This window comes from Microcella alkalica, assembly GCF_014595885.1.
GTDB lineage: Bacteria > Actinomycetota > Actinomycetes > Actinomycetales > Microbacteriaceae > Microcella > Microcella alkaliphila_B.
Genome location: NZ_JABUKC010000005.1, coordinates 1 through 45,226, shown reverse-complemented (window position 1 = coordinate 45,226; position 45,226 = coordinate 1). Strand labels below are relative to the sequence as shown.

The following is a 45,226-nucleotide window of genomic DNA, read 5'->3' as shown; positions in this document are numbered from 1 at the left end:
GCGGTGTCGTCTTTCTGTGTGAGTTCTTGGTCGTTCTCACTGACCATCGCACGATGGCTCACCCCGTCGCGGTCACGACGCCGCGGGCCCGAAAGACCACCACCCCGCGGGACTCCAGGTTCGCGGACTGACACGGTCCCGCTGACGATTGGCGGCAATCCACTCACCGGCAGCGCGACCAAGTAGACCATGTGCCGCGCCATGCGCGACCTCATGATCCCTTCGGGTCGGGACCATCGCGAACGAAATCTGCTTTCGTAGCGCTACTCGGAACCCGTCCGCTGATTTCTGCCAGCGACCACCAGTGTGCACCTCCCACGAAGGCTTCTGTCGTACGAATTTGAACCGCGCGCGGAGGACGGAACCATCGGGTTGACTGAAGGGCAACGCGCTATCCGCCGTGAGTCCGTCTATCCAGACTTCGATCGTCGATCCGGTGTTCTTTTGGTATGCGTGGCGTCCTGTTTCGAAGTCGACTTGCTCCTCCTCGAAGTTGAAGAAGGCGTTGAGAGCTCGAAGGACAGACGACTTGCCCGATCCGTTTTGGCCCACGAGGGCTGTGGCTTCGGTGAGATCGACGTCGGCATTTCCAATCGCGCGGAACTTCTCAATCTTGAGCCGAGTGAGCAAGATTCCGTGTGGAAGTGTCATGAAGCCAGCGTTGCAGGCAGAACCGTCAGTGTCCACGCGATTCCGCAGGTGTGACCGCCCGTTGACCGGAAACGCGAAACGGCCCCGATCCGAAGACCGGGGCCGTTCCTCCAGCGCACTCAGCCCCCGAAGGAGCCGCGTGCGCGAGGGGGGACTTGAACCCCCACGCCCGTAAGGGCACTGGCACCTGAAGCCAGCGCGTCTGCCAATTCCGCCACTCGCGCGAGACGGGGTCGAAACCCCGCCAGCCCAGCGAGATTATCACAGCGCGCACCCTCCGATCGGCGCCCGAGACCCCGTGCGCGGGCGCGGCTCGGGCGCCCTCCAAGCCTCCCCACTATCCTCAAGAGGTCATCCACCAGGGAAGGACGCGTGCCGTGGGGCTTCTCGACAGCTTCGAGCGTGGTCTCGAGCGCGCCGTCGGCGGTGCGTTCGCGAAGACGTTCAAGAGCGGCGTGCAGCCGCTCGAGATCTCGGCGGCGCTGCGCCGCGAGCTCGACACGAAGGCCGCCGTCGTGTCGCGCGACCGCATCCTCGCCCCCAACGATCTGACGGTGCGGCTCTCCCCCGCCGACAAGCAGCGCATGGATGCCCTGGGCGAAGCTCTCATCGACGAGCTCACGCAGCTCGTGCAGCAGCACGCCGCCGCGCAGCGCTACACCTTCCCCGGGGGCATCCGCATCGCGCTGCAGGCCGACGAGTCGCTCAGCGAGGGCGTCATCCGCGTCGACTCCACGAGCGTCAAGGGCGCCGTGCGCTGGAACCCCGTGCTCGACATCGACGGCAAGCGCTACCCGCTGCTCGCCTCGCGCACCGTCATCGGCCGCGGCTCGGAGGCCGACATCACGCTCGACGACCCCGGCACGAGCCGCAAGCACATCGAAGTGCTGTGGGATGGCACGCGAGGCCAGGTCAACGACCTCGGCTCGACGAACGGCTCCACCCTCAATGGGGAGCCCTTCACCCAGGCCGCCCTGCCGCCCGATAGCGTGATCGAGATCGGGCGCACCCGCATCCTCTTCCGGGTGCTCGCCCAGGCCGACCCGCCCCGAGGAGGAGCACGATGAGCGAACTGACCCTGCTCGTCCTCCGCATCGGGTTCCTCATCCTGCTGTGGGCGTTCGTCTTCGCGATCGTCTACGCCCTGCGCAGCGACCTGTTCGGGCAGAAGGTGCGCAGGCTCCCGGCGCAGAACGGCCAGAGCGCAGCATCCGCACCCGTCGTCGCAGCCTCCGCGGCCGCACCCGCCGCCGCGGCGAGCGCCGCCGCCACCGCGCCGATCGCCCGCACCTCGGCCCCCGCCGCGACGGCCGACGACGACGAGCCGCAGGCCGAGCCGCCCGCCCGCCGCCTCGTCATCACCTCCGGCGCGAAGGAAGGCATGGAGCTCGAGCTCGGCGACGACCAGCTCACCATCGGTCGCAGCGCCGATTCCGGCCTCGTCATCCGCGACGATTACACCTCGACCCACCACGCGCGCCTCATGCTGTGGAGCGACCAGTGGATGATCCAGGATCTCGACAGCACCAACGGCACTTTCCTGAACGGCAAGCGCGTCAGCATTCCCACCCCGGTGCCCCTGAACACCCCGGTCAGCATCGGGACGACGACGTTCGAGCTGCGACGGTAGGTCGATGACGTTCCGCACCGCCGCCCTCTCGCACGTCGGCAAGATCCGAGCCAACAACCAGGACTCGGGCTACGCCGGCACGCACCTCTTCGTCGTCGCCGACGGGATGGGCGGCCACGCGGGCGGCGACGTCGCCTCCGCGCTCGCCATCCAGGCGATCGCGCACAACGATCGCCCGTACGACTCGGTCGACGAGGCCGAGCAGGTGCTGAGCCAGGCGCTGCTGGAGGCCAACCAGGAGCTCGCCGAGACCGTCTTCGAGCACCCCGAGCTGACCGGCATGGGCACGACGGTGAGCGGCCTCATCCGCGTCGGCGACAAGGTCGTCATCGCCCACATCGGCGACTCGCGCATCTACCGCTGGCGGGCCGGCGAGCTCGAGCAGGTCACGAAGGATCACACCTTCGTGCAGCGCCTGGTCGACTCGGGCCGCATCACGCCCGAGGAGGCCGCCGTGCACCCGCGCCGCTCGGTGCTCATGCGCGTGCTCGGCGACGTCGACATCAACCCCGAGATTGACACCCTCGTGCTCGACACCGAGCCCGGCGACCGCTGGCTGCTGTGTTCCGACGGGCTCAGCGGCTACGTCGGCGAGGAGAAGATCGCCGAGCTGCTCGCCGAGCACGACGACGCGGCCGCCGCCGCGCAGGCGCTCATCGACGAGAGCCTCGACCACGGAGCCCCCGACAACGTCACCGTCGTGCTCGTCGGCGTCGACGACACCGACTCCAGCTCCACCAGCCAGCCGGTCATGGTCGGGTCGGCGAGCGCGCCGCTGACCTTCGAGGTCGACACCTCGCGCCGCGGGGTGCGCCTGCCGGCCCTGCTGCTGCACCCGCTCATGACGAGCGTGGCGGAGGACGAGCATTTCGAGCCCGAGAGCGAGGAGTTTCTGCGCGAGCTCATCGCCGAGGATCGCCGCAGGCGCATCCGTCGCCGCATCACCTGGTCGGTGGGCCTGACGCTCATCATCGGTCTGCTCGTGACGGCCGCGATCGCCGGCTACAACTGGACCCAGTCGCGCTACTACGTCGGCGTCGTCGACGGGCAGGTCGCGATCTTCCAGGGCGTGCAGCAGGGCATCGGGCCGATCAGGCTCTCGAGCGTCTACCGCGAGACCGACATCGCCCTCGACGACCTGCCCCCGTTCAGCCGGCAGACCGTCGAGGCGACCATCAACGCCGACAGCCTCGAAGATGCACTGTCGATCGTCGAGAGGCTCGAACGTGCCGCCGACTAGCCCCGAGGGGGCCGCCGCGACGCAGGCGAGCCCCGAGCCGACCTTCACGCGCTCGATCGCGATCACCGTGCGCCAGCCCTCGAAGCTGCGCAACCTCGAGCTCGTGCTGCTGCTCGTCGCGCTCGGCATCGGCGGCACCGCGCTGGCCCTCGTGCAGCTGGGGGTGAACGGAGAACTCGACCCCGGCGTGCTCTGGCAGGCCTCCGCGCTCGGGATGCTCGCCCTCGGCATGCACGTCGCCCTCCGCATCGTCGCGCGCGATGCCGACCCGTTCATCCTGCCGATCGCGACGACCCTCAACGCGCTCGGCATCGCCATGATCTACCGCATCGACCTGGCCCGCGGCGACTCGGGGTGGGAGAGCCTGGGCATCCGCCAGATGGTCTGGACGGCCATCGCGATGGTCATCGCCCTCGCCGTGATCGTCGTCATCCGCAACCACCGCGTGCTCGCCCGCTACCGCTACATCGCGATGCTCGCCGGCATCGTGCTGCTGCTGCTGCCGATGCTGCCCGGCATCGGCCTGACGCTCAACGGCGCCCGCCTCTGGATCCAGCTCGGCTCCTTCACCTTCCAGCCGGGCGAGATCGCCAAGATCGCCCTCGCGATCTTCTTCGCCGGCTACCTCGTCACGGCGCGCGACTCGCTGTCGCTGGTCGGGCGGCGCGTGCTCGGCCTGCAGCTGCCCCGGGCGCGCGACCTCGGGCCCATCCTCATCATCTGGGTCGCCGCGATGGCGGTGCTGATCTTCCAGCGCGACCTCGGCACCTCGCTGCTGTACTTCGGCCTGTTCATCGTCATGATCTACGTCTCGACCGGCCGGCTCAGCTGGGTGCTCATCGGCCTCGGGCTCTTCCTCGGCGGCGCCGCGGTCGCCAGTCGCACCCTCACCTACGTCGAGGGGCGCTTCGCTGCCTGGCTCGACTCGTTCAACCCCGAGGTGTACGACGCGCAGGGCGGCAGCTACCAGCTCGTGCAGGGTCTGTTCGGCATGGCGCAGGGCGGGCTCGTCGGCACGGGGCTCGGCCAGGGTCGGCCCACGATCACGCCGCTGGCCGAGAGCGACTACATCATCACCGCCCTCGGCGAAGAGCTGGGCCTCGTCGGCCTCTTCGCGATCCTCGGCCTGTACCTGCTGTTCGTCGCGCGCGGGTTCCGCATCGGCTTCAACGGCACCGACGACTTCGGGCGCCTGCTCGCCGTCGGCCTGTCGTTCGTCGTCGTGCTGCAGGTCTTCGTCGTCGTCGGCGGCGTCACGCGCGTGATCCCGCTCACGGGCCTCACGACGCCGTTCCTCGCCGCCGGCGGATCGGCGCTCGTCGCGAACTGGATCATCGCCGCCCTGCTGCTGCGCCTCTCCGACGAGGTGCGTCACCAGCCGCGATTGGTGGTGGACGAGTGAACAAGGAGCTCCGCCGCATCAGCATCGTCGCGCTGGCGATGTTCCTGGCGCTGTTCGTCTCGACGAGCGTCATCCAGGTCTTCCAGGTCGACGAGCTGCGCGCCGACGGCCGCAACTCGCGCACCCTGTTCGACACCTACTCGGCCGAGCGCGGCCCGATCCTCGTGGACGGCGTCGCGATCGCCGAGTCGAAGGCCGTCGACACGCAGTACGAGTTCCTGCGCACGTACACCCAGCCCGAGCTGTACGCCGCCATCACCGGCTACTTCACGCTCAACCAGGGCAACACGGGCATCGAGGGCGAGCTCAACGAGTTCCTCTCCGGCACCGCCAACGAGCAGTTCCTCGACCAGCTCGGCGCGCTCGTCACCGGGCAGAGCCCGCAGGGTGCCGCCGTTGAGCTGACGATCGACCCGGTCATCCAGCAGGCGGCCTGGGATGCCCTGGGCGACCAGCAGGGGGCGGTGGTCGCCCTCGACCCCGCCACCGGCGACATCCTCGCCATGGTCTCGAAGCCCAGCTACGACCCCAACCGCCTGGCGGCGCACGACACCTCCGCGGTGCTCGCCGCCTACGAGGAGCTCATCAACAATCCCGACGACCCGCTCGTGAACCGGGCGATCGCGGGCGACCTGTACTTCCCCGGCTCGGTATTCAAGGTGCTCATGTCGGCCGCGGCGATCGACTCCGGCGAGTTCACCCCCGAGTCGACCTTCCCGAACCCGCCGCAGCTGCAGCTGCCGAACTCGTCCAGCGTCATCTCCAACTCGGAGGGCGGGGCGTGCGGCGGCGGCGAGACCGTCACGATCGCCACCGCGCTGCGCCTGAGCTGCAACATCCCCTTCGCGCAGCTCGGGCTCGCGCTCGGGGAGGAGACGATCGCCGAGTACGCCGAGGCGTTCGGCTTCGGCACCTCGGTCGAGATCCCGATGGAGGCCACGCCGAGCACGTTCCCCACGGGGCTCGACGACGCCCAGCTCATGCTCTCGAGCTTCGGCCAGTACGACGTGCGCGTGACGCCGCTGCAGATCGCGATGATCAGCGCCGCGATCGCCAACGGCGGCAACCTCATGCAGCCCACGCTCGTCGACAGCATCATCGCCCCCGACCTCTCCATCATCCGCGAGGACGACCCGGTGCTGCTGAGCCAGCCCATCAGCCGCGAGACGGCGACGACGATGACGCAGCTCATGGTCCAGGGCGTGGCGAACGGCGCCGCGAGCAATGCCAGGATTGAAGGGGTCGACGTCGCGGGCAAGACGGGCACGGCCGAGAACGGCGGCGACGCCCCCTACACGCTGTGGTTCACCGGGTTCGCCCCGGCGAACGACCCGCAAGCGGCCATCGCGGTCGTGGTCGAGGATGGCGGCGGCTTCGGCCAGTCGGCCTTCGGCAACCGCGTGGCGGCCCCGATCGCGAAACAGGTACTGGAGGCGGTGCTGAACAGATGAGACCCACGAGCGGGCTCACCTTCGGTGGGCGGTATCAGCTGCTCTCCCGGATCGCGATCGGCGGCATGGGAGAGGTGTGGCAGGCGACCGACCTCGTGATCGGGCGCACCGTCGCGATCAAGATCCTCAAGGACGAGTACCTCGGCGACCCCGGCTTCCTCGAGCGGTTCCGCGCCGAAGCGCGGCACGCCGCCCTCGTCAACCACGAGGGCATCGCCAACGTCTACGACTACGGCGAGGAGGAGGGCAGCGCCTTCCTCGTCATGGAGCTCGTGCCCGGCGAAGCGCTGTCGACCGTGCTCGAGCGCGAGCGGGTGCTCTCGACAGACCAGGTGCTCGACATCGTCGCGCAGACCGCCTCGGCGCTGCACGCCGCCCACCAGGCGGGTCTCGTGCACCGCGACATCAAGCCGGGCAACCTGCTCATCACGCCCGACGGTCGCGTGAAGATCACCGACTTCGGCATCGCCCGTATCGCCGACCAGGTGCCGCTCACCGCGACCGGTCAGGTGATGGGCACGGTGCAGTACCTGTCTCCCGAGCAGGCGAGCGGGCATCCCGCCTCGCCGTCGACCGACATCTACTCGCTCGGCATCGTCGCCTACGAGGCCCTCGCCGGTCGCCGCCCCTTCACGGGCGAGTCGCAGGTGGCGATCGCGATGGCGCAGATCAACGAGCAGCCTCCCGAGCTGCCCGTCACCGTGCCCGAGCCCGTGCGCAACCTCGTCTTCTCGGCCATCGCGAAGAAGCCCGACCAGCGACCGGCCTCGGCGCAGCACTTCGCGCGCGCCGCGCAGGCGCTGCGGCGCGGCGACGTCGCGGCGGCCGTCGCGATCGTCGCGGGGGTCGCCGGTGTCGGCGCGGCCGCGGCGGATGCCACGCGCGTGCTGCCGACCGCCGACGACGCCACCCGCGTCATGCCCTCGGCCGGCGCCGGAGCCACGGCGACGACCGCGACCCGCACGACCGAGCAGCCCGCGAAGCGCTCGCCGTGGACCTGGCCGCTCATCGCCCTCATCGGCCTGCTGCTGCTGCTCATCGTCGGTGCGCTCATCGCGATCTTCACCGCCCCGAACGACGCCGAGCCGGAGCCCTCGACGAGCCCGTCGACGAGCAGCTCGCCGTCGACCTCGCCGAGCACGTCGCCGAGCCCCGAGACGATCACGATCGTCGAGGAGGAGTGGATCGGCATCACGCAGGCCGCGGCGGAGGACAAGGCCGCCCAGCTCGGCCTGCGCCTCGACCCCGTCATCGGTCAGGTCGCACCGGACGGCGGCCAGGTGGGCCTGTCGTACAGCGTCAACCCGCGCGGCACCGTGCAGCCGAACACGCTCATCACGGTGACGTTCTACGACGCGATCCCGACGCCGGGGGCGCCCTCGAACCTCGCAATCGACCCGGGCAGCGGACCGTACCCGGGCGGCAGTGACGTCACCCTGAGCTGGCCGACCTACGACGGCTGCCCCGCCGGCTACCCGCTCAGCGGCTACAACTTCACGACCGTCGGTGGCGCACCCGAGCTCTCGAACCCGGTCGCCGCCGATGTCACGTCGATGGTGGTCACGCTCGCCGAGAGCGGCCAGCTGCGCGTGACCTACACCGCCCTCTGCGGCGACCTGCAGTCGGAGCGCTCGAGCGAGCTCGCCGTGCCCATCACGGCGGCGCCCGCGCCCGAGCCGAGCCCGTCGCCGTAAGGGCGGCGGGCGGGCCCCCGGAGGAACGCCCCGTACACTGAAGCGACCCGCACCACCCATGCACCACGCGGAGAGCAGAGGCACGCACAGCATGATCGACGGCACCGCCCAGAGCGCCCGGCTGCTCGCCGGCCGCTACGAGCTCGGTGAGCTCATCGGCCGCGGCGGCATGTCCGATGTGCACCTGGCGACGGATGCCCGGCTCGGCCGCCGCGTCGCCGTCAAGCTCCTGAAGTCCTCCCTCGCCTCCGACCCGGTGTTCCGCACCCGGTTCCGCCAGGAGGCCCAGGCCGCCGCGCGCATGGCGCATCCCACGATCGTCCGCGTCTTCGACGCCGGCGAAGAGACGACGCTCGAGCCGGGCGGCGCCGAGACGATCTCGCCCTTCATCGTCATGGAGCACGTCGAGGGCCGACTGCTGAAAGACATCATCGCCGAAGGGCCGATCGAGCCCGCCGAGGCGACCCGCATCATCGAGGGCGTGCTCACGGCGCTGGAGTACTCGCACCGCGCCGGCGTCGTGCACCGCGACATCAAGCCCGGCAACATCATGATCACGCAGTCCGGCCAGGTGAAGGTCATGGACTTCGGCATCGCGCGCGCCGTCTCCGACTCCGCCGCGACGGTCGCGCAGACCAGCACCATCCTCGGCACCGCCCAGTACTTCTCGCCCGAGCAGGCGCGCGGCGAGACCGTCGACGCCCGCAGCGACCTGTACTCCACGGGCGTGCTGCTGTTCGAGATGCTGACGGGGCAGCCGCCCTTCCGCGGCGACTCCCCCGTCGCGGTCGCCTACCAGCACGTGAGCGAGGCGCCCGTCGCGCCGAGCTCGCTGCGCACCGGCATCTCGCCGGCCCTCGACGCCGTCGTGCTGCACGCCCTCGCCAAGGATCGCTTCGAGCGGTTCCAGACCGCCGCTGACTTCCGCGCCGACGTCGCCGCGGCCGCGGCCGGTCAGGTGCCGCCGAAGCGGGTCGACGCCCCCGCCGACTTCACCTCGACGCTCTTCGGGGTGAACCCGCAGGCCACGACCGACACCGCCGCCGCCATGCGCCAGCTCAGCGTCGACGACGAGGAGGAGCGCCGCTCACGCACGCAGAGCCGCCCACCCGTGGCGTGGATCTGGTCGGGCATCGCCGTGCTTGCGGTCGTCGTCGTCGCCGTGCTCTTCTGGGCCTTCAACCTCGAGCGCACGCCGCTCGCGCCGTCGATCTCGGTCGAGGTCGCCGACATCGCCGGGCAGCTCTACGAGGACGGCGCCCAGAGGCTCATCGACGACGGGCTCGAGCCGAACCCGTTCCCCGAATCGAGCACCGAGGTACCCGACGGGCAGATCATCCGCACCGAGCCGGCCGCGGGCGTCACCGTCTCGCCCGGGCAGGAGATCGACGTCATCGTCTCGACCGGCCCGCCGACGGTCGCCGTGCCGAACATCGACCGGCTGACGCTCGCCGATGCGCAGGCCGCGATCGAGGCGGCGGGTCTGCAGGTCGGTGCGATCACCGCCGAGAACTCGCCGAACATCCGCAAAGACATCGTCATCCGCACCGACCCCGCGGTCGGCAGCGAGGTGCGCGAGGGCGACACGGTCGCGATCGTCATCTCGTCCGGCCTCATCACCGTGCCCGACGTGCGCAATCTGCCGATCGGGGATGCGACAGCGCAGCTCAGCGGGCTGCAGCTGCAGATCCGCGTGCAGGGCAACAACGGCTGCACCGGCGGTCTCGTCACGAATCAGTCGCTCGCCCCCGGCGACCAGCCGCAGAACTCGGAGATCACGCTCACCTGGTGCTCCGGCGTCGCCGGCTCGACTCAGGGTGACGCGACCCCGGCGCCGACGCCGAACGGCTGACGCCGAACACTGCCTCCGCCGAGGCCGCGGCGGGGCGACCGACCGCTAGTCGGTCGACACGCTCGGCGCGATGAGCGGGCTGCGCCCCTCGGCGGCCGCGCGGGCCTCGGGCAGCCCGGCGTCCGCGAGCCAGTTGCCGAGCATCCGGTAGCCGCCCTCGGTGAGCACCGACTCGGGGTGGAATTGCACGCCGACGACCGGGGCCGAGCGGTGCCGCAACGCCATGATGACGCCGCCGGGCGTGCGCGCGGTCACCTCGAGCTCGTCGGGCACGGTGCCGTCGACGACCGCGAGCGAGTGGTAGCGGGTGGCGCGGAACGGCTGCGGCACACCCTCGAACAGCTCGCTGTCGTCGTGCTCGATCATCGAGGTCTTGCCGTGCATGAGCTCTTCGGCGTGCGTCACGGTCGCCCCGAGGGCCTCAGCGATCGCCTGGTGGCCGAGGCAGACGCCGAGCAGCGGCTTCTCGGCCACGATCGCGGCGCGCACGACGGGGATCGAGATGCCGGCGTCGGCCGGGGTGCCGGGGCCGGGCGAGACGAGCACGGCGTCGTAGTCGGCGATGAGCGACGCCGCCTCGTCGGCCGCGACGACGTCGTTGCGCACGACGTCGGTCTCGGCGCCGAGCTCCTGCAGGTAGCCGTCGAGGGTGTAGACGAAGCTGTCGTAGTTGTCGATGACGAGAACGCGCACGGCTCTACTCTTCCACGGTCACGTCCTGCGGCAGCAGGACGTCGGCCACCCACGGGAACACCACGTACGCGAGCGCCCAGAGGATGCCCGCCACGAGGGCGAGCACGATGATGATGCGCAGCCACACCGGCCCGGGCAGGGCGCGCCACAGTGCCGCGTACATCAGGCCTCCTCCCCCGCGAGCTCGGCGGGCATGCCGCTCTCTCGCGGATACCAGGCGGTCATGACCGAGTAGGCGATCGCGCGCTCGGCGGTCGAGAACAGCGGGTTGCAGGTCGTCATGGTGAGGATGCGCTCGGTCGGCTCCGTCTGCGGCGCACGCGGCGTCGGCGCGATGACGTCGACCTCGGTCGGCAGCACGTACTCGAGCCCGCGGAAGGTGTACTCGTACCAGCCCGCCTCCGTCTCGACGTAGACGTGGTCGCCGACGCGCAGGTCGACGAGCTTGCCGAAGGGGGCGCCGTTGGCGTTGCGGTGCGCGGCGATCGCGAAGTTGCCGAGCTCGCCCGGCATCTGCGTGCCCGGGTAGTGGCCGACGCCGGTGCGGCGGCTGTTGAGCACCTCGCGCACGGCGATGCCCTGGCCGATCGTGCGGGCGTAGTCGTCGCCGAAGCGGGGCACGATGAGGGTGGCGAACGCCGCGTTGAGCGTCGTCGGCTCGGCCATGACCGGAGCCTGGTCGGGGCTCAGCCCTTCGACGACCGGCTCAGGCGGGGGCGCCTCTCCGCGCTCCTCGCGCGCCTGCTCCTCCCACTCCTGCCGCAGCTCGGTCGCCGACTGGGTCTGCTCGCCGCCGACGATGACGTCGTTGAGCCACAGGTACCAGCCGACGAAGAGCAGCACGAGCACGCCGACGGTGATGAGCAGCTCGCCGAGCACGCCGACGACGGAGAGGCGCTGACGCGGGCGCGCGCGCTCCACCGCGGGCTCGTCGGGCATGCGGTCATTCTAGGCCGCCCGGTTAGACTGCTCAGCATGGCCCGTGGAACCACCCGCAACGCAGAGAACCCCGAGACCCCGAGCGGCAAGGATGCCCCCAACCCGGTCTGGTTCAAGCCCGTGATGTTCGGGTTCATGCTCGTGGGGCTGCTCTGGATCATCGTCTACTACCTGAGCCAGACCTCCTGGCCGGTGCCCGCCCTCGGCCCGTGGAACATCATGGTCGGCTTCGGCATCATGTTCATCGGGTTCCTCATGACGACACGCTGGCGTTAACTCCCGGTCACGCGCCATTCGCCCCCCGGAAAGGGGGTGGAACTACAGGGGTGTGATTATCCCCACTGTGGAGTGGCCTGTGGATAACCGGGCCGCTCAGAGCAGCACGAACCGCGCCGCCGTCGCCAGCACGAGCACGAGCGCGAACAGGCCGAGCAGCAGCGTCTGCCGCCGCTGCTGATCCACCCGTCGCGTGCGCAGCATGATGAGCGCCGCCAGCGCCCCGACGACGAGGCCCCCGACGTGCGCCTGCCACGAGATGCCGGGCACGACGAACCCGATCGCCAGGTTGAGGGCGATGAGCACGATGAGCTGCGTGCTGCGGCCGCCGAGCCTGCGCTGGATGACGAAGAAGGCGCCGAGCATCCCGAAGATCGCGCCCGAGGCGCCGACGACGGCCTGGTTCGGCGCGAGCCACAGCACCGCGAGCGAGCCGCCGAATGCGGAGAGCGCGTACACCCAGCCGAAGCGCGCTCGGCCGATGAGCCCCTCCAGCAGCGGCCCGAGCACGAGCAGCGAGTACATGTTGAAGAGGATGTGGAAGAACGAGGTGGGGCTGTGCACGAGCGCCGCGGTGAGCATCCGCCACGGCTCGACCGTCGTGAGCGGCGGCCAGTAGAGCAGCGCATTCGTCACGACGGGGCCGAGCACGAGCTGCAGCACGAAGACCGCGAGGGTCACGGCGGAGATCGAGTACGTGACGACGGGCGTGCGCGATCCCGAACGGAACGCGCGAGCGAGCGGCGAGCGGGTGCGGGGGGCGGATGCCCGGGCCTGCGCCGTGCACTCGGGGCAGTGTACCCCGACCGCCGCGGGAGTCTGGCACTCGCCGCAGATCACGCGACCGCAGCGCTGGCAGCGCACGAAGCTCCGGCGGTCGCCGTGCCGGTAGCAGACGCTCTGGCCTGCCGTCGGCGCGGCGCCGCCGGGAGCCTCGGAGCTCATCAGAGCTCGACGACCTCGATGCCGGTGATGACGACGTCGGTGAGCGGCTTGTCACGACCATCGGTCGGCACGGCCTCGATAGTCTTGACGACCGCCTTCGACTCCTCGTCGGCGACGGCGCCGAAGATGGTGTGGTTGCCGTTGAGCCACGGCGTCGGCACGGTCGTGATGAAGAACTGCGAGCCGTTGGTACCGCGGCCGCCGCGCTTGCCGGCGTTGGCCATGGCGAGCAGGAACGGCTGGTCGAACTGCAGCTCGGGGTGGATCTCGTCGTCGAACTCGTAGCCGGGGCCGCCGATGCCCTGACCGAGCGGGTCGCCGCCCTGCAGCATGAAGTCCTTGATGATGCGGTGGAAGATGACGCCGTCGTAGAGCGGGGCGGTGGTCTTCTGGCCGGTGGCCGGGTGGGTCCACTCGATCTGGCCCGTCGCGAGCCCGACGAAGTTCTTCACCGTCTTGGGGGCGTGGTTGCCGTAGAGGTTGAGCGTGATGTCGCCGAGCGAGGTGTGCACGGTCGCGACTGCAGTGTGGATCGACATGGTCGTCATTCTCCCATGGCGTCCGTTCGGGGCTTCCTGAGCGTTCCGTCCGTACGGGTTGGGCGCTCGGAGCCCCGGTGCCAGGATGGAGGGCACGCTACCGATCGCACCCCCGGGAGGACCGCATGGAGCTGTCACGCAAGCGCCGCCGCGAGCTGAAGAAGCTGCGCGGCGCCGCCGAGAACGTCTGGAACGAGCAGCGAGAGGTGCTCGATCACGCCTCGAAGGTGCTGCGCGACGCCGGCCGGCAGGCCACGGTGCTCGCGCGGCAGGACGTCGCGCCGCGCGTGCGGCACTCGTACGAGCGTCACGTGCAGCCGGGCATCGACGCGGGCGTGGGCGCCGTGCGCCACGCCGGGCACGTCACGAAGCACGCCGTCACCGATGAGATCGTGCCGGCCATCGCCGGCGCGCTCGGATCCGCGGCGGCCGCGATCGAGGTGGCGAAGGACAAGCATCTGCGGGATGCCCTGCGCGCCGCCTCGCGCACGAGCAGCGAGCTCGCCACGAAGGCCGGGCAGCGCCTCGGCATCGTCGAGGTGAAGCCGGCGCCCGGCCCCGGCCGGTTCATCCTCATCGGGCTCGGCGTCGTCGCGGCGGCCGCGATCGCCTACGCCGCCTGGCAGACCTTCCGGCCGGACGACGACCTCTGGGTCGAGGATGATCTCGACGACGACCTCGAGCCGCAGGCCGGCGACACGGCGACCGCCGACATCTAACCGAGCCGCACGAACATCAGCGGGCGCCCCCCTTGAGGGGCGCCCGCTTCGTTGTTCCTGCGATGCTCAGCCGCGCACGGCAACGTCGACCCACACGAGGCGGTGGTCGCTCGTCGGGAAGGGGAAGATGCCCGTGAGTCGCGAGAGCGGGTCGGTGAGCTCAGGCCAGAACACGCCGCCGTCGGCCACGCCGAGCCGGCGGGAGGGGAGCACGTAGTCGACCCGCAGGTTGCCGGGCGCGCCGTCGGCGAAGTCGGCGGTGTCGAGCGCCGGGTCGCCCTCGTGCTCGAGGTTGGCGCGGCCCTGCAGGGCGCTCGCCTCGACCGCGCCCGTCGAGCGGGGCTGCGGGTCGACGATGAACGGATGCTCGAGCAGCTGGTCGATCGCCGCGTCGACCGAATCGCCGTCGACCGGGTCGGCGTTCTGGTCGCCGGCGATGAGGAAGGGCGTTCCGGCCGGCAGCCCGCCGGGCATCCCCTCGTCGTCGACGATGTAGCGCGAGGCCGAGCCCGGCGTCACGTAGTCGGCCCAGAAGCGGATCTCGTCGTGGTTGCGTCGGCCGTTACGATCCTCGGCGCCGTCGAAGGTCGGCGGGGTCGGGTGCGAGGCGAGCAGGTGCACGGTCGTGCCGTCGACGTCGATCGGCACGTCCCAGTGCGACTTGCTCGACAGGCGCACGACCTCGAGCTCCTCGGGCGTGTACCAGTCGGCGGGCGCCGCAGTAGCCGGGTCGTCGGGCAGCAGCGCACCGGGCATGTCCTTCCAGAGGAAGGTCTGGAAGGTGCGCACCGCGCCGAGGTCGATGGGGTGCTTCGAGAGCACCGCCATGCCGTACTGGCCCTCGAAGAGCCCGAACCCGAAGGCGTCGTCGCCGCCGCCGATGCGGCCGTCGTTGTTGAGGTCGGCACCGGAGGGGATGCCCGTGTTCGAGGGCGCGACGTAGGCGTAGGGGTACTCGACCGGGTCGGCGCCGCCCTGCCCGACCTCGAGGTAGTGGTCGCGGAAGAGGTCGACGGCGACGCCATCGGGCACGTAGTCGAACTCGTTGAGCAGCACCACGTCCGGGTTCACGCGCTGGATCACCTCGGCGACCGCCTGCGCCTGCACGTCGTCGGGCGTGGAGAGGTCGGCGACGAGCTCGCCCGCCGCACCCCGGTTGAGCGAGGCGTTGAACGTGGCGACGCGCAGCTCACTGATCCCGGCGCGATCGGGTCGGGACTGCGCCGCGGGTGCGGGCGCGGGCGACGCCGAGGCGGCGAGCGGAGCGATGCTGGCGGCGACCGCGGTGGCGGTCGCGAGGGTGAGGATGCGGATGAGTCGGCGCTGCGTGCGCACGGGCTCCCCTTCCGTGGGGCGACGGTGCCCGGTTCGGCGGTGTCGCGGGATTCCCACGCTAGGCGCGCCGAGCATCCCCCGGGCGAACCCCCGGTGACCGGTGGACAACGCCCGCCCGGAGCGAAGCGCGCCGCAGCAGCGGAGCGGGTGCGACCGCGCTCGCAGCCCGGAGCGAAGCGCGCCGCAGCAGCGGCGGCGCGCCAGACGAGCACAGCGCGGCGGCACGCCAGACAAACACCGTGGAGCCTAGGGGAATCGAACCCCTGACCTCCTGCTTGCAAAGCAGGCGCTCTACCAATTGAGCTAAGGCCCCGAACGTCAACCATTGCTGGCCGCTACCAGGGTAGCGAGGGTCGCGCCGGATACGAAAAAGGGCTCCGCCGAAGCGGAGCCCGATCGCGTGGGGATACGAGGACTTGAACCTCGGACCTCTTCGTTATCAGCGAAGCGCTCTAACCGCCTGAGCTATATCCCCGTGAGACCGGATATGACTGTACACGACCCGGTCACCCCGCCTGAAATCGGCGAGGATGCTCGAGCGTCAGTTGTTCGTGAAGCCCACGAGCAGCCCGCCGGTGAACTTCACCGACAGGTTGTAGAGCAGCGCGCTGATGGCCCCGAGCGCGGTGCCGCCGACGACGTTGAGCACGCCGACGATGATCGCGAAGAGCATGACCTGGCCGAGCGAGAAGATCGACGAGATGCTCGCGGCGTCGTCGCCGATGATGTCGCTCAGCACCGAGTCGATGTCGGCGATGATGCCGATCGACTGCATGACCAGCCAGATGAAGAACGTCGCCACGACGAGCACGATGGCGCCGCACAGCGCGATGAGGAACGACAGCTTCACCGCCGACCAGAAGTCGATGTAGACGAGCTTCAGGCGCACCTGCTTGGTGGGGGTGGAGCGCTGCGACTTGCGCTGCAGCTTCTCGGCGACGGTGCTCACGGGGTTTCTTCCTTCCCGGCCTCGACCGCGGTGGCGGTTTCGGACGTGTCAGCGGCGGAGCCGTTCTCGCTCTCCGACGGGTCGGCGTCAGATTCTTCCAGGTTTCGCTCGCTGTTGCGCGCGATCGCGATGATGCGATCGTCGTCGTCGGGTCGGGCGAAGACGACGCCCATCGTGTCGCGGCCCTTCGCCGGCACCTCGGCGACGGCCGAGCGCACGACCTTGCCGCCGGCGAGCACGACGAGCACCTCGTCGTCCTCCCCCACGATGAGCCCGCCGGCGAGGGCGCCGCGGTCGTCGTTGAGCTTGGCGACCTTGATGCCGAGGCCGCCGCGGCCCTGCACGCGGTACTGGTCGACGGCGGTGCGCTTGGCGTAGCCGCCCTCGGTGACGACGAAGACGTAGCCGTCGTCGTGGACGACCGAGGCCGACAGCAGGTGGTCGTCACCGCGGAAGCTCATGCCCATAACGCCGGAGGTCGAGCGACCCATTGGTCGCAGCGCCGAGTCGCTAGCGGTGAAGCGCACCGACATGCCGCCGCGCGAGATGAGCAGGATGTCGCTGTCGTCCTCGGCGAGCATCGCCGAGACGAGCTCGTCGCCCTCGCGCAGGTTGATGGCGATGATGCCGCCGGTGCGGTTGGTGTCGTACTCGGTGAGCGCGGTCTTCTTCACGAGGCCGTTGCGGGTGGCGAGCACGAGGTACTTCGCCGCCGCGTAGTCGCGGATGTCGAGGATCTGCGCGATCTCCTCGTCCGGCTGCAGTGCGAGCAGGTTCGCCACGTGCTGACCCTTGGCGTCGCGACCGGCCTCCTGGATCTCGTACGCCTTGAGGCGGTAGACCCGGCCGGTCGTGGTGAAGAACAGCAGCCAGTGGTGGGTAGTCGTGACGAAAAAGTGCTCGACGACGTCATCGGCGCGCAGCTGCGCGCCCTTGACGCCCTTGCCGCCGCGATGCTGCGAGCGGTAGTTGTCGCTGCGGGTGCGCTTGATGTACCCGCCGCGGGTGACAGTGACGACCATCTCCTCCTCGGGGATCAGGTCCTCCACGCTCATGTCGCCGTCGAAGCCGAACATGATCTCGGTGCGGCGGTCGTCGCCGTACTTGTCGACGATCTCGGTGAGCTCGTCGGCGACGATCGCGCGCTGGCGGGCGGGGCTGGCGAGGATCTCCTGGTAGTCGGCAATGAGCCGCTCGAGCTCCTCCGCCTGCTCCTGGATCTTCTGCCGCTCGAGCGCCGCGAGGCGACGCAGCTGCAGGTTGAGGATGGCCGTGGCCTGCAGCTCGTCGACGCCGAGCAGCTCCATGAGCCCCTCGCGGGCCTCCTCGACCGTGGGCGAGCGACGGATCAGGGCGATGACCTCGTCGAGAGCATCCAGCGCCTTCAGGTACCCGCGCAGAATGTGGGCGTCGGCCTCCGCCTTCTTCAGCCGGAAGCGGGTGCGACGCACGATGACGTCGATCTGGTGCGCCGTCCAGTACGTGATGAAGCCGTCGATCGGCAGCGTGCGCGGCACACCGTCGACGATCGCGAGCATGTTGGCGCCGAAGTTGTCCTGCAGCTGGGTCTGCTTGTACAGGTTGTTGAGCACGACCTTCGCGACCGCGTCGCGCTTGAGCACGATGACCAGGCGCTGACCGGTGCGGCCCGAGGACTCGTCGCGGATGTCGGCGATGCCGGCGAGCTTGCCCTCCTTCACCAGGTCGGCGATCTTGATCGCGAGGTTGTCGGGGTTGACCTGGTACGGCAGCTCGGTGATAACGAGGCACGTGCGGTTCTGGATCTCCTCCACGTTCACGACGGCGCGCATCGTGATCGAGCCGCGGCCCGTGCGGTAGGCGTCGTGGATGCCCTTCACGCCGAGGATCTGCGCGCCGGTCGGGAAGTCGGGGCCCTTCACGCGCTGCAGGATCGCCTCGAGCAGCGTCTCGCGGTCGGCGTCGGGGTTCTCCAGGTGCCACAGCGCCGCCGAGGCGACCTCGCGCAGGTTGTGGGGTGGGATGTTCGTGGCCATGCCGACCGCGATGCCGACCGAGCCGTTGACGAGCAGGTTCGGGAAGCGCGAGGGCAGGATCGACGGCTCCTGCGTGCGGCCGTCGTAGTTGTCCTGGAAGTCGACGGTCTCCTCGTCGATGTCGCGCACCATCTCCATGGCGAGCGGGGCCATCTTGGTCTCGGTGTACCGAGGGGCGGCTGCGCCGTCGTTGCCGGGCGAGCCGAAGTTGCCCTGGCCGGCGGCGAGCGGGTAGCGCAGCGACCACGGCTGCACGAGGCGCACGAGCGCGTCGTAGATCGCCGAGTCGCCGTGCGGGTGGAACTGCCCCATGACGTCGCCGACGACGCGGCTGCACTTGGAGAACGCCTTGTCGGGGCGGTAGCCGCCGTCGTACATGGCGTAGAGCACGCGTCGGTGCACGGGCTTGAGGCCGTCGCGCACGTCGGGCAGGGCGCGCCCGACGATGACGCTCATCGCGTAGTCGAGGTACGACCGCTGCATCTCCAGCTGCAGGTCGACCTGGTTCACGCGGCCGCCGGGGCCCGGGGTCTCGTCGACGTCGGTGATGTCGTCGGCCATGGTGTCAGTCCTTCGTCAGTGGGTGGCAGGGCGAGGGGCGGATGCTCGATCAGATGTCGAGGAACCGCACATCCTTCGCGTTCTGCTGGATGAAGTGGCGACGCGACTCGACGTCCTCGCCCATGAGGGTCGAGAAGACCGAGTCGGCGACGGCGGCGTCCTCCAGGGTGACCTGCAGCAGCGTGCGGGTCTCGGGGTTCATCGTCGTGTCCCACAGCTCCTGGTGGTTCATCTCGCCGAGACCCTTGTAGCGCTGCACGCCATTGTCTTTCGGGATGCGCTTGCCGGCGGCGATGCCCGCCTCGAGCAGGGCATCCCGCTCGCGGTCGCTGTAAACGTACTCGTGCTCGGCGTTGGACCACTTGAGCCGGTAGAGCGGCGGCTGGGCGAGGTAGACGTAGCCGAGATCGATGAGCGGCCGCATGTAGCGGAACAGCAGCGTCAGCAGCAGCGTCGTGATGTGCTGGCCGTCGACGTCGGCATCGGCCATGAGCACGATCTTGTGGTACCGCACCTTGTCAGGGTCGAAGTCCTCGCCGATGCCGGCACCGAATGCCGTGATCATCGCCTGCACCTCGGCGTTGCCGAGCGCGCGGTCGAGGCGGGCCTTCTCGACGTTGAGGATCTTGCCGCGCAGCGGCAGGATCGCCTGCGTCTCGGGGTTGCGGCCCTGCACGGCCGAGCCGCCAGCCGAGTCGCCCTCGACGAGGAAGATCTCGCTGAGCGAGGGATCCTTCGACTGGCAGTCCTTGAGCTTGCCGGGCATGCCGCCGGATTCGAGCAGGCCCTTGCGGCGGGTCTGCTCGCGCGCCTTCCGCGCGGCGAGGCGCGCGGCCGCGGCTTGCAGCGCCTTGCGGATGACGTCTTTCGCCTGCTGCGGGTTGCGCTCGAACCAGTCGCCGAGGAACTCGCCGGTCACCTTCTGCACGAACGACTTCGCCTCGGTGTTGCCGAGCTTGGTCTTCGTCTGGCCCTCGAACTGCGGCTCGCCGAGCTTGATCGAGATGACCGCGGTGAGGCCCTCGCGCACGTCGTCGCCGGAGAGGTTCTCGTCCTTCTCCTTGATGAGGCCCTTCTCGCGGCCGTAGCGGTTGACGAGGGTCGTGAGCGCCGCGCGGAAGCCCTCCTCGTGGGTGCCGCCCTCGTGCGTGTTGATCGTGTTGGCGTAGGTGTGCACCGACTCGGAGTACGCGGTCGTCCACTGCATGGCGACCTCGAGGGCGATGCGCCGTTCGGCGTCCTCTGACTCGAAGCTGATGATCTCGGGGTGCACGACCTCGGTCTTCTTCGCGGAGTTCAGGAACTGCACGTAGTCGACCAGGCCCTGCTCGTACAGGAAGGTCTCGTGCCGCTCGGCCGTGCTGACGCCCTCGCCGGTGTCAGCCGTGTGATCGGGCTGCCGCTCGTCGGTGATCGAGATCGACAGGCCCTTGTTGAGGAAGGCCATCTGCTGGAAGCGCGTGCGCAGGGTGTCGTAGTCGAACTCGACGGTCTCGAAGATGTCGGCGTTCGGCCAGAACGTGATGGTCGTGCCCGTGGAGCTGTCGGCCTCGCCCTTCGCGAGCGGGGCATCCGGCACGCCGTTGCGATAGCTCTGCCGATAGACGTTGCCCTGACGACGAACCTCGACCTCGAGGCGCGTGGAGAGCGCGTTCACGACCGAGCTGCCCACGCCGTGCAGACCACCGGAGACGGCGTAGCCGCCGCCGCCGAACTTGCCGCCCGCGTGCAGGATCGTCAGCACGACCTCGACGGTCGACTTCTTCTCGACCGGGTGGATGTCGACGGGGATGCCGCGACCGTTGTCGACGACGCGCACGCCCCCGTCGGCGAGGATCGTGACATCGATCGTGTCGCAGAAGCCGGCGAGCGCCTCGTCGACGGAGTTGTCGACGATCTCGTACACGAGGTGGTGCAGGCCGCGCGGGCCCGTCGAGCCGATGTACATGCCGGGGCGCTTGCGCACCGCCTCGAGCCCTTCGAGAACCTGGATGTGACTGGCGCCGTAGGCCTCATCCGAGGCAGGGGTGGAGGGGGTGGTGGCCATAGGGACGTGTGCTCCTGCCGAGTGGACCGGGGTCGCTGGCATGGGCCGATGAAGAAGGCTCGCAGCGGTGCGTCAATCCTAGCAAGATTCTGCCTCTGAGCGGGCCGCTGTGGCCTCTCTGAGGCGATTTCTCGCTCTGGGCGGAGTGATTCGCCTTCGTCAGCCGTAGGTGTCGCGTGGGCCGCGCCCGGGGATCGATCGGGGGCCGCGCTTCCAGCTCGGGGCACCGGGGCCCTCGAAGCGGATCGACGTCACGCCGGCATCCGGGTACCGCGTGAGGATCGAGGTCAGGATATCGGCTCGCATGAGCCGCAGCTGCGTCGCCCACGCGGTCGAGTCGCACTGCACCGTGAGCACCTCGTCCTCCACCGCGACAGGGGTGGAGTGCGCCGCCGTCGCCTCACCGACGAGCTCGGGCCACGACAGCAGCAGCTCGCCCTTCGCCAGTGGCGAGCTCCAGCCCATGCGCGAGCTGAGCGAGTCGATGACGTCGCCGAGGCCCGAGGGGTCGCGGCCCTTCCCGAACGGCACGGATGCCCCCGGTGCGACGGTCGACCGCTTGCGGGCATCCGCCGATCGCTTCGCGGGGTCGCCCATGATCGCCCGCAGTCGCAGGTACACGGCCGCGGCCTCCGACTCGGGCTGCTCGCGACGGCCGGTCACTCCGCCGCCTCCGGTCGCGTCGACTGCTCGACGACCTCGCCGCCCGCGATGCGCACCGTCATCGCACGCAGGCGATCCGGCACGTCGCCCTCGACCGCGGCGGTGACGATCACCTGCTCGAAGTCGTGCACGGCGTCCGCGAGGCGCTCGCGCCGGCCCTCGTCGAGCTCGGCGAAGACGTCATCGAGGATGATCACCGGGTCACCCGCGACGGCGTCGGCGCGCAGCACCTGCGCCGAAGCGAGCTTGAGCGCGAGCGCGTACGACCAGCTCTCGCCATGGCTCGCGTAGCCGCGGGCCGGCAGGCCGTTGAGCTCCAGGTGCAGGTCATCGCGGTGCGGGCCGACGAGCGTGACCGCGCGGTCGAGCTCGGCGCGGCGACGCTCGGCGAGCACGGTGCGGAATCGCTCGCGGGTCGCGTCGGGGTCGAGCGGGGCATCCACCGCATCGTCATGGAGGTGCGGTGCGCCGTCGTCACCGTCGATCGAGTGGACGAGACCGATGCGGGTGCGGTGGTCGTCACCGGCGACCGCGCGGTACGCCTCCACCACGTGCGGTCGCAGCGCGGCGACGAGCTTCCAGCGCGCGACCATGAGTTCGGTGCCGAGCTCGACCAGGCGGTCGTCCCACACGTCGAGCGTCGTGAGCGCGTCGGCCGGGATGCGCGAGGCGCGCGCCGACTTCAGCAGGGTGTTGCGCTGGCGCAGCACGCGCTCGTAGTCGGCGATCACTCCGGCGAAGCGCGGGTTGCGCTGCACGACGAGAGTGTCGAGGAAGGTGCGGCGCCCGCCCGGCTCGCCGCGCACGATCGCGAGATCCTCCGGAGCGAACAGCACGCTCGAGACGTAGCGCGGCAGCTCGCGCACCCGGATCGCACCGCGGTTCACCTGCGCCTTGTTCGCCCCGGTGCGATTCAGTTGGATCTCGATGACGAGCGCGCGGTCGTCGTGCTGCACGCGCAGGCGCACGATCGCCGCCTCGGCCCCGAAGCGGATGAGCGCCTGGTCGCTCGAGACCCTGTGGCTCGAGACCGTGCTCGCGTAGCCGATCGCCTCGACCAGGTTCGTCTTGCCCTGGCCATTGCGGCCGACCACGAGCACCGGGCCCGGTGCGAGCTCGACCTCGGCTCGCGCGTAGTTGCGGAAGTCGGCGAGCGAGAGGTGGGTGACGTGCACGCCGAGGAGCTAGCGCAGCAGCAGGTTCGGCTGCAGCAGGTAGCGGTAGTTGTCGGTGCCCGGCTGGTCCTTCGACGACTGGCTCGTGATGAGCACCGGGCCCGGCTTGTTGGGGTTGTCGGTCTTCGTGAACGAGATACGCACGAACTCGCTGTGCACCGCCGCGAGACCGTCGATGAGGAACTGCGGCTTGAGCGAAACGACCGTGTCGCCGCCGACCAGGTGCGCGTCGATCGTCTCGGAAGCCTGGGCGTTCTCGCTGCCGATCGCCTCGAGGGTCAGGCCGTCGACCGAGAAGCTGTAACGCAGCGCGGCGTCGCGCTCGAGCACGAGGGCCACACGACGGGTCGCCTCGATGAGCTCGGCAGTGTTCATGACGGCGTAGTTGTCGACCGTCTCGGGGAACAGGCGCTTCACGGGCGGGAAGTTGCCCTTGATCAGCAGCGAGGTGACGGTCTTCTGGTCGGCCGAGAAGGCGATGAGCTCGCGGTCGCCGCCGGTGACGATCGTGACCTCGATCTGCGCCGAGTGGCCGAAGATCTTGCCGAGCTCCGACAGGGTGCGTGCGGGCACGAGGGCGGTGACGCCGTCGGCGACGGCGGTCGACTCCCAGTCGATCTCGCGCACGGCCACGCGGTAGCGGTCGGTCGCGACGAGCGAGAGCCGGTTCTCGGCGATCTCCAGCTGCACGCCGGTGATGACGGGGGTCACGTCGTCGCGCGAGGCGGCGACCGAGACCTGGCCGACGGCGTCGGAGAACGCGTCGCCGGGCAGCACGCCGGCGGGGCCGTCGACGACGGGCAGGCTCGGGTACTCCTCGACGGGCATGCTCGAGAGGGTGAAGCGCGCCGAGCCGCAGCGCACCGCGATCTTGCCCTCCTCCGTCGTGAACTGCACCGGAGCGTTCGGCAGCCGCGAGGCGATGTCGGCGAGCAGGCGGCCCGAGACGAGCACCGTGCCGGCCTCCTCGATGTCGGCCGTAATGCTGGTCTGCGCCGAGACCTCGTAGTCGAACGACGACAGGGTGAGGCTGTCTCCCTCCGCACGCAGCAGCACGCCACTGAGGATCGGGAGGGTCGTGCGCTGAGGGAGCAGTTTCACGGCGAACGACACGGCATCGGCGAAGACGTCGCGATTGACCTGGAACTTCACGGGCTCCCTCTCGGGCTGATGGCGCACGGGTGCTGCCCCGGATACGGGGCTTCAATACTGGCACAGCACCACGGCGGTGCGAACAGCGCGGATTTCTGTCGTTCGGCCCCGGCAGGGTTATCCCCCTCGCCTCTTTCAAGAAGAACAGGATTAACAGCGTTAACGGCTGTGCACAGTGTGGATAACCCGGTGGGAAACCCGGAATCGCGCCGAACTACACGAGTGTGAGTTGTGGATGTGGTGCGGACGAGGTCGTGAAGCTGCGGGGACGGATCGTCGCGGCTCGAGTGCGCTGCTCACACGTTCACCGCCGCGATCCACAACTCGCCCGAGTGTCATCCCCGGGTTATCCACAAGCTCTCCCCAGTGTGCGAAACCACCGTCGAACCTGGCAACCACCTGTGCGGAGGGACAAGAACGGCCCGGGCGCATGCCCGGGCCGCATCCGTTCACGCCGTCGCGGGCGCGTCAGGGACGAGATCAGCCGTACCGGTGGTTCTGCTTGATGCGGCTCGTGAGCTCGGTGACCTGGTTGTAGATCGAGCGGCGCTCCTTCATGAGCTCGCTGATCTTCTTGTTCGCGTACATCACCGTCGTGTGGTCGCGATTGCCGAACAGCTGGCCGATCTTCGGCAGCGACAGGTTCGTCAGCTCGCGGCACAGGTACATCGCGATCTGGCGAGCCGTCGCGACCGCCTGCGAGCGCGACGAGCCGTAGAGGTCGTCGACCGTGAGCTTGAAGTAGGCCGCGGTGTGATTGATGATGTCGACCGGCGCGATGACGTTGTCCTCATCGAGGGTGATGAGGTCTTTCAGCACCGTCTGCACGAGCTGCATGTCGACCGGCGTGCGGTTGAGGTTCGCGAACGCCGTGACGCGGATGAGCGTGCCCTCGAGCTCGCGGATGTTGCTCGAGACCTTCGAAGCGATGTACTCCAGCACGTCGTCGCGCACCTGCAGCCGATCGTTCTGCGCCTTCTTGCGCAGGATCGCGATGCGGGTCTCGAGGTCGGGCGCCTGCACGTCGGTGATGAGGCCCCACTCGAAGCGGCTGCGCATCCGGTCTTCGAAGCCCGTCAGGTGCTTCGGGGGCAGGTCGCTCGTGATGACCACCTGCTTGTTGTGGTCGTGCAGCGTGTTGAAGGTGTGGAAGAAGGCCTCCTGGGTCGAATCCTTGCCCTGCAGGAACTGGATGTCGTCGATGAGCAGGATGTCGATCTCGCGGTAGCGCGACTGGAACAGACTCGCGCGGTTGTTCGCGATCGAGTTGATGAAGTCGTTGGTGAACTCCTCGCTCGACACGTAGCGAACGCGGATGCCGGGGTACAGGCTCTCGGCGTAGTGGCCGATCGCGTGCAGCAGGTGCGTCTTGCCGAGCCCTGACTCGCCGTAGATGAACAGCGGGTTGTACGCCTTGGCCGGTGCTTCGGCCACGGCGACCGCGGCGGCATGGGCGAAGCGGTTCGAGCCGCCGATGACGAAGTTGTCGAAGCTGTACTTCGGGTTCAGTCGGCTGTCGCTGCGCTTGTCGCTCGCGGTCAGCGGCGTCGCCGGGGCGACCGTCTGCTCGATGTACGGGGTCGGCTCGATGGTCTCGACCGGGGCGTCGAAGCCGTCGTTCTGGATCTCCGGGTTGACGACGATCGCGAAGCTCGTGACCGCGTCACCGGCCACGTTCGAGAGGGCGTTGAGCAGCGGCAGGCGGATGCGCTGCTCGAGCATGCCGCGCGTCAGCTCGTTCGGCACCTCCAGGTAGAGGGTGCCCGCCATGACGCCGCGCGGTTCGACGAGGCTGATGAACCCGTGCAGCTGCGGGGTGATGCGCTCGTCCGCGGTGAGGACGGACTGCACCGAGTTCCACAGCTCGAGGGTGGAGTCGGCCTCGTCCGTCATCGCGTCGCTCCTCGGGGGGTCGGTGGCGTGGTCGCAGTGCTCGGCGGCTGCACGGTTCGCCGCGGCGCGCCATCGAGGCACCACTGTAGACCTCCGCGGCGCGTCGCTCCCAATGGTGGTCGCACGCGATGGTGATAATGCGCGGATGCCCGGGCGCGGTTTGACCGCAAGCCCGGCCGACCGTACTGTTAACCGGTTGACTTCTGTCCGGGTCGATCTTGCGATGTCCGGGCACCGCCCGTCGTCGCCTCCGTTTCATGGAGGCGGAGGAGAACTCTCATGAGCAAGCGCACGTTCCAGCCCAACAACCGCCGCCGCGCCAAGGTGCACGGCTTCCGTCTGCGCATGCGCACCCGTGCCGGCCGCGCCATCCTCGCCGCGCGTCGCCGCAAGGGCCGCACCGAGCTCTCGGCCTAAGACCCTCCGGTGCTCGGCCGAGCGCACCGGGTCACGCACCCCGACGATTTTCGCGCTGCAGTGCGAAAAGGTCGACGCGCCCATGCCGAGCACGCTGTGCTCCATCGACTGCGCTCCCCCTCCTTCACAGGGCCCCGCTTCGGGGTCATCGTGTCGAAGCAGGTCGGGAGCGCTGTCGTTCGCAACCGGGTCCGCCGCCGCATCCAGGCGGTGTGCGCCATGGCGATCGAGACCGTGCCGGTGCCCGCGACCGACCTCATCGTGATTCGGGCCCTCCCAGGCGCGGGCGAGATCGACTGGGATACTCTGCGGGCGGAGATCGACGGCGGCTTGCGACGGGTGGTGGCGGCATGAGCATCCTGCGCTCGCTGCTGCTCGTGCCGCGCAACCTCGTGATCGCTCTGCTGCGGGTGTATCGGGCGGTGATCTCGCCGCTCTACGGCGACGTCTGCCGCTACTACCCCAGCTGCTCGGCCTTCGCGCTCGGCGCGGTGCAGGAGCACGGCGTCGCCCAGGGCGGCTGGCTCGCTGCGCGCCGGCTCGCGCGCTGCCACCCCTGGGCCGAGGGCGGCATCGACGACGTTCCCCTCCACGAGCACTCCCCCTACCGGCGCACCCGGTTCGGGTTCGTGGTGATCGACAGAAAGGCATAACCCCCGTCATGGATTTCTTCAGCCTCATCCTGTGGCCCATCAAGTGGGTCATCGAGGCGATCCTCGTGGGCTGGCACACCCTGTTCATGGCCCTGGGCATGGACGCGGCCTCGGGCATCACCTGGGTGCTGTCGATCACCGGGCTCGTGCTCGTGGTCCGTGCGGCGCTCATCCCGGTGTTCGTGCGTCAGATCAAGAGCCAGCGCCGCATGATGGAGATCGCGCCGCAGCTCAAGAAGATCCAGGACAAGTACAAGGGCAAGCGCGACCAGTTCTCGCGCGAGGCCATGTCGCGCGAGACCATGGAGCTCTACAAGCGCACGGGCACCAACCCGCTGTCGTCGTGCCTGCCGCTGCTGCTGCAGATGCCGATCTTCCTCAGCCTGTTCTATGTGCTCAGCGACGCGTACGCCGGCAAGCGCGGCGTGGGTCTGCTCAACGAGCAGCTCTCCGAGCAGTTCGGTGACGCCTCGCTGTTCGGCCTCGCCCCTCTCGGCTCGTCGATGGTGAGCTCGGAGGGCAACGTCGCCGTCATCGTCATCGCCGTGATCCTGGTCATTCTCATGACCGCGTCGCAGTTCATCACGCAGCTGCAGATCATGTCGAAGAACCAGTCGCCGGAGATGAAGGCGTCGCCGATGTACCGGCAGCAGCGCGTGCTGCTCTACCTCCTCCCCCTCGTGTTCGCCTTCTCGGGCTTCGCCTTCCCGCTCGGCGTGATGTTCTACTGGTTCGTCTCGAACATCTGGACGATGGTGCAGCAGTTCATCGTCATCCGGAACATGCCGACTCCCGGTTCCGAGGCCGCGCTCGCTCGGGAGGCGCGCCTCGCCAAGAAGCGCCAGCGCCGCGGTCTGCCCACCATCGTCGAGGACGAGCCGGAGCCCAAGGCCGAGGAGCCGAAGAAGACGCAGCGGCAGCAGCCCGTCGGCAAGAACCGCGCGAAGAAGAAGGGCAAGTGACCGTGACCGATGTGACCGAGAACCCCACCGAGTCGGTCGACGCGCCCGTCGACGCGGAGGCGCTCCTGGACGAGGGCGACATCGCCGCCGACTACCTGGAGGAGCTGCTCGACCTCGCCGACCTCGACGGCGATCTCGAGATCGAGACGCGCGCCGGTCGTGTCTACCTCTCGGTCGAGTCCGAGAACGCGGATGACCTGCGCCTGCTCTCCAAGCCCGACGTCGTCTCGGCTCTGCAGGAGCTGACCCGCCTCGCCGTGCACGCCCGCACCGGCGAGTTCTCCCGCCTCATCCTCGACGTCGGCGGCTCGCGCGACGCACGGGCTCAGGAGCTCGCGGCGCTCGTCGACCGCGCAGTCGAGCGCATCGAGGGCGGCGCCTCCTCGGCCGCGCTCCCCCCGATGTCGAGCTACGAGCGCAAGCTCGTGCACGACCTCGTCGCTGAGCGCGGTTTCACCTCGGAGTCCGAGGGCGAAGGCGCCGAGCGCCACACCGTCATCCGTCGCGCCTGACGGCGACCGTTTCACGTGAAACATCACGAGGAGCGCGCAGGCGCGACCGCCGACGCGGACGAGCGCGGGATCGACCGCGCTCCGGTCGCCCTGACCGGCGACGAGGCCGTCGCCGCACTGGAGCCGGAGCCGGTCGCGGCCGCCGCGCTCTTCGGTGACCGCATCGACCTCGCCCGCCGATTCACGCGCGACCTCGCCTACTACGGCGAGACCCTCGGCCTCATCGGGCCGCTCGAGCTGCCGCGCCTCTGGTCGAGGCACGTGCTCAACTCGGCGGTCATGGCGCCGCTGCTGCACGAGGGCGCGCGGGTCGGCGACATCGGCAGCGGGGCCGGACTGCCGGGGCTCGTGCTCGCGATCGCCCGGCCGGATGCGCATCTGGTGCTCATCGAGCCGATGGAGCGTCGATGCGACTGGCTCACCGCCGAAGCGGAGCGGCTCGGGCTCACGAACGTGACGGTGCTGCGGGCCCGCGCGGAGGAGGCCTTCTCGGCCGGGCTTCTCGATCAGGCGACGGCGCGCGCGGTCAGCGCCCTGCGGACGCTCATCCCGATCACGGCGCCGCTCGTGCGCAGCGGCGGCGAGCTGCTGTTCCTCAAGGGCGAGCGCGTGCACGACGAGATCGCGAAGGCCGCGAAGCAGATCGCGAAGGCTCGACTCGGCGACGTGGAGGTGCTCGAGCTCGGCGGTGGCCTCCTGCCCGAGGTGACGCGCGTCTTTCGAGCTACAGTGGACGGAGCATCCTGAGCCCACGGGCTCGGAGCGACGGGCGGGCGCCGAATCGGCGCCCGTTTCACGTGAAACATCCGACTTCGGAAGGCTGAGGATGACCGCCGGCGGCACGTTCGACGAGTCGACTCCCCTCGCTCGGGAGATCGCCGACATCACGCGTCGGCGACTGGCGCTGCAGCAGGCCGATCTGCCACTGCCCGCCTCCCCCCGCGTCTTCACCGTGTCGAACCAGAAGGGCGGCGTCGGCAAGACGACGACGACCGTGAATCTCGCCGCCGCGCTCGCCCGCTCGGGTGCGCGCGTGCTCGTGATCGACCTCGACCCGCAGGGCAACGCCTCCACCGCGCTCGGCGTCGAGCACCGCGCCGAGACGCCGAGCGTCTACGACGTCATCGTGGGCGACGCCGAGATGGATGACGTCGTGCAGAAGAGCCCTGAGTTCGACCACCTCTACTGCGTGCCGGCGACGATTCACCTCGCGGGGGCCGAGATCGAGCTCGTGAGCCTCGTCGCCCGCGAGCAGCGCCTGCGGACGGCACTCGACACCTACCTGCAGGAGGTCGACGAGCCCGTGCACTACGTGTTCATCGACTGCCCGCCCTCGCTCGGCTTGCTCACCATCAACGCCTTCGTCGCCGCGCGCGAGGTGCTCATCCCCATCCAGTGCGAGTATTACGCGCTCGAGGGCCTCAGCCAGCTGCTGAACTCGATCAAACTCATCGAGAAGCACCTCAATCCCGAGCTGCGGGTCTCGACGATCCTCATGACGATGTACGACGGTCGCACGAACCTCGCGCAGCAGGTCGTTGCCGACGTGCGCGAGCACTTCCCCGACCTCGTGCTCGACACGCTCATCCCCCGCTCGGTGCGCATCAGCGAGGCGCCCTCGTTCGGGCAGAGCGTCATCAGCTACGACCAGTCCTCCGCCGGATCGCTCTCGTACCTCGAAGCGGCGGCGGAGATCGCGAAGAGAGGGGCGACCACCTGATGGCCACCAAGCGCACCGGACTCGGCCGCGGCATCGGGGCGCTCATCCCGATGAGCGAGGGTGATCGGGATCGCCCCGTCGACGTGTTCTTCCCGCCGGCAGCCGAGGCGAGCGAGCTCGCCGCCGTGCCGGGCGCGCGGCTCGCGGCGATCGCACCGAGCGACATCGTGCCGAACCCGCAGCAGCCCCGCACCGAGTTCCGGGAGGAGGAGCTCGCCGAGCTCGTGCACTCCGTGCGCGAGTTCGGGGTGCTGCAGCCCATCGTCGTCCGCGAGCGCGCGGGCGCGCAGCAGGGCGAGGCGCAGTACGAGCTCATCATGGGCGAGCGCCGGCTGCGAGCATCCACCATCGCCGGCCTCGAGACGATCCCCGCGATCGTGCGCAACACCGCCGATGAGGACATGCTGCGGGATGCCCTGCTCGAGAACCTCCACCGCGCGCAGCTGAACCCGCTCGAGGAGGCGAGCGCGTACCAGCAGCTGCTCGAAGACTTCGGCAGCACGCAGGAGCAGCTCGCCGAGCGCCTCGGCCGCTCGCGCCCCCAGATCAGCAACACCCTGCGCCTGCTGCGCTTGCCCGAGGCAGTGCAGGCCCGCGTCGCCGCCGGGGTGCTGAGCGCCGGGCACGCCCGCGCGATCCTCTCGACCAACGACCCCGCGCTCATGCAGCGCCTCGCCGACAAGATCGTCAACGAAGAGCTCTCGGTGCGCGAGGCGGAGGCCGCCGCGCAGCAGCTGAGCGGTGCCGCGGGCACGCGCAAGACAAAGCGACCCGCGCCCGGTGGCCGTCAGGCGCAGCTCGACGAGATCGCGGAGCGCCTCGGCGACCGGCTCGACACGCGCGTGAAGATCGCGCTCGGCGCCAAGAAGGGGTCGATCACGATCGACTTCGCCACGATCGGCGACCTCAACCGCATCCTCGGCGAGCTAGGCGACGAGGGCTTCCGCTAGGGCGACAGCCCCGTTCTCGGAGCGGGAAAACGCGTCTGATCAGGCCTTTTCCTGCGCCCGCTCGTCCCGGATCGCCGCCTGCGCGAGCGCCGCGTAGACCCAGCCCACGTCGTGCCCAGCCGCCTCGAGCGCGAGTGCGATCGTCGACGTCTCGGTGAGCCCGGGCATGACGCTCGCCTCGAGGAACCACGGCGTGCCCGCGCCATCGACGATGAGGTCGATGCGGCTCAGGTGACGCAGGCCGAGCGCGCGGTGGGCATCCAGCGCGATCGCGGTCGCGCGCGCCGCGACCTCCTCGGCGATGCGGGCAGGTGCGTAGAAGCGGGTCTCCCCCGCGTTGTAGCGCGCCTCGAAGTCGTAGACGCCCGAGAGCGGCTCGATCTCGACCGCGGGCAGCGCGACCGGGCCGTCACCGGTGTCGATGACGCCGATCGCGATCTCGGTGCCCCGGATGCGCTGCTCGACGATGGCGACGTCGCAGTAGGTGTACGCCTGCACCATCGCCCGCCGCAGCTCGTCGTCGGTCGCGACGAGCGAGACGCCCTGCGCCGACCCGCCCTGCGCGGGCTTGACCGCGAGCTCGCCCGGCAGCTCACCGCGCACGACCGCGAGCACGCTCTCGGCGCCCAGCTCGCGGAACGCATCGCGGGTCAGCGTGATCGCGTGCGGGGTGGGCACTCCCGCGCGCTCGACGAGCGTCTTCGCCGTCGGCTTGTCCCAGGCCAGTCGCGTCGCGGCAGCGCGGGAGCCGACGTAGGGCACGCCGAGGAACTCCAGCAGCGATCGCAGCGCGCCATCCTCGCCGCTCGCACCGTGCAGGGCCGGCCACACGACATCCGGGCGATCGGCGAGCAGCGCCGGCAGCAGCGTCGCATCCGGATCGCGCAGTTCCACGTGCAATCCGTGCGAGGCGAGCGCATCGGCGACCTTGCGGCCCGAGCGCAGCGAGATCTCGCGCTCGTGCGAGATGCCGCCGGCGAGCACGACGACGCGCGCGCCGGCGCTGGTGGGGGCCGAGGAGGTCGGGACGTCGGGGGAAGGGCTCATGCGGGTCGGTTCATCCCAGGTTCGGCGGCGGGCTGATGACGTGCGGCTCCGGCAGCACGAGGTCGACGGGGCCCGTCGGGTGGAAGGTCGACAGCAGCTCCTGCTCGCCGCGCACGACGCTCGCGAGGCGACGGATGCCCTCCCGGATCTCCCCCGGCGGCGGGTAGCAGTACGACAGACGCAGATTCGCGCGCCCCGAGCCGTCGGCGAAGAACGCCGTGCCGGGCGTGTAGGCGACGAGCTCCTTCACCGCGCGCGGCAGCATCGCCTTCGCGTCGAGACCCTCCGGCAGCGTCACCCAGACGTAGAAGCCGCCGTTCGGGTTCGTCCACGTCAGGTCGGGCAGGTAGTGCTCGAGGGCGTCGATGAGGGCATCCCGCCGCTCGCGGTACAGGCCGCGGAAGGTGTCGATCTGGCCCTTCCAGTCGGCGTTGGCCAGGTAGTCGCTCACGATGAGCTCGTTGACGGCGCTCGGCGAGAGGATCGCCGACTCGGCCGCGAGCACGAGCTTCTCGCGGATCGCGTGCGGCGCGAGCGCCCAGCCGATGCGGAAGCCCGGGGCCAGGGTCTTCGAGAACGAGCCTAGGTAGACGATGCCGTCGGTCTCGACCGAGCGCATGGCGTGCGGCGCCGGCCGGTCGAACCAGAGCAGGCCGTAGGGGTTGTCCTCGATGATGAGCACGCCCTCGCGGCGCGCGATCTCGATGATCTCCAGGCGGCGCTCCCAGCTGAGCGTGACGCCGGCCGGGTTGTGGAAGTTCGGGATGAGGTACAGGAACTTGATGCGGCGGCCGGCGGCGCGCAGCGAGGCGATGCGCTCGCTCAGCGCCGCCGGGATCATGCCGTCGTCGTCCATCGCGACGTGGCTGACCTCCGCCTGGTACGAGCGGAAGATGCCCATCGCACCGACGTACGACGGCGACTCGGCGAGCACGACGTCGCCGGCGTCGAGGAAGAGCTTGGCGATGAGGTCGAGGGCCTGCTGCGAGCCGGTCGTCACCACGACGTCGTCGACGCTCGCGCGCACGCCCTCGAGCGCCATGATGTCGAGGATGTGCTCGCGCAGCTCTGGCGTGCCCTGCCCCGAGCCGTACTGCAGCGCCCGGGCGCCCTGCTCGCGCATGACGCGCTCCATCGACGCGGTCACGCTCTCGAGCGGCAGCGCGCGCACGAACGGCATGCCGCCGGCGAGCGAGACCACCTCGGGGCGGGAGGCGACCGCGAAGAGCGCTCGAACCTCGGAGGCCGACAGGCCCGCCGTGCGGTCGGCGTAGAGGCCGTACCAGGGGTCGAGGTTCGTTCCTTCGCGGGGAATCACGCCGTATCACCACCGATCACGAGGCTGCCCGAGTCGGCAGTACCCTCCAGCGTACGGCCAGAACGCGGAACGGCCCGCCCCGGGGGGCGGGCCGATCGTCGCGGATCGAACGACGCGAGCGCGGCATCCCCTCGATGACGGCGGCGGATGCTCGGCGCGCGTCGGGCGCGCTACGCCAGGAACTCGGCCAGGTCGGCCTCGAGCGCCGGCTTCGGCTTCGCGCCGATGACGGTCTTCACGACCTCGCCGCCCTTGAAGACCTTCATCGCCGGGATCGACGTGATCTGGTACTTCATGGCCGTCTGCGGGTTGTCGTCGACGTTGAGCTTGACGATGTCGATCTTGTCGGCGTTCTCGCTCGCGATCGCGTCGAGGATGGGTGAGACGGCGCGGCACGGGCCGCACCACTCGGCCCAGAAGTCGACCATGATCGTCTTCTCGCTGTTGAGGACCTCCTGCTCGAAGGTCGCGTCGGTGACGTCGCGCGTGCTCATGCTCTCTCCTTGTGGGTCGTGGTGGGTCGGTGCTGGCTGGGGGTCAGGCGGTCGCGGCGGCCGTCTCGCGCTGCGCGTCGTGCAGGCCCTCGAGGTAGTGCTGGGCGTCGAGCGCCGCGACCGTGCCGCTGCCGGCGGCCGTGATGGCCTGGCGGTAGGTGGGGTCGACGACGTCGCCGGCGGCGAAGACGCCCTCGACGCTCGTGCGCGACGAGCGGCCCTCGACCGCGATCGTGCCGTGCTCGGTGAGCTCGAGCACGCCGTGCACGAGGTGCGTGCGCGGGTCGGCGCCGATCGCGATGAACAGACCCGAGACGTCGAGGGTGGTCTCCTCGCCGGTGACGGTGTCGACGAGGCCGACGCCGGTGACGAGGTCGGCGCCGTAGATGTGCTCGACCGTCTTGTTGAACAGGAACTCGATCTTCGGGTCGTTCTTCGCGCGGTCCTGCATCGCCGCGGAGGCGCGCAGGGTCTCGCTGCGGTGGATGACGTAGACCTTGTCGGCGAAGCGGGTGAGGAAGGTCGCCTCCTCCATCGCCGAGTCGCCGCCGCCGACGACCGCGACGGTCTTCTGCCGGAAGAACGCGCCGTCGCACGTGGCGCACCACGAGACGCCGTAGCCGCTCAGGCGCTCCTCGTCGGCGAGGCCGAGCTTGCGGTAGGCCGAGCCGGTCGCGAAGATGACCGCGTGCGCCTCGTGGCGGTCGCCGTTGCCGAGCGTGACCGACTTCACGGGGCCCTCGAGCTCGAGCGCGACGACGTCGTCGTAGACGATCTCGGCGCCGAAGCGCTCGGCCTGCTGCTGCATGCGCGTCATGAGGTCGGGGCCCATGATGCCCTCGGGGAAGCCGGGGAAGTTCTCGACCTCGGTGGTCTTCATGAGCTCGCCGCCGAACTCGACCGAGCTCGCGATGACGAGGGGCTCCAGGTTCGCGCGCGCCGCGTAGATGGCGGCGGTGTAGCCCGCCGGGCCGGAGCCGATGATGATGACGTGCCGCATGACGTTCCTCACGTGGTGGGTGCCGAGGCGGTGGCGCGCCGGCACGGGTGACAACCCATCCTAGGTCGGCGCTATTCCGCCCGTCAGCGCCCGAGCCGCCGGCGCACCAGGCCGACGACGTGCGTCGCATCCGGCACCCGCATGAGCACCAGCGCGCCCCCGTAGAGCACCACCATGGGCACGGCGACGGCGACGATGGTGACGAGGGCCCCGCCGACCGAGTCGCGCGCGAAGCCCGTGGCTCCCTCCGGCCCGCCGAAGACGCCAAGCGCCGCGCCGATCGCGAGCCCGACGACGAGCGCCGGCACGGCGGCGACGACGAACTGGGTCATGCGGCGCAGCGTGCCGCGAGCATCCAGCCCCCCGAGGCGTCGGCTCAGCACGATGCCGCCCAGCACCATCTGGAAGGCGCCGGCGAGCGAGGTGACGATGCCGACGCCGACGACGATCCACTCCGTCGGCAGCATCAGGCAGCTGAGCGCGCCCGCGATGAAGAACGCGGTGTGCGCGACCTGCAGCCAGAACGCGGTGCGCGTGTCATCGAGGGCGTAGAACACGCGCTGCATCACGAAGTACACGCTGAAGGGCACGAGCCCGATGATGAAGGCGATGAGCACGGTCGCGATCTGATCGATCGCCTCCTCGGCGAAGATGCGGCCGAACGGCACGGCGACGGCGATGAGCCCGACGGTCGCGAGGGTCATGAGCAGCGCCGTGATGCGGATCGAGTCGATCGTGTCGGTGCGCACCGCGGCGAGGTCGCGATCGCGGGCGTGCGCGCTCATGCGGGTCAGGTACGCCGTCACGAGCGAGACCACGACGACCGAGTGCGGCAGCATGAACAGCAGCCATGCGGTGCGCATCACCATGAGCGAGGCGTCGTTCTCGTTGGCGGCCTGCGCGGCGACGTTCGTCTGCACGATGCCGCCGATCTGCATCACGACGATCATCGCGAAGACCCAGCTCGCGGCGCGGCCGGTCGCGCCGAGGCCGACGCCCCGCCAGCGGAAGTCGGGGCGGTAGCGCAGCCCCGCCCGGCGCCAGAACAGCACGAGCACGAGCGCCTGCGTCGCGACGCCGAGGGTCGCCGACCCGCCGAGCACGGCGATCATCTCGGGCGTCCAGGCGGATGCCCGGCTGACGTCGGCGTCGAACAGCGCGCCGAACGCCAGCAGGCCCGCGATCGCGACCACGTTGTTGATTGCCGGTGCCCACGTGAACGGCCCGAAGACGCGTCGCGCGTTGAGCACCTCGCCGAAGAGCGTGTAGAGCGCGTAGAAGAGCACCTGCGGCAGGCACCAGTAGGCGAAGGCGGTCGCGAGGGCGAGCTCCTCGCTCGAGAAGCCGCGGTCGGACGCGCCGAAGGGCGCCGCGTAGAGGCTCACGAGCAGCGGGGCTGCGAGCGTCGCGATCACGGCGGCGCCGAGGAACGCGACGATGCCGAGCGTCACGAGGCGGTTGATGAAGCCCTGGCCGCCGTCCGCGGCCACGCTCGCCCGCACGATCTGCGGCACGAGCACGGCGCTCAGCACGCCGCCGGCGACGATCGCGTAGATGTTGTTGGGCAGCTGGTTGGCGAGCGCGAAGGTGTTGGCGCCGGCGCCGATCGCCCCGATGGTCGAGGTGAGCAGCACGGCGCTGACGAAGCCGAGCAGGCGCGAGACGATCGTGCCGGCGGCGAGCACGAGGCTCGCCCGGCCGACGCCTCCGGAGCGGTCGTTGGGGGTCGACTCGTCGTCGCGGCCGTCGCTCACGAGGCCTCCGACTCGCCGGATCGGCGGCTGCGCCGACGACGGATGTCGCGGATCAGCCCGACGACGAACAGCCCGCCGACGGCCGCGCCGAGCACGACGATCGCCGCGGTCTCCCACCCGGCCTGCAGGTTGAGCTGCACGCTCGCGGGCGACCCCACGACGGCGTCGTTCGCGTCGAGCAGCGTCACCACGATCGCGACGTCGCCGTTCGTGAGCGACTGCACGGGCACGAGGGCGCGAGTCTGCGACTGCGGCTCGATGATCGCCTCGACGCGCGGCTCCTCCACGCGCAGGCGGGCGTTGGCGGGGTCGACGCTGACGAAGACGCGCACGGCGACGTCGAGGTCGTTCTGCACCGTCACGGGCAGCGAGGTGCGGTCGGCGAGCAGGGTGATCGTGCTGCCCTCGACGATCTGCACGCTCGAGCGCAGCTCGGCCGACTGCGCGAGGAAGGTCTCGGCCGCGCTCGTCGCCTCCTCCTGCCAGCCGAGCGAGAGGGCGGCGAGCAGCTCCAGGCGCCGCTCGTCGGTGATGAGCGCCGGCTCGACGGCGACGGCGGCGAAGGCCCGATCGGCGGTTTCGGCGTCGAGCAGTCGGCCGACCTCGGCGCTGCGCTCGGGCGCGAGCGGAGCATCCACGACCGTCACCGCGGGGCCGGATGCTGTGCTCGCCGCCGCGAGCGACCCCCCGCGAGCCCACGGCAGGGCCTCGATCGCGCCCAGCAGGTCGAGCAGGCGCAGCGAGTTGCCCAGCCGGTCGCGGCTGAGCGCGATGAGCGGCACGTCAGAGGCGTCGGCAGCACTCGAGGCGGCGAGCAGGGCGGAGGTGCGGGCGAGGGCCTCCTGCCACTCCTGCTCGCTCGTCGCGGCGACGGCATCGCGCGCCGCACGCGAGAGCGCATCGTCGGCGCGGAGCACCCGCAGCTCGCCGACGGTGCCGACGAGGCCGTCGTCGCCCTGCAGCGCCTCGGATCCGACGATCGCGGTCGCGGTGCCCGAGGCGGCGAGCACCCCGAGTGCCTCGGCCGTGACGGCGCCATCGCCGGGCCACGCGATCGACTCGAGGTCGTGCGGCCACGCGGCCAGGTCGGCGAGCGTCGGCACCGCGGGCCCCTCGGAGGGGTCGGGCGTCGGCGAGGCGGAGGGCGTCGCGGAGCCGGAGGGGGTCGGGTCGGCGTCGCCGCCGGCTCCCTGCCCGGCGCCCTCCTCGGCCGGCGCCTCCTCGACGGGCTCGAGCACGGTGGGGTCGATCGCGCCGCCGGCGCCCTCGACCGGGGGCAGCGGCACGCCGCGCGCGAGGGCGGTCGCGAGCGGGTCGGCGTCGGCCCAGGCGAGCGCGAAGGTCTCGTTCGGCACGAGCGCGAGTCGATCGAGGAAGGCTGTCGCCGACTCCGGAGCGCCGGAGCCGAGGAGGCGGATGGAGGCGATGATGCGCGGGTCGACGCCGATCGCGACGGGGCGGCCGGCGACGGCGTCGAGCGTGCGCACGAGCAGCCCGCCGGGTGCGGTCAGCACGTCGAGATCGGCGGCGGGGATGAACGGCTCGGCAAAGCCGGGTGCCGCGAGCGGCACGACCGCGGTGACGGTGCTCACGGGCGGCGTCGCGCCCTCCGGCACCCAGACGATCGCGGAGCGCGCCGAGCCGAGCACGTCGGAGCCCGCGACGATCGAGGCCTCGAGCGCGCGCGGCCCCCACTCCCCCGTGAGCCCCGCGGCGTCGCCCGCGACTCGCAGCTGCGCGCTCGCCGCGGAGCCCGGCTCGAGGGCGGGGATCGCGGCGGTCGCGATCGGGTTCGGTCGAGCATCCGTCTCGGCACCGCCGAACCAGGCCGCGAGCGCCTCGGAGCCCAGCGGAGCGCCCCCCGCGAGCGCGATCGTCGCCGTGCCGGGCGGGGTCGCCTCGGTCGAGACGTTCGTGGCGACGAGCGTGACGACGAGCTCGCCGTCGGCCGCCACGAGCCCCGACTGCTGCGGGGCGAGCGACACCTCGAGGGCGCTCGCGGGCGAGGCGTGCTCGGTCGCGGCGGCCGGCGCGGCGGGGCCGAGGGTCGCGGCAGCGAGCATCGGCAGCGGCGTCAGCGCGCCGAGAAGCAGGGCCAGCAGGGGGGTCGCGAGCAGGGCGCGCACCCGGGTCGCGGGCGCGGCAGAACCCCCTCGCACCCGCTCGGCCGACATGCTCGGAAGTCTAGACTCCTGTGACTATGCAGAGCGTGGCGGAGGCCCTCGACCGGCTGCGGGCCCTCGCCGCCGCCGAACCGCTGGCGACCCTCGCGGCGCGCTTCGAGGCGGCCGGCCACGAGCTCGCCCTCGTCGGCGGGCCGGTGCGCGATGCCTTCCTCGGTCGGCCGGTCAACGACCTCGACCTGACGACGAGCGCGCGGCCCGACGACATCATCCGCATCGTGAAGCCCGTCGCGTCGGCGCACTGGGACATCGGGCGCGCGTTCGGCACGATCGGCGCCCGCATCGGTGACGACACCGTCGAGATCACGACCTACCGCTCCGACGCCTACGACCCCGACTCGCGCAAGCCCGAGGTCGCCTTCGGCGACACCCTCGAGGGCGACCTCGAGCGGCGCGACTTCACCGTCAACGCGATGGCGCTGCGCCTGCCGAACCTCGCCCTCGTCGACCCCAGCGGCGGCTTCGACGACCTGCTCGCCGGCCGCTTGCGCACGCCGATCTCGCCCGAGCGCTCGTTCAGCGACGACCCGCTGCGCATGCTGCGCGCCGTGCGCTTCGCCGCCCAGCTCGGCCTCGACGTCGACGAGCCGACTCTCGCCGCCATCGAGGGCATGCGCGAGCGACTGTCGATCATCTCGGCCGAGCGCGTGCGCGACGAGCTCGTGAAGCTGCTGTCGACGCCCGCGCCGCGCCGCGGGCTCGAGCTGCTCGTCGCCACGGGGCTCGCCGAGCTCGTGCTGCCCGAGCTGCCCGCGCTGCGGCTCGAGGTCGACGAGCACGCCCACCACAAAGACGTCTACGAGCACTCGCTCACGGTGCTCGACCAGGCGATCGAGCTCGAGGCCGCGCGAGGTGCGGGGGCGGATGCTCCCGCCGACGTCGTGCTGCGGCTCGCCGCCCTGCTGCACGACATCGGCAAGCCCGCGACGAAGAAGGTCGAGCCGGGCGGGGCCGTGACCTTCCACCACCACGACGTCGTCGGCGCGAAGCTCGCGCGCAAGCGGCTCACCGCGCTGCGCTTCGACAAGGAGACGATCGTCGCCGTCTCGCGCCTCATCGAGCTGCACCTGCGCTTCTTCGGCTACGCCGACGCGCCGTGGACCGATTCCGGGGTGCGCCGCTACGTGCGCGACGCGGATGCCCTGTTGGAGCGCCTCCACATCCTCACCCGCGCCGACGTCACGACCCGCAACCGCCGCAAGGCCGCACGACTGCGCGGCGCCTACGACGAGCTCGAGCAGCGCATCGTTGCCCTCGCCGCGCAGGAGGAGCTCGACGCGATCCGCCCCGACCTCGACGGCGAGCAGGTCATGGCGATCCTCGGCCTGACCCCCGGGCCGCTCGTCGGCCAGGCGTACCGGTTCCTGCTCGAGCTGCGACTCGACGAGGGGCCGCTGGGGGCGGAAGAGGCCGAGCGGCGACTGCGGGCCTGGTGGCAGGAGCGCGACGGAGCCTCGTGAACTGGCGCGCAGCATCCGTCATCGACTACGCTGTGCAGGTTGCCCGGGGCCCTGTCCCCATGGGCGACTGATGCCATAACCCTCCTGCTGCAGATCGTCTGCAGCCGTTCGAGTCCGAAGGAGGTGGGTGAGTCATGCATCAGTACGAGTTGATGGTGATCCTCGACCCCGAGATCGACGAGCGCACGGTCGCTCCGAGCCTCGACAAGTTCCTCAACGTCATCCGCAATGACGGTGGGAACATCGAGAACGTCGACATCTGGGGCCGTCGTCGCCTGGCGTACGAGATCCAGAAGAAGAGCGAGGGCATCTACGCCGTCGTGAACTTCACCGCGAACCCCGCGGCCACGCAGGAGCTCGACCGTCAGCTGAAGCTCAGCGAGGCGGTCATGCGCACCAAGGTGCTGCGTGCCGAGGAGGCCGTCGCCCGCGTCGCCGCGTTCGAGGCCAAGGCTGCCGAGAAGGCCGCCTCGAAGTCGGCCCGCGAGGCCGCCAAGGCCGCGGAGTAGTCGTGGCCGGCGAGACGATCATCACCGTCGTCGGCAACCTGACCGCCGACCCCGAGCTGCGCTACACGCAGAACGGGCTCGCAGTGGCGAACTTCACCATCGCGTCCACCCCCCGCACGTTCGACCGTCAGGCGAACGAGTGGAAGGACGGCGAGGCGCTGTTCCTGCGCGCGAGCGTGTGGCGTGAGTTCGCCGAGCACGTCGCCTCCTCGCTGACGAAGGGCTCGCGCGTCATCGCGCAGGGTCGCCTGAAGCAGCGGTCGTACGAGACGAAGGAAGGCGAGAAGCGCACGAGCATCGAGCTCGAGATCGACGAGATCGGGCCCAGCCTGCGCTACGCCACCGCTCAGATCACCCGCACGTCGGGCGGTTCGGGCGGCATGGGTGCGATGGGCGGCGGCCGCGGTGCCGCGCCGGTCGCCGACGAGCCGTGGGGGGCTCCCGCCAGCGCGGGTGGCGCCTCGGGCGGCGACGTCTGGAACACGCCCGGCTCCTTCTCCGACGACACCCCGTTCTGATCCGGTCGAGCACCGGTAACTGATTTCGTAAAGGACAACCACTATGGCTGGCAAGAGCAGCGGCGACCGCCGCAAGCCTCGCGGCGGCAAGGGCGCGAAGAACGCCGCCCCCGCGAAGGCGATCAAGGTGGGCATCATCGACTACAAGGATGTCGCCACCCTCCGCAAGTTCATCTCCGAGCGCGGGAAGATCCGCGCTCGCCGTATCACCGGTGTCTCCGTGCAGGAGCAGCGCCTCATCGCCCGCGCCGTCAAGAACGCGCGCGAGATGGCTCTGCTGCCGTACGCCGGCGCTGGCCGCTAAGGGGGCCGCGATGTCGAAGCTCATTCTCACGCAGGACGTCACGGGCCTCGGTGCCCCGGGTGACGTGGTCGAGGTCAAGAACGGCTACGCCCGCAACTACCTCATCCCGCAGGGCTACGCCGTGGCGTGGACCCGTGGTGGCGAGAAGCAGGTCGAGCAGATCAAGGCCGCTCGCGCTGCGCGCGAGCACGCCACGATCGAGGAGGCTCAGGACCTCAAGGCGCGCCTCGAGGCGCACCCGATCAAGCTGGCCGTCAAGGCCGGCGCCGAGGGCCGCCTGTTCGGCTCGGTGAAGACCTCCGACGTGGCTGCGGCCGTCGAGGCGGCCGGCATCGGCTCGATCGACAAGCGCCTGGTCGAGCTCGTCGCGCCGATCAAGACCGTCGGCACCCACGAGGCGATCCTCAAGCTCCGCGACGGCATCGTCGCGACGATCACCCTGCAGGTGGTCGCCGCGAAGTAGTCGCGCAGCGCGCTTCTCACGACGCCCCCGTCGAGCCTCGGCTCGCGGGGGCGTCGTCGTGCTCCTAGCGCCTCAGCGACCCTCCGCGCAAGAGCGGAATCGCGCTTTTCGCACCGCTCTGTGCACAGGTGAGCACGTCGGCGCCCCAACCCTGAAGTGGCGGTTGAACCTACTTTCCCCACACATGGTGTGGATGGAGAAAACCCAGGTCAGGGCGCGGTAATGCCCCACAGTTCGACCGGTTCACCACAGGCCTCTCCACAGGCTCTGCACACGGTGCACGGCGTTTCTCGACAGCTCTCCACATCGTTATTCACAGGGTGGGTTTGAGCGCTCTCCGGCCCCTTCCTACTGTGGCCCGGTACCTCGATCCCGGCCCCGCGCCGCGCGCCCCTCCTCGGGTGTCGGCGGTGGGCGGTAGACCGTGATCAGGCCCATCCGACCTCATCGTCAGCAGCAGGAGGCATCGTGTCGCTCGCGCACATCGGCAGCGCCCTCGACGCTCGAGGCGGCTCCGATCACCGCGGCTCGGAGGCGCGCGGTTCGGAGCGCACGCCGCCGCACGACCTGCTCGCCGAGCAGAGCGCGCTCGGCGGCATGCTGCTGAGCAAGGATGCGGTGGCCGACGTCATCGAGGTCGTGCGCGGCATCGACTTCTACATCCCCAAGCACGAGGTGATCTTCGAGGCGATCCTGTCGCTCTACGCGCACGGCGAGCCGACCGACGTCATCGCGGTGACCGACCAGCTCACCAAGACCGGCGACCTCACCCGCGCCGGCGGCGCCGACTACCTGCACACCCTCACGGCGATCGTGCCGACCGCCGCGAACGCCGGCTTCTACGCCTCGCTCGTGGCCGAGAAGGCGGTGCTGCGTCGTCTCGTCGACGCCGGCACCCGCATCGTGCAGATGGGCTACGCGAGCGAGGGCGAGGTGACCGACCTCGTCAACAACGCGCAGGCCGAGATCTACGCGGTCGCCGGCGGCACCCAGACCGAGGACTACGTGCCGCTCACCGAGGCGGTCAACGAGGCCATCGACGAGATCGAGGCCGCCCGCGGTCGCGACGGGTCGATGACGGGCGTGCCGACGGGCTTCGCCGACCTGGATGCCCTGACCAACGGCCTGCACGCCGGTCAGCTCATCCTCATCGCGGCGCGCCCCGCGCTCGGCAAGTCGACCGTCGCGCTCGACTTCGCCCGCGCCGCCGCGATCAAGCACAGCATGCCGACCGTGTTCTTCTCGCTCGAGATGGGGCGCAGCGAGATCGCAATGCGCCTGCTCTCGGCCGAGGCCTCGGTGCCGCTGCACGCGATGCGCAAGGGCACGCTCGAGTCGCGCGACTGGACGACGATCGCCGCGACGCGCGGCCGCATCAACGACGCGCCGCTCTACATCGACGACAGCCCGAACATGACGCTCGTCGAGATCCGCGCGAAGTGCCGCCGCCTCAAGCAGACCGTCGGGCTGAAGATGGTCATCATCGACTACCTGCAGCTCATGACGAGCGGCAAGCGCGTCGAGAGCCGCCAGCAGGAGGTCAGCGAGTTCTCGCGAGCGCTCAAGCTCATGGCGAAGGAGCTGCAGGTGCCGGTCGTGGCGCTCTCGCAGCTCAACCGCGGCCCCGAGCAGCGCGCCGACAAGAAGCCGGCGCTGAGCGACCTGCGCGAGTCGGGCTCCCTCGAGCAGGATGCCGACATGGTGATCCTGCTGCACCGCGAGAGCGCCTACGAGAAGGAGAACCCGCGCGCGGGCGAGGCCGACTTCATCGTCGCCAAGCACCGCAACGGCCCGACCGACACGATCACGGTCGGCTTCCACGGGCACTTCTCGCGCTTCGCCGACATGCCGCGCGTCTAGGCGTCCACCGATGCCGGTGCGCGCGCTCGTGCGCAGAGTTCGCACGGCCGGTGCGGCCTAGGCTGGAGCCATGACCGAGCTCGACCCCGCCCGCGACGACGCGTCGGCAGTCGGTGCACCCGCCGGCGATCCGGTCGAGGCCGGTGCGCTGCGCGCCGCGATGATCGCCCGGGCCCTGCCCGCGATCGGCGTCGGCCTCGGCATCACCTTCACCGCCGACCACTCCTCCCGCCTCGGCCTGCTCGCCCTCGGCGTGCTCGGCCTCGCGAGCGCCGTCGCCCTCGTCGGCGGCGCGCTGCGGCTGCCGCGCGGTGAGGCGCTGCGCGACCTCCACCTCGGCCTCGGCGTCGTCGCCGGCCTCGCCGGAGCCATCGCCCTCGTGCTGCCGGGCACGCGTCTGAGCTTCCTGCTGCTGATCCTCGGCGCGTGGGCCACCATCGCCGGGGCGCTCGAGCTCGTGTGGGGGCTGCGGCACCGCCGCGGCGCGGCGGGCGCGCGGGCCGGTGCCGGGCATCCGGTCGCACGCGACGCCCTCATCGTCGGCGCCGGCACGCTCGCCCTCGCCCTCGTGATCGCCCTCATCAGCGACCCCGTCTCGGCCGTCGGCTTCCTCGGCGCCTACGGCGTCGTCGTCGGCGTCTTCCTCGTCATCGCCGCCCTCAGCCTGCCGCGCGGCACCGCTTCGAAGGAGCACTCCCCCTCATGACCGAACCCCGTCGCCGCGAGCGCCTGCGCCCGGCCGAGCTCATCGGCTTCGCCGGCATCATCGCCCTCTTCGCGGGCGGCGTCATCTTCATGGTGACGCGCGATCTCGCCTTCGCGGCGATCGTGCTCGGCGCGACCTTCGTCATCGACCTCATCGTCGTCTCGATGCTCATGCTGGCGATCACGCCCAACAAGCCCATGGACGGCGAGCTGCCGCCGAGCACCCCCCACGACTGAGCGGATGCCCGGCGCGGGTCGCCTGTATCAGCGCGCGACGCGCCGCGCCAGCTCGCCCGCGAGACCGGCGTAGCCCGCTGGGGTCAGTTCGCGCAGCCGCGCCTTCGCGGCGTCCGAGATGTCGAGGCCGTCGACGAAGGCCCGCAGCTCGTCGCCGCCCACGCGGTGGCCGCGCGTGAGCTCCTTCAGCAGCGCGTACGGATCCTCGATCGAGCTGCGCCCGGCGGTCACCTCGGCGCGGATCACCGTCTGGATGGCCTCGCCGAGCACCTCCCAGTTGCCGTCGAGGTCGCGAGCCAGGGCATCCCGATCGAGGTCGATCTCGCCGAGGCCCTTGAG

Annotated in this window: 45 protein-coding genes, 3 tRNA genes and 1 pseudogene; 25 read left to right on the top strand and 24 right to left on the bottom strand. The window is 70.3% G+C overall.

Annotated features, from left to right (window positions below):
- Positions 1–72: 72 nt before the first annotated feature.
- Both ID804_RS12505 and ID804_RS11735 read right to left on the bottom strand, forming a co-directional pair.
- The gene (locus ID804_RS12505) at positions 73–651 is read right to left on the bottom strand and encodes an AAA family ATPase (protein WP_169080359.1); all 579 of its coding nucleotides are present in this window, start codon (positions 649–651) and stop codon (positions 73–75) included.
- A 140-nt stretch (positions 652–791) separates the two neighbouring features.
- Positions 792–875: transfer RNA gene (locus tag ID804_RS11735), tRNA-Leu, on the bottom strand.
- A 153-nt stretch (positions 876–1,028) separates the two neighbouring features.
- Between ID804_RS11735 and ID804_RS11730 the strand changes: the two genes are divergently transcribed.
- The 7 genes from ID804_RS11730 to pknB all read left to right on the top strand — a co-directional run bounded on the left by ID804_RS11730 (position 1,029) and on the right by pknB (position 9,920).
- Positions 1,029–1,718, top strand: a complete 690-nt coding sequence (locus ID804_RS11730; RefSeq protein WP_169080357.1) for an FhaA domain-containing protein — start codon at positions 1,029–1,031, stop codon at positions 1,716–1,718.
- A complete protein-coding gene (locus ID804_RS11725) occupies positions 1,715–2,281 on the top strand; it encodes an FHA domain-containing protein FhaB/FipA (protein WP_169080355.1) in 567 nt (188 codons plus the stop codon). The genes ID804_RS11730 and ID804_RS11725 overlap by 4 nt, the downstream gene beginning before the upstream one ends.
- 4 nt (positions 2,282–2,285) lie before the next feature.
- Positions 2,286–3,521, top strand: a complete 1,236-nt coding sequence (locus tag ID804_RS11720) for a Stp1/IreP family PP2C-type Ser/Thr phosphatase (protein WP_169080353.1) — start codon at positions 2,286–2,288, stop codon at positions 3,519–3,521.
- A gap of 55 nt (positions 3,522–3,576) precedes the next feature.
- Positions 3,577–4,923: an FtsW/RodA/SpoVE family cell cycle protein gene (locus tag ID804_RS11715; RefSeq protein ID WP_317451285.1), complete on the top strand. Its 1,347-nt coding sequence runs from the start codon at positions 3,577–3,579 to the stop codon at positions 4,921–4,923.
- Entirely contained in the window at positions 4,920–6,374 is a 1,455-nt protein-coding gene (locus ID804_RS11710) for a peptidoglycan D,D-transpeptidase FtsI family protein (protein ID WP_169080349.1), read from the top strand. The genes ID804_RS11715 and ID804_RS11710 overlap by 4 nt, the downstream gene beginning before the upstream one ends.
- The gene (locus ID804_RS11705) at positions 6,371–8,068 is read left to right on the top strand and encodes a serine/threonine-protein kinase (RefSeq protein ID WP_169080347.1); all 1,698 of its coding nucleotides are present in this window, start codon (positions 6,371–6,373) and stop codon (positions 8,066–8,068) included. Before ID804_RS11710 ends, ID804_RS11705 begins: the two co-directional genes overlap by 4 nt.
- 91 nt (positions 8,069–8,159) lie before the next feature.
- Positions 8,160–9,920: a Stk1 family PASTA domain-containing Ser/Thr kinase gene (pknB, locus tag ID804_RS11700; protein ID WP_169080345.1), complete on the top strand. Its 1,761-nt coding sequence runs from the start codon at positions 8,160–8,162 to the stop codon at positions 9,918–9,920.
- Between the two features lie 45 nt (positions 9,921–9,965).
- Here the strand turns inward: pknB and ID804_RS11695 are convergent, their stop codons facing one another.
- From ID804_RS11695 to ID804_RS11685, 3 genes are read right to left on the bottom strand one after another with little or no spacing between them, the layout of a single operon-like run.
- Entirely contained in the window at positions 9,966–10,613 is a 648-nt protein-coding gene (locus ID804_RS11695; protein ID WP_169080343.1) for an anthranilate synthase component II, read from the bottom strand.
- A gap of 4 nt (positions 10,614–10,617) precedes the next feature.
- Complete coding sequence (locus ID804_RS11690) at positions 10,618–10,776, bottom strand: hypothetical protein (protein ID WP_169080341.1); 159 nt, start codon at positions 10,774–10,776, stop codon at positions 10,618–10,620.
- On the bottom strand, positions 10,776–11,552 hold the full coding sequence (locus ID804_RS11685; protein ID WP_169080339.1) for a class E sortase: 777 nt from the start codon (positions 11,550–11,552) through the stop codon (positions 10,776–10,778). The genes ID804_RS11690 and ID804_RS11685 overlap by 1 nt, the downstream gene beginning before the upstream one ends.
- A 36-nt stretch (positions 11,553–11,588) precedes the next feature.
- Here ID804_RS11685 and ID804_RS11680 point away from each other — a divergent pair, with 36 nt between their 5' ends.
- A complete protein-coding gene (locus ID804_RS11680) occupies positions 11,589–11,828 on the top strand; it encodes a cell division protein CrgA (RefSeq protein WP_055857671.1) in 240 nt (79 codons plus the stop codon).
- Positions 11,829–11,924: 96 nt separating this feature from the next.
- On the opposite strand, the gene ID804_RS11675 is transcribed toward ID804_RS11680, so the two are convergent.
- Together ID804_RS11675 and ID804_RS11670 are read right to left on the bottom strand one after the other, a co-directional pair.
- Positions 11,925–12,773 carry a rhomboid family intramembrane serine protease gene (locus tag ID804_RS11675; RefSeq protein ID WP_169080337.1) on the bottom strand — a complete coding sequence of 283 codons (849 nt, stop codon included), beginning with the start codon at positions 12,771–12,773 and terminating at the stop codon, positions 11,925–11,927.
- Positions 12,773–13,312, bottom strand: a complete 540-nt coding sequence (locus ID804_RS11670) for a peptidylprolyl isomerase (protein ID WP_169080335.1) — start codon at positions 13,310–13,312, stop codon at positions 12,773–12,775. Before ID804_RS11670 ends, ID804_RS11675 begins: the two co-directional genes overlap by 1 nt.
- Positions 13,313–13,437: 125 nt before the next feature.
- Here ID804_RS11670 and ID804_RS11665 point away from each other — a divergent pair, with 125 nt between their 5' ends.
- Entirely contained in the window at positions 13,438–14,031 is a 594-nt protein-coding gene (locus ID804_RS11665; protein WP_169080333.1) for a hypothetical protein, read from the top strand.
- Positions 14,032–14,097: 66 nt separating this feature from the next.
- Here the strand turns inward: ID804_RS11665 and ID804_RS11660 are convergent, their stop codons facing one another.
- The 10 genes from ID804_RS11660 to dnaA form a co-directional block, all read right to left on the bottom strand.
- Positions 14,098–15,366 carry an endonuclease/exonuclease/phosphatase family protein gene (locus tag ID804_RS11660; protein WP_317451283.1) on the bottom strand — a complete coding sequence of 423 codons (1,269 nt, stop codon included), beginning with the start codon at positions 15,364–15,366 and terminating at the stop codon, positions 14,098–14,100.
- Positions 15,367–15,606: 240 nt separating this feature from the next.
- Positions 15,607–15,679: transfer RNA gene (locus ID804_RS11655), tRNA-Ala, on the bottom strand.
- 88 nt (positions 15,680–15,767) lie between these two features.
- A tRNA-Ile gene (locus ID804_RS11650) sits at positions 15,768–15,841 on the bottom strand.
- Between the two features lie 66 nt (positions 15,842–15,907).
- Entirely contained in the window at positions 15,908–16,315 is a 408-nt protein-coding gene (locus tag ID804_RS11645) for a DUF3566 domain-containing protein (protein WP_169080329.1), read from the bottom strand.
- Positions 16,312–18,891, bottom strand: a complete 2,580-nt coding sequence (gene gyrA, locus ID804_RS11640; RefSeq protein ID WP_169080327.1) for a DNA gyrase subunit A — start codon at positions 18,889–18,891, stop codon at positions 16,312–16,314. Before gyrA ends, ID804_RS11645 begins: the two co-directional genes overlap by 4 nt.
- Before the next feature lie 49 nt (positions 18,892–18,940).
- Positions 18,941–20,938 (bottom strand): DNA topoisomerase (ATP-hydrolyzing) subunit B, encoded by a 1,998-nt coding sequence (gene gyrB, locus ID804_RS11635; protein ID WP_169080325.1) that lies wholly within the window; start codon positions 20,936–20,938, stop codon positions 18,941–18,943.
- Positions 20,939–21,097: 159 nt separating this feature from the next.
- Entirely contained in the window at positions 21,098–21,535 is a 438-nt protein-coding gene (locus ID804_RS11630) for a DciA family protein (protein WP_169080369.1), read from the bottom strand.
- A gap of 62 nt (positions 21,536–21,597) precedes the next feature.
- On the bottom strand, positions 21,598–22,776 hold the full coding sequence (gene recF / locus ID804_RS11625; RefSeq protein WP_169080323.1) for a DNA replication/repair protein RecF: 1,179 nt from the start codon (positions 22,774–22,776) through the stop codon (positions 21,598–21,600).
- A 9-nt stretch (positions 22,777–22,785) separates the two neighbouring features.
- Positions 22,786–23,928, bottom strand: coding sequence for a DNA polymerase III subunit beta (dnaN, locus tag ID804_RS11620; protein WP_169080321.1), 1,143 nt, complete (start codon positions 23,926–23,928; stop codon positions 22,786–22,788).
- A 480-nt stretch (positions 23,929–24,408) separates the two neighbouring features.
- On the bottom strand, positions 24,409–25,821 hold the full coding sequence (dnaA, locus tag ID804_RS11615; RefSeq protein WP_169080319.1) for a chromosomal replication initiator protein DnaA: 1,413 nt from the start codon (positions 25,819–25,821) through the stop codon (positions 24,409–24,411).
- A gap of 279 nt (positions 25,822–26,100) precedes the next feature.
- Here dnaA and rpmH point away from each other — a divergent pair, with 279 nt between their 5' ends.
- The 8 genes from rpmH (at position 26,101) to ID804_RS11575 (ending at position 31,035) form a co-directional block, all read left to right on the top strand.
- Positions 26,101–26,238 (top strand): 50S ribosomal protein L34, encoded by a 138-nt coding sequence (rpmH, locus tag ID804_RS11610; RefSeq protein WP_022881903.1) that lies wholly within the window; start codon positions 26,101–26,103, stop codon positions 26,236–26,238.
- A gap of 9 nt (positions 26,239–26,247) precedes the next feature.
- A complete protein-coding gene (gene rnpA, locus ID804_RS11605; protein ID WP_169080317.1) occupies positions 26,248–26,592 on the top strand; it encodes a ribonuclease P protein component in 345 nt (114 codons plus the stop codon).
- The gene (gene yidD / locus ID804_RS11600) at positions 26,589–26,891 is read left to right on the top strand and encodes a membrane protein insertion efficiency factor YidD (RefSeq protein ID WP_169080315.1); all 303 of its coding nucleotides are present in this window, start codon (positions 26,589–26,591) and stop codon (positions 26,889–26,891) included. Before rnpA ends, yidD begins: the two co-directional genes overlap by 4 nt.
- A gap of 8 nt (positions 26,892–26,899) precedes the next feature.
- Complete coding sequence (gene yidC / locus ID804_RS11595) at positions 26,900–27,853, top strand: membrane protein insertase YidC (RefSeq protein WP_169080313.1); 954 nt, start codon at positions 26,900–26,902, stop codon at positions 27,851–27,853.
- A gap of 2 nt (positions 27,854–27,855) precedes the next feature.
- Positions 27,856–28,365, top strand: a complete 510-nt coding sequence (locus tag ID804_RS11590; RefSeq protein WP_169080367.1) for a Jag family protein — start codon at positions 27,856–27,858, stop codon at positions 28,363–28,365.
- Between the two features lie 90 nt (positions 28,366–28,455).
- Positions 28,456–29,112: a 16S rRNA (guanine(527)-N(7))-methyltransferase RsmG gene (rsmG, locus tag ID804_RS11585; RefSeq protein WP_169080365.1), complete on the top strand. Its 657-nt coding sequence runs from the start codon at positions 28,456–28,458 to the stop codon at positions 29,110–29,112.
- Positions 29,113–29,191: 79 nt separating this feature from the next.
- Positions 29,192–30,085, top strand: coding sequence for a ParA family protein (locus ID804_RS11580; RefSeq protein ID WP_169080311.1), 894 nt, complete (start codon positions 29,192–29,194; stop codon positions 30,083–30,085).
- On the top strand, positions 30,085–31,035 hold the full coding sequence (locus ID804_RS11575; RefSeq protein ID WP_169080309.1) for a ParB/RepB/Spo0J family partition protein: 951 nt from the start codon (positions 30,085–30,087) through the stop codon (positions 31,033–31,035). The genes ID804_RS11580 and ID804_RS11575 overlap by 1 nt, the downstream gene beginning before the upstream one ends.
- A 39-nt stretch (positions 31,036–31,074) precedes the next feature.
- Here ID804_RS11575 and ID804_RS11570 read toward each other — a convergent pair whose 3' ends face one another.
- From ID804_RS11570 to ID804_RS11545, 6 genes are all read right to left on the bottom strand, one after another.
- A complete protein-coding gene (locus tag ID804_RS11570) occupies positions 31,075–32,082 on the bottom strand; it encodes a D-alanine--D-alanine ligase family protein (RefSeq protein WP_169080307.1) in 1,008 nt (335 codons plus the stop codon).
- 10 nt (positions 32,083–32,092) lie between these two features.
- On the bottom strand, positions 32,093–33,400 hold the full coding sequence (locus ID804_RS11565; RefSeq protein WP_169080305.1) for an aminotransferase-like domain-containing protein: 1,308 nt from the start codon (positions 33,398–33,400) through the stop codon (positions 32,093–32,095).
- A gap of 170 nt (positions 33,401–33,570) precedes the next feature.
- Positions 33,571–33,894, bottom strand: a complete 324-nt coding sequence (gene trxA / locus ID804_RS11560; RefSeq protein ID WP_169080303.1) for a thioredoxin — start codon at positions 33,892–33,894, stop codon at positions 33,571–33,573.
- Positions 33,895–33,937: 43 nt separating this feature from the next.
- Positions 33,938–34,894 carry a thioredoxin-disulfide reductase gene (gene trxB / locus ID804_RS11555; RefSeq protein WP_169080363.1) on the bottom strand — a complete coding sequence of 319 codons (957 nt, stop codon included), beginning with the start codon at positions 34,892–34,894 and terminating at the stop codon, positions 33,938–33,940.
- An 83-nt stretch (positions 34,895–34,977) separates the two neighbouring features.
- Positions 34,978–36,648, bottom strand: coding sequence for a murein biosynthesis integral membrane protein MurJ (murJ, locus tag ID804_RS11550; protein ID WP_169080301.1), 1,671 nt, complete (start codon positions 36,646–36,648; stop codon positions 34,978–34,980).
- Entirely contained in the window at positions 36,645–38,822 is a 2,178-nt protein-coding gene (locus tag ID804_RS11545) for a DUF6049 family protein (protein ID WP_169080299.1), read from the bottom strand. Before ID804_RS11545 ends, murJ begins: the two co-directional genes overlap by 4 nt.
- A gap of 26 nt (positions 38,823–38,848) precedes the next feature.
- Between ID804_RS11545 and ID804_RS11540 the strand changes: the two genes are divergently transcribed.
- The 8 genes from ID804_RS11540 (at position 38,849) to ID804_RS11505 (ending at position 44,887) form a co-directional block, all read left to right on the top strand.
- Positions 38,849–40,291: a CCA tRNA nucleotidyltransferase gene (locus ID804_RS11540; RefSeq protein WP_169080361.1), complete on the top strand. Its 1,443-nt coding sequence runs from the start codon at positions 38,849–38,851 to the stop codon at positions 40,289–40,291.
- 134 nt (positions 40,292–40,425) lie between these two features.
- Positions 40,426–40,800, top strand: coding sequence for a 30S ribosomal protein S6 (gene rpsF / locus ID804_RS11535; protein WP_169080297.1), 375 nt, complete (start codon positions 40,426–40,428; stop codon positions 40,798–40,800).
- Positions 40,801–40,802: 2 nt separating this feature from the next.
- The gene (locus ID804_RS11530; protein WP_169080295.1) at positions 40,803–41,318 is read left to right on the top strand and encodes a single-stranded DNA-binding protein; all 516 of its coding nucleotides are present in this window, start codon (positions 40,803–40,805) and stop codon (positions 41,316–41,318) included.
- Between the two features lie 43 nt (positions 41,319–41,361).
- Positions 41,362–41,622, top strand: coding sequence for a 30S ribosomal protein S18 (rpsR, locus tag ID804_RS11525; protein ID WP_055857729.1), 261 nt, complete (start codon positions 41,362–41,364; stop codon positions 41,620–41,622).
- A 10-nt stretch (positions 41,623–41,632) separates the two neighbouring features.
- Positions 41,633–42,085, top strand: coding sequence for a 50S ribosomal protein L9 (gene rplI, locus ID804_RS11520; RefSeq protein WP_169080293.1), 453 nt, complete (start codon positions 41,633–41,635; stop codon positions 42,083–42,085).
- Between the two features lie 468 nt (positions 42,086–42,553).
- Positions 42,554–43,945, top strand: a complete 1,392-nt coding sequence (gene dnaB / locus ID804_RS11515) for a replicative DNA helicase (RefSeq protein WP_169080291.1) — start codon at positions 42,554–42,556, stop codon at positions 43,943–43,945.
- Between the two features lie 70 nt (positions 43,946–44,015).
- Complete coding sequence (locus ID804_RS11510; protein ID WP_169080289.1) at positions 44,016–44,651, top strand: hypothetical protein; 636 nt, start codon at positions 44,016–44,018, stop codon at positions 44,649–44,651.
- Entirely contained in the window at positions 44,648–44,887 is a 240-nt protein-coding gene (locus tag ID804_RS11505; RefSeq protein ID WP_169080287.1) for a hypothetical protein, read from the top strand. The genes ID804_RS11510 and ID804_RS11505 overlap by 4 nt, the downstream gene beginning before the upstream one ends.
- A 27-nt stretch (positions 44,888–44,914) precedes the next feature.
- On the opposite strand, the pseudogene ID804_RS11500 reads toward ID804_RS11505, so the two are convergent.
- A pseudogene (locus ID804_RS11500) lies at positions 44,915–45,226 on the bottom strand (adenylosuccinate lyase); the annotation flags it as partial.

Excerpts from the sequence above, each read along its gene's own strand:
- ID804_RS12505 (WP_169080359.1), bottom strand. The coding sequence starts at position 651 with ATGACACTTCCACACGGAATCTTGCTCACTCGGCTCAAGATTGAGAAG.
- ID804_RS11725 (WP_169080355.1), top strand. The coding sequence starts at position 1,715 with ATGAGCGAACTGACCCTGCTCGTCCTCCGCATCGGGTTCCTCATCCTG.
- ID804_RS11720 (WP_169080353.1), top strand. The coding sequence starts at position 2,286 with ATGACGTTCCGCACCGCCGCCCTCTCGCACGTCGGCAAGATCCGAGCC.
- ID804_RS11705 (WP_169080347.1), top strand. The coding sequence starts at position 6,371 with ATGAGACCCACGAGCGGGCTCACCTTCGGTGGGCGGTATCAGCTGCTC.
- pknB (WP_169080345.1), top strand. The coding sequence starts at position 8,160 with ATGATCGACGGCACCGCCCAGAGCGCCCGGCTGCTCGCCGGCCGCTAC.
- ID804_RS11690 (WP_169080341.1), bottom strand. The coding sequence starts at position 10,776 with ATGTACGCGGCACTGTGGCGCGCCCTGCCCGGGCCGGTGTGGCTGCGC.
- ID804_RS11685 (WP_169080339.1), bottom strand. The coding sequence starts at position 11,552 with ATGCCCGACGAGCCCGCGGTGGAGCGCGCGCGCCCGCGTCAGCGCCTC.
- ID804_RS11680 (WP_055857671.1), top strand. The coding sequence starts at position 11,589 with ATGGCCCGTGGAACCACCCGCAACGCAGAGAACCCCGAGACCCCGAGC.
- ID804_RS11675 (WP_169080337.1), bottom strand. The coding sequence starts at position 12,773 with ATGAGCTCCGAGGCTCCCGGCGGCGCCGCGCCGACGGCAGGCCAGAGC.
- ID804_RS11670 (WP_169080335.1), bottom strand. The coding sequence starts at position 13,312 with ATGTCGATCCACACTGCAGTCGCGACCGTGCACACCTCGCTCGGCGAC.
- ID804_RS11665 (WP_169080333.1), top strand. The coding sequence starts at position 13,438 with ATGGAGCTGTCACGCAAGCGCCGCCGCGAGCTGAAGAAGCTGCGCGGC.
- gyrA (WP_169080327.1), bottom strand. The coding sequence starts at position 18,891 with ATGGCCGACGACATCACCGACGTCGACGAGACCCCGGGCCCCGGCGGC.
- gyrB (WP_169080325.1), bottom strand. The coding sequence starts at position 20,938 with ATGGCCACCACCCCCTCCACCCCTGCCTCGGATGAGGCCTACGGCGCC.
- ID804_RS11630 (WP_169080369.1), bottom strand. The coding sequence starts at position 21,535 with ATGGGCGACCCCGCGAAGCGATCGGCGGATGCCCGCAAGCGGTCGACC.
- dnaA (WP_169080319.1), bottom strand. The coding sequence starts at position 25,821 with ATGACGGACGAGGCCGACTCCACCCTCGAGCTGTGGAACTCGGTGCAG.
- rpmH (WP_022881903.1), top strand. The coding sequence starts at position 26,101 with ATGAGCAAGCGCACGTTCCAGCCCAACAACCGCCGCCGCGCCAAGGTG.
- yidD (WP_169080315.1), top strand. The coding sequence starts at position 26,589 with ATGAGCATCCTGCGCTCGCTGCTGCTCGTGCCGCGCAACCTCGTGATC.
- yidC (WP_169080313.1), top strand. The coding sequence starts at position 26,900 with ATGGATTTCTTCAGCCTCATCCTGTGGCCCATCAAGTGGGTCATCGAG.
- ID804_RS11580 (WP_169080311.1), top strand. The coding sequence starts at position 29,192 with ATGACCGCCGGCGGCACGTTCGACGAGTCGACTCCCCTCGCTCGGGAG.
- ID804_RS11575 (WP_169080309.1), top strand. The coding sequence starts at position 30,085 with ATGGCCACCAAGCGCACCGGACTCGGCCGCGGCATCGGGGCGCTCATC.
- ID804_RS11570 (WP_169080307.1), bottom strand. The coding sequence starts at position 32,082 with ATGAGCCCTTCCCCCGACGTCCCGACCTCCTCGGCCCCCACCAGCGCC.
- trxA (WP_169080303.1), bottom strand. The coding sequence starts at position 33,894 with ATGAGCACGCGCGACGTCACCGACGCGACCTTCGAGCAGGAGGTCCTC.
- trxB (WP_169080363.1), bottom strand. The coding sequence starts at position 34,894 with ATGCGGCACGTCATCATCATCGGCTCCGGCCCGGCGGGCTACACCGCC.
- ID804_RS11545 (WP_169080299.1), bottom strand. The coding sequence starts at position 38,822 with ATGTCGGCCGAGCGGGTGCGAGGGGGTTCTGCCGCGCCCGCGACCCGG.
- ID804_RS11540 (WP_169080361.1), top strand. The coding sequence starts at position 38,849 with ATGCAGAGCGTGGCGGAGGCCCTCGACCGGCTGCGGGCCCTCGCCGCC.
- rpsF (WP_169080297.1), top strand. The coding sequence starts at position 40,426 with ATGCATCAGTACGAGTTGATGGTGATCCTCGACCCCGAGATCGACGAG.
- rpsR (WP_055857729.1), top strand. The coding sequence starts at position 41,362 with ATGGCTGGCAAGAGCAGCGGCGACCGCCGCAAGCCTCGCGGCGGCAAG.
- rplI (WP_169080293.1), top strand. The coding sequence starts at position 41,633 with ATGTCGAAGCTCATTCTCACGCAGGACGTCACGGGCCTCGGTGCCCCG.
- ID804_RS11510 (WP_169080289.1), top strand. The coding sequence starts at position 44,016 with ATGACCGAGCTCGACCCCGCCCGCGACGACGCGTCGGCAGTCGGTGCA.
- ID804_RS11505 (WP_169080287.1), top strand. The coding sequence starts at position 44,648 with ATGACCGAACCCCGTCGCCGCGAGCGCCTGCGCCCGGCCGAGCTCATC.